General features: G+C 71.8%; 41 protein-coding genes and 1 riboswitch (1 of these 42 running past the window's edge). Of the genes, 26 read left to right on the forward strand and 15 right to left on the reverse strand.

Going from position 1 to position 57,671, the window contains the following annotated elements; genetic code table 11:
* The coding region (locus AC0699_RS14160; RefSeq protein ID WP_478659629.1) for a hypothetical protein at nucleotides 1-203 on the reverse strand (203 nt) is incomplete at its 3' end.
* On the opposite strand from AC0699_RS14160, the gene AC0699_RS14165 reads away from it, so the two are divergent.
* Together AC0699_RS14165 and AC0699_RS14170 are read left to right on the forward strand one after the other, a co-directional pair.
* Nucleotides 168-851 (forward strand): GntR family transcriptional regulator, encoded by a 684-nt coding sequence (locus tag AC0699_RS14165; protein WP_478659631.1) that lies wholly within the window; start codon nucleotides 168-170, stop codon nucleotides 849-851. The genes AC0699_RS14160 and AC0699_RS14165 overlap by 36 nt on opposite strands.
* A 10-nt stretch (nucleotides 852-861) precedes the next feature.
* Nucleotides 862-2,136, forward strand: a complete 1,275-nt coding sequence (locus tag AC0699_RS14170) for a WD40 repeat domain-containing protein (RefSeq protein WP_478659633.1) — start codon at nucleotides 862-864, stop codon at nucleotides 2,134-2,136.
* Between the two features lie 38 nt (nucleotides 2,137-2,174).
* On the opposite strand, the gene AC0699_RS14175 is transcribed toward AC0699_RS14170, so the two are convergent.
* From AC0699_RS14175 to AC0699_RS14185, 3 genes are all read right to left on the reverse strand, one after another.
* Complete coding sequence (locus AC0699_RS14175) at nucleotides 2,175-2,561, reverse strand: hypothetical protein (RefSeq protein WP_478659635.1); 387 nt, start codon at nucleotides 2,559-2,561, stop codon at nucleotides 2,175-2,177.
* Between the two features lie 155 nt (nucleotides 2,562-2,716).
* Nucleotides 2,717-3,481 (reverse strand): hypothetical protein, encoded by a 765-nt coding sequence (locus AC0699_RS14180; RefSeq protein WP_478659637.1) that lies wholly within the window; start codon nucleotides 3,479-3,481, stop codon nucleotides 2,717-2,719.
* Between the two features lie 439 nt (nucleotides 3,482-3,920).
* Nucleotides 3,921-5,639, reverse strand: a complete 1,719-nt coding sequence (locus tag AC0699_RS14185; protein ID WP_478659639.1) for a PucR family transcriptional regulator — start codon at nucleotides 5,637-5,639, stop codon at nucleotides 3,921-3,923.
* A 284-nt stretch (nucleotides 5,640-5,923) separates the two neighbouring features.
* Between AC0699_RS14185 and AC0699_RS14190 the strand changes: the two genes are divergently transcribed.
* From AC0699_RS14190 to AC0699_RS14220, 7 genes are all read left to right on the forward strand, one after another.
* A complete protein-coding gene (locus AC0699_RS14190; protein WP_478659641.1) occupies nucleotides 5,924-6,814 on the forward strand; it encodes an FAD binding domain-containing protein in 891 nt (296 codons plus the stop codon).
* A 2-nt stretch (nucleotides 6,815-6,816) separates the two neighbouring features.
* Complete coding sequence (locus AC0699_RS14195) at nucleotides 6,817-7,407, forward strand: (2Fe-2S)-binding protein (RefSeq protein WP_478659643.1); 591 nt, start codon at nucleotides 6,817-6,819, stop codon at nucleotides 7,405-7,407.
* Between the two features lie 5 nt (nucleotides 7,408-7,412).
* Nucleotides 7,413-9,821, forward strand: a complete 2,409-nt coding sequence (locus AC0699_RS14200; protein ID WP_478659645.1) for a xanthine dehydrogenase family protein molybdopterin-binding subunit — start codon at nucleotides 7,413-7,415, stop codon at nucleotides 9,819-9,821.
* A gap of 512 nt (nucleotides 9,822-10,333) precedes the next feature.
* The gene (locus tag AC0699_RS14205) at nucleotides 10,334-11,797 is read left to right on the forward strand and encodes an NCS2 family permease (RefSeq protein ID WP_478659647.1); all 1,464 of its coding nucleotides are present in this window, start codon (nucleotides 10,334-10,336) and stop codon (nucleotides 11,795-11,797) included.
* Nucleotides 11,798-11,895: 98 nt separating this feature from the next.
* Nucleotides 11,896-13,047, forward strand: coding sequence for an XdhC family protein (locus tag AC0699_RS14210; RefSeq protein WP_478659649.1), 1,152 nt, complete (start codon nucleotides 11,896-11,898; stop codon nucleotides 13,045-13,047).
* A gap of 164 nt (nucleotides 13,048-13,211) precedes the next feature.
* Nucleotides 13,212-15,581 carry an FHA domain-containing protein gene (locus tag AC0699_RS14215; RefSeq protein ID WP_478659651.1) on the forward strand — a complete coding sequence of 790 codons (2,370 nt, stop codon included), beginning with the start codon at nucleotides 13,212-13,214 and terminating at the stop codon, nucleotides 15,579-15,581.
* A 14-nt stretch (nucleotides 15,582-15,595) separates the two neighbouring features.
* Nucleotides 15,596-16,240, forward strand: a complete 645-nt coding sequence (locus tag AC0699_RS14220; protein WP_478659653.1) for an SH3 domain-containing protein — start codon at nucleotides 15,596-15,598, stop codon at nucleotides 16,238-16,240.
* A gap of 46 nt (nucleotides 16,241-16,286) precedes the next feature.
* Here the strand turns inward: AC0699_RS14220 and AC0699_RS14225 are convergent, their stop codons facing one another.
* The gene (locus AC0699_RS14225) at nucleotides 16,287-17,600 is read right to left on the reverse strand and encodes a streptophobe family protein (RefSeq protein ID WP_478659655.1); all 1,314 of its coding nucleotides are present in this window, start codon (nucleotides 17,598-17,600) and stop codon (nucleotides 16,287-16,289) included.
* Between the two features lie 183 nt (nucleotides 17,601-17,783).
* Here AC0699_RS14225 and AC0699_RS14230 point away from each other — a divergent pair, with 183 nt between their 5' ends.
* The gene (locus tag AC0699_RS14230; protein ID WP_478659657.1) at nucleotides 17,784-19,454 is read left to right on the forward strand and encodes a DUF6777 domain-containing protein; all 1,671 of its coding nucleotides are present in this window, start codon (nucleotides 17,784-17,786) and stop codon (nucleotides 19,452-19,454) included.
* Nucleotides 19,455-19,719: 265 nt separating this feature from the next.
* Here AC0699_RS14230 and AC0699_RS14235 read toward each other — a convergent pair whose 3' ends face one another.
* The gene (locus tag AC0699_RS14235; protein ID WP_478659659.1) at nucleotides 19,720-21,396 is read right to left on the reverse strand and encodes a PP2C family protein-serine/threonine phosphatase; all 1,677 of its coding nucleotides are present in this window, start codon (nucleotides 21,394-21,396) and stop codon (nucleotides 19,720-19,722) included.
* 134 nt (nucleotides 21,397-21,530) lie between these two features.
* Here AC0699_RS14235 and pdxR point away from each other — a divergent pair, with 134 nt between their 5' ends.
* Nucleotides 21,531-23,087 carry a MocR-like pyridoxine biosynthesis transcription factor PdxR gene (gene pdxR, locus AC0699_RS14240; RefSeq protein WP_478659953.1) on the forward strand — a complete coding sequence of 519 codons (1,557 nt, stop codon included), beginning with the start codon at nucleotides 21,531-21,533 and terminating at the stop codon, nucleotides 23,085-23,087.
* Between the two features lie 88 nt (nucleotides 23,088-23,175).
* On the opposite strand, the gene AC0699_RS14245 is transcribed toward pdxR, so the two are convergent.
* The 4 genes from AC0699_RS14245 to AC0699_RS14260 all read right to left on the reverse strand — a co-directional run bounded on the left by AC0699_RS14245 (nucleotide 23,176) and on the right by AC0699_RS14260 (nucleotide 28,835).
* Nucleotides 23,176-24,015 carry an alpha/beta fold hydrolase gene (locus AC0699_RS14245; protein ID WP_478659661.1) on the reverse strand — a complete coding sequence of 280 codons (840 nt, stop codon included), beginning with the start codon at nucleotides 24,013-24,015 and terminating at the stop codon, nucleotides 23,176-23,178.
* A 92-nt stretch (nucleotides 24,016-24,107) separates the two neighbouring features.
* The gene (locus tag AC0699_RS14250) at nucleotides 24,108-25,226 is read right to left on the reverse strand and encodes a PP2C family protein-serine/threonine phosphatase (RefSeq protein ID WP_478659663.1); all 1,119 of its coding nucleotides are present in this window, start codon (nucleotides 25,224-25,226) and stop codon (nucleotides 24,108-24,110) included.
* A gap of 10 nt (nucleotides 25,227-25,236) precedes the next feature.
* Nucleotides 25,237-27,396 (reverse strand): FUSC family protein, encoded by a 2,160-nt coding sequence (locus AC0699_RS14255; protein ID WP_478659665.1) that lies wholly within the window; start codon nucleotides 27,394-27,396, stop codon nucleotides 25,237-25,239.
* Nucleotides 27,393-28,835 (reverse strand): MFS transporter, encoded by a 1,443-nt coding sequence (locus tag AC0699_RS14260; protein WP_478659667.1) that lies wholly within the window; start codon nucleotides 28,833-28,835, stop codon nucleotides 27,393-27,395. The genes AC0699_RS14255 and AC0699_RS14260 overlap by 4 nt, the downstream gene beginning before the upstream one ends.
* Nucleotides 28,836-29,040: 205 nt before the next feature.
* On the opposite strand from AC0699_RS14260, the gene AC0699_RS14265 reads away from it, so the two are divergent.
* Entirely contained in the window at nucleotides 29,041-29,985 is a 945-nt protein-coding gene (locus tag AC0699_RS14265) for a DMT family transporter (protein ID WP_478659955.1), read from the forward strand.
* On the opposite strand, the gene AC0699_RS14270 is transcribed toward AC0699_RS14265, so the two are convergent.
* Nucleotides 29,885-30,652 carry a TetR/AcrR family transcriptional regulator gene (locus AC0699_RS14270; protein WP_478659669.1) on the reverse strand — a complete coding sequence of 256 codons (768 nt, stop codon included), beginning with the start codon at nucleotides 30,650-30,652 and terminating at the stop codon, nucleotides 29,885-29,887. The two genes, AC0699_RS14265 and AC0699_RS14270, sit on opposite strands and share 101 nt — an antisense overlap.
* A gap of 171 nt (nucleotides 30,653-30,823) precedes the next feature.
* On the opposite strand from AC0699_RS14270, the gene AC0699_RS14275 reads away from it, so the two are divergent.
* The 9 genes from AC0699_RS14275 to AC0699_RS14315 all read left to right on the forward strand — a co-directional run bounded on the left by AC0699_RS14275 (nucleotide 30,824) and on the right by AC0699_RS14315 (nucleotide 42,591).
* Entirely contained in the window at nucleotides 30,824-32,344 is a 1,521-nt protein-coding gene (locus AC0699_RS14275) for an APC family permease (protein WP_478659671.1), read from the forward strand.
* 51 nt (nucleotides 32,345-32,395) lie between these two features.
* Entirely contained in the window at nucleotides 32,396-34,048 is a 1,653-nt protein-coding gene (locus tag AC0699_RS14280) for an amidohydrolase (RefSeq protein ID WP_478659673.1), read from the forward strand.
* 126 nt (nucleotides 34,049-34,174) lie between these two features.
* Nucleotides 34,175-35,506: a M12 family metallopeptidase gene (locus tag AC0699_RS14285; protein ID WP_478659675.1), complete on the forward strand. Its 1,332-nt coding sequence runs from the start codon at nucleotides 34,175-34,177 to the stop codon at nucleotides 35,504-35,506.
* Complete coding sequence (locus AC0699_RS14290; protein WP_478659677.1) at nucleotides 35,503-36,516, forward strand: MvdC/MvdD family ATP grasp protein; 1,014 nt, start codon at nucleotides 35,503-35,505, stop codon at nucleotides 36,514-36,516. Before AC0699_RS14285 ends, AC0699_RS14290 begins: the two co-directional genes overlap by 4 nt.
* A complete protein-coding gene (locus AC0699_RS14295) occupies nucleotides 36,513-36,854 on the forward strand; it encodes a YbaY family lipoprotein (protein ID WP_478659679.1) in 342 nt (113 codons plus the stop codon). The genes AC0699_RS14290 and AC0699_RS14295 overlap by 4 nt, the downstream gene beginning before the upstream one ends.
* Nucleotides 36,855-36,989: 135 nt before the next feature.
* Nucleotides 36,990-37,469 (forward strand): SPW repeat protein, encoded by a 480-nt coding sequence (locus tag AC0699_RS14300; RefSeq protein WP_478659681.1) that lies wholly within the window; start codon nucleotides 36,990-36,992, stop codon nucleotides 37,467-37,469.
* Between the two features lie 243 nt (nucleotides 37,470-37,712).
* Nucleotides 37,713-38,633, forward strand: coding sequence for a MurR/RpiR family transcriptional regulator (locus AC0699_RS14305; protein ID WP_478659683.1), 921 nt, complete (start codon nucleotides 37,713-37,715; stop codon nucleotides 38,631-38,633).
* A 311-nt stretch (nucleotides 38,634-38,944) separates the two neighbouring features.
* Nucleotides 38,945-39,166: riboswitch (cobalamin riboswitch) on the forward strand.
* Nucleotides 39,167-39,317: 151 nt separating this feature from the next.
* Nucleotides 39,318-41,642 (forward strand): 5-methyltetrahydropteroyltriglutamate--homocysteine S-methyltransferase, encoded by a 2,325-nt coding sequence (gene metE, locus AC0699_RS14310; RefSeq protein ID WP_478659685.1) that lies wholly within the window; start codon nucleotides 39,318-39,320, stop codon nucleotides 41,640-41,642.
* Nucleotides 41,643-41,811: 169 nt separating this feature from the next.
* Nucleotides 41,812-42,591 carry a crotonase/enoyl-CoA hydratase family protein gene (locus AC0699_RS14315; RefSeq protein WP_478659687.1) on the forward strand — a complete coding sequence of 260 codons (780 nt, stop codon included), beginning with the start codon at nucleotides 41,812-41,814 and terminating at the stop codon, nucleotides 42,589-42,591.
* 94 nt (nucleotides 42,592-42,685) lie between these two features.
* Here the strand turns inward: AC0699_RS14315 and AC0699_RS14320 are convergent, their stop codons facing one another.
* Entirely contained in the window at nucleotides 42,686-43,390 is a 705-nt protein-coding gene (locus tag AC0699_RS14320) for a class F sortase (protein ID WP_478659688.1), read from the reverse strand.
* 147 nt (nucleotides 43,391-43,537) lie between these two features.
* Nucleotides 43,538-44,731, reverse strand: a complete 1,194-nt coding sequence (locus AC0699_RS14325; RefSeq protein ID WP_478659690.1) for a hypothetical protein — start codon at nucleotides 44,729-44,731, stop codon at nucleotides 43,538-43,540.
* Between the two features lie 453 nt (nucleotides 44,732-45,184).
* On the opposite strand from AC0699_RS14325, the gene AC0699_RS14330 reads away from it, so the two are divergent.
* From AC0699_RS14330 to AC0699_RS14340, 3 genes are all read left to right on the forward strand, one after another.
* The gene (locus AC0699_RS14330; RefSeq protein WP_478659692.1) at nucleotides 45,185-45,571 is read left to right on the forward strand and encodes a hypothetical protein; all 387 of its coding nucleotides are present in this window, start codon (nucleotides 45,185-45,187) and stop codon (nucleotides 45,569-45,571) included.
* 107 nt (nucleotides 45,572-45,678) lie between these two features.
* Nucleotides 45,679-46,335 (forward strand): ECF RNA polymerase sigma factor SigK, encoded by a 657-nt coding sequence (gene sigK, locus AC0699_RS14335; RefSeq protein ID WP_478659694.1) that lies wholly within the window; start codon nucleotides 45,679-45,681, stop codon nucleotides 46,333-46,335.
* On the forward strand, nucleotides 46,332-47,078 hold the full coding sequence (locus AC0699_RS14340; RefSeq protein ID WP_478659696.1) for an anti-sigma factor: 747 nt from the start codon (nucleotides 46,332-46,334) through the stop codon (nucleotides 47,076-47,078). The genes sigK and AC0699_RS14340 overlap by 4 nt, the downstream gene beginning before the upstream one ends.
* Nucleotides 47,079-47,127: 49 nt before the next feature.
* Here AC0699_RS14340 and AC0699_RS14345 read toward each other — a convergent pair whose 3' ends face one another.
* Both AC0699_RS14345 and AC0699_RS14350 read right to left on the reverse strand, forming a co-directional pair.
* Nucleotides 47,128-48,411 (reverse strand): MFS transporter, encoded by a 1,284-nt coding sequence (locus AC0699_RS14345; protein WP_478659698.1) that lies wholly within the window; start codon nucleotides 48,409-48,411, stop codon nucleotides 47,128-47,130.
* Nucleotides 48,412-48,426: 15 nt separating this feature from the next.
* Complete coding sequence (locus AC0699_RS14350) at nucleotides 48,427-50,277, reverse strand: RiPP maturation radical SAM C-methyltransferase (RefSeq protein ID WP_478659701.1); 1,851 nt, start codon at nucleotides 50,275-50,277, stop codon at nucleotides 48,427-48,429.
* Between the two features lie 451 nt (nucleotides 50,278-50,728).
* Here AC0699_RS14350 and AC0699_RS14355 point away from each other — a divergent pair, with 451 nt between their 5' ends.
* Nucleotides 50,729-51,007 (forward strand): phosphopantetheine-binding protein, encoded by a 279-nt coding sequence (locus AC0699_RS14355; protein WP_478659704.1) that lies wholly within the window; start codon nucleotides 50,729-50,731, stop codon nucleotides 51,005-51,007.
* 92 nt (nucleotides 51,008-51,099) lie between these two features.
* Nucleotides 51,100-57,671, forward strand: partial view of an amino acid adenylation domain-containing protein gene (locus AC0699_RS14360; protein WP_478659706.1) — the 5' portion only. 652 nt of this gene lie beyond the right edge of the window; the window shows 6,572 of its 7,224 coding nt (coding positions 1-6,572); it begins with the start codon at nucleotides 51,100-51,102; its stop codon lies beyond the right edge, outside the window.

The following is a 57,671-nucleotide window of genomic DNA, read 5'->3' on the forward strand; positions in this document are numbered from 1 at the left end:
TCCCGGGCGGGATCCCGGGCCAGGACCGCGGTGGGCAGGCGCGCGGTGAGCAGCTTCAGGGCGGCCAGGTGCGGGCCGAGCAGGTCCGCGGTGAGCAGGTCCCGGGCGGGATCCCGGGCCAGGACCGCGGTGGGCAGGCGCGCGGTGAGCAGCTTCAGGGCGGCCAGGTGCGGGCCGAGCAGGTCCGCGGTGAGCACACGCACGGCGAGCCACCCGCACCCGGCACCGTCGTACGCCGCCATTCCGTACGAGGCCAGATCCTTCAGGCCCTGCGGGCCGCCCTCGTCAGCGGTGAACTGCGCCCCGGCGAGGTCTACTCCGCGCCCGCCCTCGGGATGCGCTTCGGCGTCTCCGCCACCCCCGTACGCGAGGCGATGCAGCAGCTCGCCCTCGAAGGCGCGGTCGAGACCATCCCGAACCGCGGCTTCCGCGTCACCCTGCGCAGCGCCCGCGAGCTCGCCGAGCTGGCAGAGGTCCGTGCCCTCCTCGAGGTCCCGGTCATGCTCCGCCTCGCCCGCACCGTCCCGGCCGCCCGCTGGGCGGAGCTGTGGCCCCTCGCCGAGGCGACCGCGGCCGCCGCGGCCGTCGGCGACCGTGCCAGCTACGCCGAGTCCGATCGCGCCTTCCACCGGGCGGTCCTCTCCCTCGCCGGCAACGACCAGCTCGTCGCCGTCGCGGACGATCTCCACCGCCGTTCCCAGTGGCCGCTGGTGAGCGCCCCGGCCCCCCGCAGGGCGGACCTCGTCGCCGACGCGGCCGAACACTCGGCGCTGCTGGAGGCGCTGATCGCTCAGGACCTGGCGGTGGTGAACTCGCTGGTGCGGGAACATTTCACCGGCGCGGACGGCTGAGGCGGGGCCGTTGCCGGACGCGGTTGTTCCGCTCGCGGGCCAGAGCGTACGAGGTGCGGTGTGGGCCCTGGCGAACCAGCTCGGAGTGGCCGCGCGGACACCGGGCGAGCTGGTCGGTGCCCTGACGGCCGACGCCCGCCGGAGGGTGGTCGTCCTGCCCGATCTGAACGCCGCCCACGATCCGGACGCGATCGCCGAACTCGTGTGCGCGCTCAGGGATCTGGGCCACATCGAGCTGATCACCGGGACCCGGTCGCAGGCGGCGGACGTGGCCGGCGCCGCGCCGGCCCTGGACGACCCCGCCGCGGTGTGCGCCGCGGACCCGTCACGGGTGACGACCGCGTACGAGCACCACGGCGACCCGCCGGACGACCACGGCGGGCTGCGGTCGGCCTGGTTCCGGGCCGGCCCGTCGCTGATCCGCGACCAGCCGGTCTCCGGGCGGGCCCTGGTCCTGCTCACCGCCCTCGGCGACGACGCGGACCCGCGGCTGCGCCCCGCCCTCACCGCACTCGCCGCCGACGCGCCCTGGCAGGCCGACTGGACCCGGATACGCGGCGACGTCAGCCCGCCCTGGCCGGGTCCGGTGGCCGCACTGGCCAACGGCACCGGCCGCTGGGCGGGCCATCTCCTGGTGGCGGACCAGCGCGGTACGGTCCGCTCGCTGCACCCGGCCGACGCCGAGCCCGCGGCGGGCTCCGTCCCCATGCCCGTGCGGATCAAAGCACTCGCGCCCGTACCCGACGGCACGCTGCTGATGCTGGACGAGCGGGGACGCCTGCACACCCACGGCCGTACGCCCCTGACGGAAGCCGTCACCGCCACGCTGGAGAAGCACCCGGGCACGGCGCTGGCCGCCACCGACGGCCTCGTACTCGCCGGGGACCGGCACGGCTCGCTGCACGCGTTCGGTCCGCGGGGCGTGCACCAGGCGGCCCCGCACCGCGGCCGGGTCACCTGCCTGACCGTGGTCCGCCGTCCCGAACCGCTGGTCTGCAGCGGAGGAGCGGACGGCACGGTCCGCACCTGGTCCCCGGGCAGGCCTACGGCGTCCGCCCCTCTCGCCGAGCGTTCCTGTCCCGTGGTCGCCCTCTCGGGCGAGGGCCCGGCCCTGGCGGTCGCCTGGGCCGACGGCCTCGTGGAACTCCACGACTTCGGCACGCGCGAGGTCCTGGGCTTCCGCCCGGGCCCGCCGGTCCGCGCGGTGGCGGTGGTCGCGGACCGGTCGGTGGTCATCGGCACGGACGAGGCACTGATCCGCCTGACGGCGCGGTCTGCTCACTGACGTCGGGCGCGGACTGCCACGCGGGCCGCCCACGGGCTTCAGCGCGTCTCTTTCGGACCTTCGCTCTGCGTTTCGGTCTGTGCTTCGCCCTGAGCTTTGGTCTGTGCCTCGCCCTGAGCTTCGGTCTGTCCTTCGGCGTGTGCTTCGCCCGGCCCGTCGGCGTGTGCTTTGTCCGGCCCTTCGGCCTGTGCTTCGCTGCGCTTGCGCCACCACACGGAGAGGACCCCGATGCCTCCCGCGGCGACGAAGAAGCCCACCTTCACGGCGGCTTTGGCGGAGAGCCAGGCCGTGCCCCAGCGCATCCCCCAGCCCAGCCACCACGCGACCGCGCAGACGGCCCCCGCGGCGCAAAGCCCCGCCGCGACGCCCAGGGCGGTGCGCTTCCACGTCCGCCCGTCGGCGGTTTCCCCCGTGTCACTGTTCATGCGGATCACGCTAGGGGCCGTGCCGCCGGGCCTCGTCGGCTCGAAGGACGATCGCGCCCGCGACTTTCGTCGCGGCGTCCGCCCGGGAGGCGAGCCGAAGGTCGCAAGTCCGGCGGCTCGGGAGGGGTTTGCCGGTCCGTGCCGGACGGGATGCGTCAGGCCGCCGGCGCCGGTGGTGCCAACTGGTCCGCGAGCCACGTCGGTACGCCGCCCAGCAACCGGAACAGCCGGGCGGCCTCGGCGCGCAACCGGCCGGCCTCCGGTTCCGGTTCGGTGTCGGCGAGGGCGGCGAGAGCCGGGGCCGTGCCGATGAGATAGCCCAGCTCCTCGCGGATACGGAGAGACTCCGTGAAGCCGTGCCGGGCCTCGGCCAGTTCGCCGTCGCGCAGCGCGAGCGCGGCGAGATGGCGCCAGGTGAACGAGAGCAGCAGGGTGTCGCCGTGGGCGACGGCGCCCGCGTGCGCGCGGTGGTAGGCGGCGCGGGCGGCCTGCGGGGAGTCGGCGAGGTGTTCGGCGATCAGACCGCGGCGGAAGTCCAGGAGAGGGCGGCCGGGCGCGGCCGGATCGAGCAGGGCGGCCGCCCGGCCGAGCGCGGCGCGTGCCTCGTCCGCCCGGTCGCGCACGCTCAGCACGGTCGACGCGTACGCGAGTTGCCCACGTTCGCAGGCCGCCGCGCCCCGCTCGTCGTCGTCGCCGGCCGCGGCCTCCGCGGCACGCAGGGCGTCCTCCGCGTCCTCCCAGCCCTTGCCGGTGAACAGACAGCGCTCGACGAGCAGTGCCGCGCGCTGCAGCGTGAGCGCGGGAGACCTCGTGTGCGGGGCGAGCAGCGCCGCCGCGTCGGCCCAACAGCCGCGCGAACGCAGCCGCCATACCGCGGTCTGGAGTGGATCGTCACCTGCTGTGGTTCCGGAACCAGACATGGCGGTATGCGCCACATTGCCCTCCCCGAGCGCGCCATTGTGCTGTTGAGTCAGACCGAATCTCAGCATGGATCGGCGTGCCGGGCCAAGGGTTCTGGTGAATGAATTCACAATCGCCGTGGGTTTGACCGGTACAGGCGGATGGAATTCGCCGGAATTCAACGGCCCACTGATCCGCTTGTCGTCATTTCGGGTGAACGGGCGTATGCCGTTTGACACCCGGCGCCCTGGGAGCCCGGCCGCGGCCGAACTCCCTCGCCGGAGGCGAAGGTTCCGCGGTGCGAAGCGGCTGCCCCGAACCCCGAACCCCGAACTCCGGAGGCGCTGTGTGCCGTGGGCTTGGGCCCGGCGCCCGGTCCTGGCCCACGGGACGGGTCGCGTGTGGCGCGGCGCGAAGCTGCCGCCCCCGCCGGGGGGGTACCGCGTACCCCCTGCTTCGCTAGGACATCCGCAGCGCGAGGAAGAAGTCCAGCTTGTCCTCGAGTCGCGACAGGTCCCGCCCCGTCAGCTGCTCGATCCGGCCTACCCGGTACCGCAGCGTGTTCACATGCAGGTGCAGCCGGGTCGCACAGCGCGTCCAGGAGCCGTCGCAGTCCAGGAACGCCTCCAGTGTCGGGATGAGTTCCGCCCGGTGCCTGCGGTCGTAGTCGCGCAGCGGGTCGAGGAGACGTGCCGTGAAGGCCCGGCGTACGTCGTCGGGGACGAACGGCAGCAGCAGGACGTGCGAGGCGAGCTCGTGGTGGCCGGCCGCGCACACCCGGCCCGGGCGTGCCGCGGCGACGCGGCGGGCGTGCCGGGCCTCTTCCAGGGCGCCGCGCAGGCCCTCCGCCGAGTGGACGGCGGCGCTGACGCCGAGGGTGAGGCGGCCGTCCCCGTCGAGCCCCGCGGACAGGGGCTCGCGGACGGCGGCGAGCAGGGCGTCCGCGTGCAGCCCGATGTCGGCCATGTCTGCCACGTCGGCGGGCGGGCTGTCGAGCAGGTCGGCGTCCGCGGTGACGGTGACCGCGGGCAGGGGCACGAGCGCGATCGCCTCGTCCCCGGTGTGCGCCACGGCGATGCGGTCGGCGGAGTCCGAACCCGTCGTCGCGGGGTCGACCAGGATCTCCTCCAGCAGCGACTGGGTGACGGGGCCGGCCTCGATCGGGGCCCCGCCGTCTTCCTGCTCCCACTCGACGCGCGCGACGACGACCTGCCAGTGCGGCGCGGTGCCGAGGCCGGGGAGCAGTACGGGTGCGGCTACCCGCAGCCGGGCCGCGATCTCGGCGGGCGCGGCGCCGGCCTGGACGAGTTCCAGGACCTCCTGGGCGAGCCGGCGCCGTACCGTACGGGCCGCCTCGCGCCGGTCCCGCTCGACGGCGATCAGCTGGGTGACGCCCTGCAGCAGGTCGAGGCGGGCCGCGGGCCAGTCGGAGGCGTCGGCCTCGACCGCGAGCAGCCAGTCGGACAGCACGGTCTCGCGGACGTCCCGGGACGCCGGGACGGCGCCGCGTCCGGTGTTACGGATCGGGAAGAGCGAATACGTGACGCCCGCGGCGGTCGCGCGGTGCGGGCCGCGCCGCCCGGTGCGGGTCGCCGCCAGATGCTCGGCGGCGAGCGCGGCGCTTACCTCGGCGGTCAGCGGCTCACCGGCGCCCGCGATCTGCCGGCCGGTGGGGGAGAGGACCCAGGCCCGAAGGTCCAGGTCGGAGCCCAGGAGGTCGAGAACCACCTCGGGGCCGCCGCCCGTGGGTCCGGAGGTCATCAGCCGGCGGTGCCGGTCGACGACGGCGGCCAGGTCCCCGGCCCGCTCGCCGGAAACCTGTCGCACCACATACTCGGTGATCGTCGCGAACGCAACGTCCTCATTGACCGCGAACAGTGGCAGCCGGTGCCGTACGCACGCCTGCACGAGGTCGTCGGGGATGTCTCCGAGCTCCGCCTCGCCCGCCGCGAGTCCCGCGACCCCAGCGCTTGCGAGAATACGTACAAAAGGCTCGGAATCATCGGCGGTGCGTCGCCAGGCGAGCCCGGTGAGGACCAGCTCACCGCCCGAGAGATAGCGGCTCGGGTCCCGTAGGTCGGTCGTCATCACGCCGCGGACGGTGCGGTCCAGCTCGTCGTCGCCGCCGAGCAGCCGCAGTCCCAGCGCGTCGGTCTCCAGCAGTGCGCGCAGCCGCATCTCGTCGCCGCCGATCTGTCTCGTTGTTGCCGTTGGACTGTGCTGATGGGTGTGCCGTTGGTTTCGGGAGGAAAACGGAGAGGTTACTGAGCCTCGCCTTTCGTTCGAATCTACAAGACGAGGGTGGCGACCAGCCAACTCCTTCATGGTTTCGGTGACTGCACCGGGCGGGGCGGTGCTTGTGTACTTGGGCCACACCGCGTTAACAGGACATGAATAACCAGTCGAGGGCCGGCCGTCCCCAGCCCCTGAGAACGACCGAATCACGTAGAAGAGAGCCACTCATGGACTTCCTTCGCCCCGCCAGCTGGGAGGAGGCGCTCGCCGCCAAGGCAGAGCACCCCACCGCTGTGCCCATTGCGGGTGGCACCGACATCATGGTCGAGATCAACTTCGACCACCGGCGGCCCGAGTACCTCCTGGACCTGAACCGCATCGTCGAGCTGCGCGAATGGGAAGTCGGCGAGGAGAACGTCCGCCTGGGCGCCTCCGTTCCGTACACCCAGATCATGGAGAACCTGCGGGCCGAGCTGCCCGGCCTGGCGCTCGCCTCGCACACCGTCGCCTCGCCGCAGATCCGCAACCGCGGCGGCGTCGGCGGCAACCTCGGCACCGCGTCCCCGGCCGGTGACGCCCACCCGGCCCTGCTGGCCGCCGGCGCCGAGGTCGAGGTCGAGTCGGTACGGGGGGCGCGCTTCATCCCGATCGACGAGTTCTACACCGGCGTGAAGCGCAACGCGCTCGCCCCGGACGAGCTCATCAGGGCCGTCCACATCAAGAAGGCCGACGGGCCTCAGCAGTACTCGAAGGTCGGCACCCGCAACGCGATGGTCATCGCGGTGTGCGCCTTCGGTATCGCTCTGCACCCCGAGACCCGCACGGTGAAGACCGGCATCGGCTCGGCCGCGCCCACCCCGGTGCGCGCCAAGGCCGCCGAGGAGTTCCTGAACGCCGCGCTCGAAGAAGGCGGCTTCTGGGAGAGCGGCAAGATCATCACTCCCTCGATCGCCAAGCAGTTCGCGGAGCTGGCCTCCGCCGCCTGCAACCCGATCGACGACGTCCGTGGCACCGCCAAGTACCGCCGTCACGCGGTCGGCATCATGGCCCGCCGCACGCTCGGCTGGACCTGGGAGCAGTACCGCGGCACCGGCCGCACGCTTGAAGGAGCTGCATAACCATGCGCGTGAATTTCACGGTCAACGGCCGTAAGCAGGAAGCCGACGACGTCTGGGAGGGCGAGAGCCTCCTCTACGTGCTGCGTGAGCGCCTGGGCCTGCCCGGTTCCAAGAACGCCTGTGAGCAGGGCGAGTGCGGCTCCTGCACGGTCCGCCTCGACGGGGTGCCGGTCTGTTCGTGTCTGGTCGCCGCCGGTCAGGTCGAGGGCCGCGAGGTCGTCACCGTCGAGGGTCTGGCGGACTTCGCCAAGCAGCGCTCCGAGCACGGCGGTGCCTGTGGCACCGGCGCCTGCGGCGGCACCTCGCTGCAGGAGGCGCAGGGCTGGACCGCCAAGGGCACCGACTCGCAGACCGGCGAGGGCACCGAGCTCGCCCCGATCCAGCAGGCGTTCATCGACGCCGGCGCCGTGCAGTGCGGCTTCTGCACCCCGGGTCTGCTGGTCGCGGCCGACGAGCTGCTGGAGCGCAACGCCTCCCCGTCCGACGCGGACATCCGTGAAGCGCTCTCCGGCAACCTCTGCCGCTGCACCGGTTACGAGAAGATCCTCGACGCGGTCCGCCTCGCGGCCGCCCGTCAGGAAGAGGCGGTCTGAGCACCATGGCGCTGAATCCACGAGTCGCCGCCGTCCCGGCAGGCACACCCACCAAGGTCACCCAGGGATCGCAGACCAAGGGCGGCATCGGCGAGTCCACGCTGCGCCCCGACGGCACCCTCAAGGTCACCGGTGAGTTCGCGTACTCCTCGGACATGTGGCACGAGGACATGCTCTGGGGCCAGACGCTGCGCTCCACCGTCGCGCACGCCGAGATCAAGTCGATCGACATCTCCGAGGCCGTGGCGATGCCCGGCGTCTACGCGGTGCTGACGTACGACGACCTGCCGGCCGCGATGAAGAACTACGGCCTGGAGATCCAGGACACCCCGGTCCTCGCGCACAAGAAGGTCCGCCACCACGGTGAGCCGGTGGCCCTGGTCGCCGCCGACCATCCGGAGACCGCGCGCCGTGCCGCCGCCAAGATCAAGATCGAGTACGCCGAGCTGCCGGTCATCACCGACGAGGCCTCGGCGACCGCGCCCGGCGCGGTCCTGGTCCACGAGGGCCGCGACGACCACCACATCGGTCACGTCCCGCACCCGAACATCGTGCACCGCCAGCCGATCGTCCGCGGCAACGCGGCCGAGGCCGCCAAGCGCGCCGACGTGATCGTCAAGGGCGAGTACACGTTCGGCATGCAGGACCAGGCCTTCCTCGGCCCCGAGTCCGGCCTCGCCGTACCCGCCGAGGACGGCGGTGTCGACCTGTACGTCGCCACCCAGTGGCTGCACTCGGACCTCCGCCAGATCGCCCCGGTCCTCGGCCTGCCCGAGGAGAAGGTCCGGCTGACGCTCTCCGGCGTCGGCGGCGCCTTCGGCGGCCGCGAGGACCTGTCGATGCAGATCCACGCCTGCCTGCTGGCGCTGCGCACCGGCAAGCCGGTCAAGATCGTCTACAACCGGTTCGAGTCCTTCTTCGGGCACGTCCACCGCCACCCGGCGAAGCTCTACTACGAGCACGGCGCCACCAAGGACGGCAAGCTCACGCACATGAAGTGCAGGATCGTCCTGGACGGCGGCGCCTATGCGTCGGCCTCCCCGGCGGTCGTCGGCAACGCCTCCTCCCTCTCCGTCGGCCCGTACGTCATCGACGACGTCGACATCGAGGCGATCGCGCTCTACACCAACAACCCGCCCTGTGGCGCGATGCGCGGCTTCGGCGCGGTCCAGGCGTGCTTCGCCTACGAGGCGCAGATGGACAAGCTGGCGGCGGAGCTGGGTATCGACCCGGTCGAGTTCCGGCAGCTGAACGCCATGGAGCAGGGCACGATCATGCCGACCGGCCAGCCGGTCGACTCGCCGGCCCCGGTGGCCGAGCTGCTGCGCCGCATCAAGGCCCGCCCGCTCCCGCCGGAGCGCCAGTGGGAGGTCGCCGGCGGTGACGCGGACGTACGCGCCCTGCCCGGCGGTCTGTCCAACACGACACACGGTGAGGGCGTCGTCCGCGGCGTCGGCTACGCGGTCGGCATCAAGAACGTCGGATTCTCCGAGGGCTTCGACGACTACTCCACCGCCAAGGTGCGCATGGAGGTCATCAACGGTGAGCCGGTCGCGACCGTGCACACCGCGATGGCGGAGGTCGGCCAGGGCGGTGTCACCGTCCACGCCCAGATCGCCCGCACGGAGCTGGGCGTCACACAGGTGACGATCCACCCGGCCGACACGCAGGTCGGCTCCGCCGGCTCCACCTCGGCCTCCCGCCAGACGTACGTCACCGGCGGCGCGGTCAAGAACTCCTGCGAGGCCGTCCGCGAGAAGGTCCTGGAGATCGGCCGCCGCAAGTTCGGTTCCTACCACCCGGCCTGGGCCACCGCCGAGCTGCTGCTCGAAGGCGGCAAGGTCGTCACCGACGGCGGCGAGGTCCTCGCCGACCTGGTCGATGTGCTGGAGGACGAGGCCGTCGAGCTGGAGCTCGAGTGGCGCCACCGTCCCACCGAGGCCTTCGACCTGCGCACCGGTCAGGGCAACGGCCACGTCCAGTACTCGTTCGCCGCGCACCGCGCGGTCGTCGAGGTGGACACGGAGCTGGGCCTGGTCAAGGTCATCGAGCTGGCCTGCGCCCAGGACGTCGGCAAGGCGCTCAACCCGCTGTCCGTCGTCGGCCAGATCCAGGGCGGCACCACCCAGGGCCTGGGCGTGGCGGTCATGGAGGAGATCATCGTCGACCCGAAGACCGCGAAGGTGCGCAACCCCTCCTTCACGGACTATCTGATCCCCACGATTCTCGACACGCCGACCATCCCGGTCGATGTGCTCGAACTCGCCGATGAGCACGCCCCGTACGGGCTCCGTGGCATCGGCGAGGCCCCGACCCTGTCGTCCACCCCGGCCGTCCTCGCGGCGATCCGGAACGCGACGGGTCTGGAGCTCAACAGGACGCCGGTACGCCCCGAGCACCTCACCGGCACGTAACCCTCCCGGGGGTGCTGGGGGGACTTCGTCCCCCCGGCCCCCCATAACCCCCTCCGGGGGAGGTGACCCGGGGACTCGTCTCCCGGGCCGCTTTCCTCTCCGGGGGAGGTGACCTGGGGACTCGTCTCCCGGGGCCGCTTTCCCCTCCGGGGCGGAGGTGGTTCGTGGGACTTGTCTCCCGGGCCGCTTCCCTCTCCGGGGGAGGTGACCTGGGGACCCGTCCCCTGGACCCCTCCTCCGTCCGGAGCGGAGGTGGTTCCCGGGGACTCGTTCCCGGACCGCCTTCAACCCGGAGCCGCACCGCTCGCGGTCAGCAACAACACACAGCAACACCCAGCAACACCCGAAGAACTGCAGAGTCGAGCCAGTCCCCGTGGCTCCCCGATCTGCAGCCCCGTTCGTCTCGGGCCGTCCCCCGGGTCGTGCAGCCAACGCAAGATCCCAAATCCCGCAGCTTGTCTGACGTTCCAAGTCTTATGCGGGTGCCCCTTTGAACCTTGGGAGTAGGCACCATGACCCAGTCGTCAGTGGAGCCCAGGACCGCATCGGAGGACGCGGGCCCCGGCTCGCACGTCCCCGCCGGTAGGTCTTGGCTCGACCGGTACTTTCACATATCCGAAAGAGGATCGACGGTCGCGCGTGAGGTGCGCGGCGGCATCACCACCTTCATGGCGATGGCGTACATCCTCTTGCTCAACCCCCTGATCCTCAATGGCAAGGACGTTGCGGGCAACGTCCTCAGCCAGCCGGGACTCATCACTGCGACTGCCTTCGCGGCCGCCGCGACCACCTTGCTGATGGGCTTCGTCGGCAAGGTTCCGCTCGCCCTCGCGGCCGGCCTGAGCGTCTCCGGCGTTCTCGCCTCGCAAGTAGTGCCCCAGATGACCTGGCCGCAGGCCATGGCCATGTGTGTGGCGTACGGCCTGGTGATCTGCCTCCTGGTGGTCACCGGTCTGCGTGAGCTGATCATGAACGCGATCCCGCTCCCGCTGAAGCACGGCATCACCATGGGCATCGGCCTGTTCATCGCCCTGATCGGCCTCGTCAAGTCGGGCTTCGTCGGCAAGGGCTCGGAGTTCGGACCGCCGGTCACCCTCGGCGTCGGCGGCGAGCTCGCGGGCTGGCCCGTCCTGATCTTCTGCTTCACCCTGCTCCTGATCTTCATGCTGCAGGCCCGCGCGATCCCCGGCGCGATCCTGATCGGCATCGTCGTCGGCACCGTGGTCGCGGTCGTCGTCCACAACGTGGCCGGCCTCGACGCCAAGGCGTGGAACATGGCCCCGCCGGAGCTCGGCGGCAGCGCGGTCTCCATGCCCGACTTCTCGCTCTTCGGACACGTCGAGTTCGGCGGCTGGGGCGACGTCGGGGCGATCACCGTCGGCTTCATCGTCTTCACGCTGGTGCTGGCCGGCTTCTTCGACGCCATGGCCACCATCATCGGTGTCGGCACCGAGGCCAACCTCGCCGACGACAAGGGCCGGATGCCCGGTCTGTCGAAGGCGCTGTTCATCGACGGTGCCGGCGGTGCGATCGGCGGTGTCTCGGGCGGCTCCGGCCAGACCGTGTTCGTCGAATCGGCCACCGGCGTCGGAGAGGGCGCCAGGACCGGCCTCGCCTCGGTCGTCACCGGCCTGTTCTTCGCCGCGTGCCTCTTCTTCACCCCGCTGACCGCGATCGTGCCGCCCCAGGTCGCCTCCGCGGCCCTGGTCGTCATCGGCGCGATGATGATGCAGAACGCCAAGCACGTGGACTGGAGCGACCGCTCGGTCGCCATCCCGGTCTTCCTCACCGTCGTGCTGATGCCGTTCACCTACAGCATCACCCCGGGTGTGGCCGCCGGTGTCATCTCCTACGTCGCCATCAAGGCCGCCCAGGGCAAGGCCCGTGAAGTGGGCGGCTTCATGTGGGGCCTGACCGCGATCTTCATCGTGTTCTTCGCCCTCAACCCGATCGAAGGGTGGCTGGGGGTCCACTGACCCCGCCCAGGTCCTGTCCGCCCGATCGAGCCCGAGGCAAGATCGGGCGGACGGGACCCAGCCCTCCGCGCATTCTTTGACCCCCTGAGGAGACCGACATGCTGGACATCGCCGACGAGCTGCACCGGTGGGTCGAGCAAGGGCGTGACTTCGCCGTCGCCACCGTGGTGGCGGTCGGCGGCAGTGCGCCCCGTCAGCCCGGTGCCGCGCTCGCCGTCGACGGCGAGGGCTCGGCGGTCGGGTCGGTCTCCGGGGGATGCGTCGAGGGCGCCGTGTACGACCTGTGCCGGCAGGCGCTCGAGGACGGCGAAACCGTGCTCGAGCGCTTCGGGTACAGCGACGAGGATGCCTTCGCCGTCGGTCTGACCTGCGGCGGGATCATCGACATCCTCGTCACCCCGGTACGCGCGGACTCTCCCGCCAGGGAGATCTTCGCGGCCGCGCTGACCGCCGCCGCGCGAGGGGAGGCAGCGGCGGTCGCGCGGATCACCGACGGACCCGCCGAGCTGATGGGCCGCGCCCTGCTCGTCCGTACGGACGGCTCGTACGACGGCCGCCTCGGCGGCCACCCGGAACTGGACCGCACCGCCGCCGGCGAGGCCCGCGCGATGCTGGACGCGGGCCGTACCGGCACCGCCGTCATCGGCGCCGACGGCGCCCGCTGCGGGCGGCCGCTGACCCTGCTCGTCGAGTCGAGCGTCCCCGCCCCCCGGATGATCGTCTTCGGTGCGATCGACTTCGCGTCCGCGCTGGTACGGGTCGGGAAGTTCCTCGGCTACCACGTGACCGTGTGCGACGCCCGCCCGGTCTTCGCGACGAAGGTGCGCTTCCCCGAGGCGGACGAGATCGTCGTCGACTGGCCGCACAGATACCTGGAGTCGACGGAGACCGACGGCCGCACGGTGCTGTGCGTCCTCACCCATGACGCCAAGTTCGACGTGCCCCTGCTGGAACTGGCGCTGAAGCTGCCCGTCGCCTACGTCGGCGCGATGGGCTCCCGCCGCACCCACGAGGACCGCAACACACGGCTGCGCGAGGTCGGCGTCACCGAGCTGGAACTCGCCAGGCTGCGCTCGCCGATCGGCCTCGACCTGGGCGCCCGTACGCCCGAGGAGACGGCCCTGTCGATCGCGGCGGAGATCGTCGCCGGCCGGCGCGGTGGCAGCGGGATCTCACTGACCGGCGCGCACACCCCGATCCATCACGACGAGCGGCGCATACCGGCCCAGGTCGTCCCCTCCGTGGCCTGACGGCGGGCCGCCCGGTCGGCACCCCGGTCCGGTCAGGTCCGTGCTGAAGCGACCGAGGTCGTCCTCGTCACCGCCCGACCCCGGTCCGCCGCGCCGGCGGGCCGACATCAGGCGGGCAAAGCCGACATCGGGCGAGCAAAGAGATCAAAAGATAAGATCGAGGCATGGCTGAGCGGCCCGCAGCGCCGACCGCGCCCGAGCTGGTCATCGAAACCGACGGGGGCTCGACGTTGATGAGCCCGGGCCGGGTGTACCACGTCGGCCGCGACCCCATGAGCGAGATCGTCCTCGACGACGCCCGGGTGTCGTGGCACCACGCCGTCCTCAGGACCGTGGCCGGCCAATGGACGCTGGAGGACGCGCACAGCACCAACGGCACCTACGCGGAGGGCTGCCGCATCCAGGAGTCGGACGTGGGTCCCGGCACCGTCATACGGTTCGGCAACCCCGACGACGGTCCGCGCGCGGTCCTCGTCGGCTCGGCGTCCCCGCCGGAGCCCGCGCCGCCGCGCCCGCCCGGCGAGGCCCGCCTCTCCGCCGTCTCCATGCCCTCCGCCACCGGCACGTTCCAGCAGCCCACCACCGTGCGCCCGCTGCCCACCCGAACGGTCCGCATCGGCCGCGGCGCCGACAACGACGTCGTCATCGACGACCTCGTGGTCTCCCGCCGCCACGCCGAACTGCGCTTCCATCCGGACGGTACGTTCGAGATCGCCGACGTCGGCAGCCACAACGGCACCTATCTCAACGGGCAGCCCATCACCCTCGCCACGGTCTCCGCCGGGGACATCATCGGCGTCGGCCACTCCGCGTTCCGCCTCGTCGGCGACGAGCTGCAGGAGTTCGTCGATTCCGGCGAGGTCTCGCTGGACGTCCAGGATCTCGCCGTCGCCGTCGACGAGGGCCGCAAGGTTCTCCTCGAACATGTCTCGTTCCCCGTCGGCGAGAAGTGCCTGCTCGCCGTCGTCGGACCCAGCGGCGCCGGAAAGTCGACCCTGCTCAACGCGCTCACCGGGCTGCGCCCGGCCGACCACGGCACCGTCCTCTACGACGGCCGCGACCTGTACCGCGACTACGCCGAGCTGCGCCGGCGTATCGGACTCGTACCGCAGGACGACATCCTGCACATCCAGCTCACCGTCCGGCGGGCCCTCGGTTACGCCGCCGAACTGCGCTTCCCCGAGGACACCACGCCCGCGGAACGCGAGGCACGGGTCGATGAGGTCATCCGTGAGCTGGGCCTCGAACAGCGGGGGGACCAGACCATTCACAGCCTCTCCGGCGGCCAGCGCAAGAGGGTCAGCGTCGCCCTGGAGCTGCTGACGAAGCCGTCGCTGCTCTTCCTCGACGAGCCCACCTCCGGCCTCGACCCCGGGATGGACCGCTCGGTGATGAACATGCTGCGAGGCCTCGCCGACGACGGCCGTACGGTCATCGTCGTCACCCACAGCGTGCTCAGCCTCGAGGTGTGCGACCGGCTGCTCGTGATGGCGCCCGGCGGCCGGGTCGCCTACTTCGGCAAACCCGAGGACGCCCTCGCCTTCTTCGGCTTCGAGGAGTGGCCCGAAGCCTTCGAGGCGTTCGAGAACGATCGCGGACGCGACTGGGCGGGGCAGTACCTCGCATCGCCGTTCTACCGCCAGTACGTCGACTCGAGCATGCAGCCCCGGCTCGCCCGCGAGCGGCTGCCCCAGGGTTTCGCGCAGCCCCCGCCCAAATCGCAGAGGTGGGTCGCCCAACTGCAGACCCTCGTACGGCGTTACGCGGCCGTGCTGAGCACCGACCGGACGTTCCTGCTCGTCATGGTCGCGCTGCCGTTCGGGATGGGCGCGATGGCGCGGATCATGGCCGGCAGCAAACTCGATCTGGAAACCGCGATCTACGCCCTGCTCGTCCTGTGCGTGGGTGCGGTCCTGACCGGGGCGGCGAACGCGGTGCGCGAACTCGTCAAGGAACGCGTCATCTACCGGCGGGAGCGCGCCGTCGGTCTGTCCAGATCCGCCTATCTGACGTCCAAGGTGGTGGTGCTGGGCGTGATCACGGTCGTCCAGGCCGTCGTCATGACCCTCGTCGGACTTTTCGGCGTCAATCTCAACTCTCCCGGCGGCGAAGGCGTCCTGTTGCCGCCGCTCATCGAAATCACCCTGGCCGTCGCGCTGTTGTCGTTCTGCGCGATGATGCTCGGCCTCGTCGTCTCCGCACTGGTGAGCAAGGAAGAGGTCACCATGCCTCTGCTGGTGCTCATCACCATGGTCCAGATCGTCTTCTGCGGTGCTCTGGTGAGGCTGTACGGCGTGGTGGGACTGGAGCAGCTGACATGGCTGGTGCCGGCCCGGTGGGGCTTCGCGGCCTCGGCGGCGACGATCGACCTCGGCAGAATCGTGCCGGAGGAGAAGTTCGCCGACCCGCTGTTCGAGCACGCCGCCGACGCGTGGCTGATCAGCATGGGTGTCCTGGTGGTGTTCTCCATCGTGCTCTGGTTCGTCGTCGCCCGGCTGCTGCGACGTCATGAGCCCGCGATCATGCGCAAGTAGAGAGCGGTGACGACGTGATCGATTCCGTTTCCGTGCCGGGCTTCCGGCCCACCCATGTCGTCCCAGGTGACGGGATCGCCACCTGGGAGGCCCCCGACGTCAACCGTCCCAGCGCGCCGCTGGACCCCTTCCTGCCGGTCGAGCTCGTCGACCGGCGCGGCGACTGGGGCCAGATCCTGTGCGCCAACGGCTGGTCGGCCTGGGTCGACGGCCGGCTGCTCATCGCCGTACCGCAGGCCCCTCCGGCGGCCGGTCAGCCGCTCGCCCGTACGGCGGACCCGCGGCCGCTGCTCGCCCGGGCTGAGAAAGCCCTGGCCGAGTACCGGAGCGCGGTGGAATCGTTGGCCACGGGCCAGATGGACGGCGAGACGTTCCGCACACGCACCCGCGGTCTGCACGTGGGGATGCTCGTGGACGGCGAGGCGGTGTGGCTGTACGAAGCCGAACACGAGCGGTGGGTGTACTGCGACGGCAAGCGGCTGGCCACCTTCGCGACCGAATCGCCGCCGCACGACGCAACCATGGACAGCAAGCCCTCGGGCGGAGCCCCGACGGAGAAGCCCGCCGACCCGACGCCGACGCAGATCGTCACTCCGAGCGGGCCCACACCGCCGGCCCCCGGTACGGGCGGTGGTGAGGGAGGCGTCGGCCGCGGGTGAACGCCGGCCGCGGGCGAACGCCACCAGCACACCCGGATCGTACGGGTCAGTACCTCCGCGACCGGTCGCGGGCCGGGACGCCGGGGGCGGTCTCCACCTCGCCGCGGCGCCGTACCCGGGCGGCCATCAGGGAACCGAGCGGCCCGGCGACGAGCCCCCAGACCAGACCGAGGCCAACGGCCGTCCACAGATGGGGCTGCAGCTGCACCTCGCCGCCCAGCCCCTCGAGGTCCCCGATGCCGATCAGGGACAGTGCGAACCGGGCGGAGAGCGGGCTGAGCAGGCAGACCACCAGCACCGTGAGAGCCAGTGCCACGCCCATGTGCAGGGCATGCTGCCACGGCCGCATGCGCGCCGGTGACCGCACCGCCATGAGGAACGCCGCGGCGAGCACCAGGACGATGGCCACGACAACGAGCCACCACAGCTGCGCATTGTGCTCGGCGAGCGTGGAGACATTCAGCGTCGCCGTGTCCTCGGTGCGCAGGACAGCGTCCAGCGACTGCGGCATCGGCAGCCCGAAGGGCCCTTCCACCCGGCCGTTCCAGGAGGCGCCGAGGCCGAGGGTGAGCGACGGCCAGGCGATGTTGGGCAGGCCCAGCAGGATCACCGCGAACGTCCGGTCCGGGTGCCCGCGGGTCGCGGCGACCACGAGCCCGACGCACAGGCCCACGACGACGTACGCGAGCAGCAGCGCGACCATCGCGAACGCGGCCGGGCGGACCGACTCCTGAAAGCGCACCAGCCGGGTGGGCAGCGGAGCCTTCCGGGACACCAGGAGCGCCATCGCGACCACACCGATGAGCCACAGCAGGCCGAAGAGGAGTGTGAGTCCCACGTCCGCCCGGAAGCCGACCTTCGGCGAGGCGTCGAGGAAGTCGCCGATGTCACCGACCAGGGAGTCCTTGCCGAGCGAGAGCTCGAAGGTGTGCCGGGCCAGTCCGGCGAGCCCCGCGAGCCCCAGCAGCCACAGGACCGCGAGCTGGACGAACCGGCCGAGCAGCTCACGGGTCCGGGCCACGGCGCGGTGCCGCAGCGGCCGCAGGAACAACCCGGCCGTCACCAGGGCGCCGACGAGGCTCACGGACAACGGCATGACAGCGAGTTCGGCCTGCGACTCGGCGACGAAGCCCGCGTCCCCGGCGAGATCCACGGTGCCGCCGGCCGCCATGACGACGAGGGCGGCGACGACATGCGGGAAGGCGCCGTCGGGAAGGTCCGCCCCGCCCGCCGCCCACAGGCCGAGTGCGGCCACCACGATCATGGCGGCGAGGCCCGCGAGGACCGCCACCAGCGCGTCACGCCAGTCCCGTACGGTGTGTGCGGCACCGGCCCTTGCGGTCGATGGGTACTGGCTCACTCTGTCCACGGTAGGCAGCGAAGACGTCCGCCGCGCGCCGGAGGGTCCGACCCCGGTCCGGCTTGCGGGCTGTGCGGGAGCGGAGCACACAATTGGGGGAAGGCTTCTCCGAATCTCTGGGACAGCTGGGATGTCCGGGACCTCCGGAACGCGGGAGTCCGGGACGTCTGGGAAGTAGAGCCCGTGAGCGCCCAACCGCCGTCAGGCCGACCCACCGGACCTCCGTCCGGACCGCTGTCGGGCCCGGAATCCGCGCCACCGCCGCCACCCCCCGAGCCACCGGGCGGGCCGCCGGGCGGGCCGCCGAGCGGCGGGGGAGGGGCAGGACCGTCCGGCGGTGGTCCGTCAGGTCCCGAGGGCCCCGCGGGCGCCGCAACGGGTAACGGGCGCCCCTGGTGGCGCTCCATACCGAGGATCGCGTCGATCGCCGCGGTACTCGCCGCGGCCGTCGCCCTCGCCATCGTCCTCACCCGCCCCGAACCCGCGTACGGTGGCGAGGTCCTCCTGGAGACCGCGAGTTCGACCGGCCCCGACCCCTTCACGGCGTCCACGGCGCGCGCCACCGCGACGGCGCAACCGGCCGCGGTCCTGCCACGCGGGGCCACCACCGCGACGCCGACCGAAGGCAACGTCACCCGAGGCGTGCGGGGTTCGATCCCCGGTCTGTACGGCGGGACCCGTGAGCTCGCCAGTTGCGACACCGAGATGCAGATCCGCGAACTCTCCGCCGCGCCCGCCAAGAACACCGCCTTCGCGTCGGCCCTCGGCATCGCGCCGTCCGCGGTCCCCGGCTATCTCCGCTCCCTGACCCCCCTCACCCTGCGGATGGACACCCGGGTCACCAACCACAGCTACGCCGCCGGCAAAGCCACCCCCTACCAGGCCGTGCTGCAGGCCGGCACCGCCGTCCTCGTCGACGACCGCGGAGTGCCGCGCGTGCGGTGCGCCTGCGGGAACCCACTGGCGCCCCCCGTCATCGTCCGGGGCGGCACGCCCCAGCAGAAGGGCGAGGCCTGGCCCGGATACCGCGCGTCCAACACCGTGGCCATCCAGTCCTCGCCGACCGCCGTGAAGACCTTCGTGGCGTACGACCCCAAGGACGAGACGTACTTCGCCCGTGAGCGCGGAGACACCACCGGCGGAACGGACAAGCCGGCCCCGGCGCCCCGTCATCCCCTGACCCCGGTCCCGGCCCCGTTCGTGCCGACGCCCACCGGGCCCGCCGACGAAGAGGAACCCGACGGCGACACGGACGACACGGACGAGACCGACACGGACGAGACCGACAAGGGCAAGACCGACAAGGACAAGGACAAGGGCAAGACCGACAAGGACGAGACCGACAAGGACGAGACCGACAAGGACAAGGACAAGGACAAGGGCAAGACCGACAAGGACGAGACCGACAAGGACAAGGACAAGGACAAGGACAAGGACAAGGACAAGGACAAGGACAAGGGCTCGACGCCGCCGAAGAGCCCGACCAAGCCGACGCCGTCGAAGAGCGAGACGACGGAGCACGAGTTCTCCGAGAGCCCCACCGAGCCGACGCCGGCGCAGAGCCCGTCGCCGAGCCCGGAAAAGCCCACGACGGGACCGGCGACGACGGGCGGGACCACGCCGAACGTGCCGCCCACCGGGCTGACGCCCCCGGAGCCGTCACCTTCGCCACCGGCAGTATCGGAACCGGCGGAGCCGACGAAGCCCGCGCCCCCGACCATCGAACCTCCCACCCAGGAGCAGCAGCCGGTCGAACCTCCGACCCAGGAGCAGCAGGAGGAGCAGCAGCAGGAGGAGCAGCAGGAGGAACCGGGCGAGGCCCCGGCGGAGCCGGAGCAGAATCAGGGATCCTAGGACCTGTCGCTCGGATCGCCTTCGTCAACCCGGCTGCCGCGGCGCTGTCGGGCCCGCCCCGGCGCGACCTGCTCGGCCGGCCGCTTGTGGGGGGCGCTGCCGTGGCTCAACGACCCGGTGTACCGAGGACCGTTACCGTGCCGCTCCCAGCGCCGACGACGTGGCGCAGATGCTGCTGCGCCCGACCGTCCAGGCCCCTTGTCCTGCCAGGCCCCTTGTCCTGCGGGGCTCTGCAGGACCGGCCAGTCCTCGCTCCGGACCCCTGTCAGGCCCGCACCTGGCTCTGGAGCGGCTGTTCCTCCGTGACCTGGGCAGGGCGGCGGCGGCGGATGCGGGCGGCGAGCAGCGCGACATCGTCCTCCGCGTGCTCCGCGTCGAGCGTGGTCACCACCGCGTCGACCAGATCCTCCACCGGTGCGGTGCAGGGCTGCCGTACCCGGGTCAGCCGTGCCAGCGACTCGTCGATGTCCTCGTCGCGCCGCTCCACCAGGCCGTCCGTGTACAGCAGCAGCGTGTCGTCCGGGGTGAGCTCGCGGGTGACGAGTTCGTACCCCCCGAGACCGGTGCCGAGCGGAGGCCCGGCCGGTACGTCGACGAGCTCCGCCGTCCCGTCGCTGGTGAAGACGACGGGTGGCAGATGACCGGCGCTGGAGAACGAGCCGATTCCGCGGGCCGGGTCGACCCGGACGAGCAGGCACGTCGCCGGCCGGGCGCTGGTGTCGGCGATGGCGAGGTCGAGCTGGCGCAGCACCCGGTGCGGCGGCAGATCGGCCGCGGCGACATCGCGCAGCATCGCGCGGTACGTGTTCATCTCGACGGCCGCATCGACGCCGTGTCCCATCACGTCGCCCATGACGAGCAAGGTCCGCCCGTAGTGGAGGCGTACGGTCTCGAACCAGTCGCCGCCCACCAGATTGCTGGTGCCGACCGGCAGATAGCGGGTGGCGAACTCGAGGTTGGGATGGGGCTTGCCTGGCTCGGTCAGCAGAGCGCGCTGCAGCTCGACGGTCTTGCGCTGCTCCGACTCGAACTCACGGGCGTGCGTGATGCCCACGGTCGCCCGGCGGGCCGCGTGCCGGGCCATGGCGATGTCGTTCGCGCTGAACGCGGAGCCCGTACGGCCCAGCAGGGCGACCCCCAGCACGTGGCCGCTCCGGCCGGTGGCCCCCAGCGGTACGGCGAGGACCGTGGCGCGGCCCGCGACGCCGTGCTCGGTCGCGGGCAGTCCGGACTCCATCGCCCGCCGGGCCGCCGACCGGGCCTCCTCGTTGCTCCGGGAGCGGCCGCCGAGCAGTTCGACGGGGCCGGCCGTCGCGGCACGGACCATCCTGGCCGGGGTGGGCGCCTTCGGCGTGCCCTTCGCGGGCGGGGGCGGGAGCACGTCGACGGCCACGGCATCCCCCAGCCAGGATTCGAGGAAGTCCGCCAGCTCCCGGCAGGTGCGGGTCTCGTCGAGGGAGCTCCCGATGCGCTCGACGGCCTCGTCCGCCGCGGCGAGCCGGGCCCTGGCCAGGTCCAGCTCCTCGTACAGCTCGGGGGTGGGGGTCGGGATCACGATGCACAGGACGCCGGTCACGGTCCCGTGGTTCTCCAGCCGGAGACAGGTGGTGTGGTAGCCGGCACCGGGGCCGGTGGCCCGGGCGCGCGGGATGCCGTCGGCGAGCACATCGGCCAGCAGACCGGCCGGACCTATGTACTGTTCCGCGACCGCGCTCGGGGTCCGGCCCGCGAGGCCGGCCGGGGACTCGCCGGTGATCCTGCAGTAGGCGGGGTTGGCGAAGAGATAGCGGAGGTCCGTGCCGAGCGCGCCGACGCCGGCCGAGGTGCCTTGCAGAACGTCCTCCAGGGCCCAGCTACCCGGCCCACCAGTACCCGGCCCGCCGGCCTCGGCCGTGCGGAGTCCACGACGGCCCTCCGACCAGTCCTGACGATCGGCTGCCACACGATCACCTCCTCCCCTCACGGGGCGGTGACCCCAGCTTGCTCCAGTGCCTTTCCGCCCGCACCACCCGCCGGACGGCCGTGGCACACAATGGTCCTGTGACCGGCACTGATGAGAACCATTCGGACAGGTCCATGATTCCGGATGCGACCGGTTCCGACTTCCTCCAGCTGAACACGCGCGAGGCCCCGCCGGGCGGTCTCGCCGACTGGCTCGCCGGCCACCTCCGCCTCGCGATCGCCGACGGCCGGCTTCCGGTGGGCAGCCGGCTGCCCGCGACGCGTGTCCTGGCGGCGGATCTGCGGGTTTCCCGCGGCGTCGTCACCGAGGCTTACCAGCGTCTCACGGACGAGGGGCACGTCGCGGGCCGGGGCCGGGCGGGCACGATCGTGGTGGTGGCCCCGGGGCTCTCCGACGCACCCGCGCCCGGGGCCGGGACCTCGCCCGTTCCCGGAACCTCGCGCGCGCCCGTTCCAGGGACCTCGCCCGTTCCCGGGACCGCGCCCGGCGCCGCGGCCGTGCCCACGTCTGAGCCTCCGGCACCGGGGCCCGGGCTGTTCACGGGCCGGCCCGGGCCCGAGATCTTCGAGGCTCTGCGCGCGGCGCCGGCACGGATCGATCTGACGCCCGGGGTGCCCGACCTCGCCGCGTTTCCGCGGGCGGCGTGGATGCGGGCAGAGCGGGCCGTACTGGCGGAGCTGCCCGCGGCGGGACTCGGCTACGGAGATCCGCGGGGGAGGCCGGAACTGCGCGTGGCGGTGGCCCACTGGCTGGCCCGTAACCGGGGGATCAGGGCGGATCCCGAAGAGGTACTGGTGGTGGCGGGGACCGCGCAGGCACTCGGGCTGCTCGCGCGGGTGTTCCGGGACGACGGGATCGCGGCGGTCGCGGTCGAGGACCCCGGCTCGCTCGGGGCGCGGCAGCATCTGCACCACTGGGGCCTCGACACCCCGGCCGTGCCGGTCGACGCCGAGGGCGTACGGGTCGACGCGCTGCGTGCCACCGGCGCGCCGGCCGTGCTGCTGACCCCCGCGCACCAGTTTCCGACGGGGGTGGTGCTCGGCGGCGCGCGGCGCCGGGAGCTGATGCGGTGGGCGGCCCGGGACGGCGCGCTGATCGTCGAGGACGACTACGACGCGGAGCACCGCTACGACCGGCCCCCGGTCGCCGCCCTGCGGTCACTGCTCCCCGACCGCGTCCTGTATGCAGGCAGCGTCTCCAAGCTCCTCGCCCCGGCCCTGCGGACCGGCTGGGTCCTCGCACCGCCGCGATACCGGGACGTGCTGGTGGACGCGAAGCGCTTCGCCGACCTCGGCAATGCCGCGCTGCCGCAGCTCGTGCTGGCCCGGCTGATGGAGTCCGGCGAGATGGAGCGTCATCTGCGGCTGATCCGGCGCCGGCACCGCCGCCGCCGCGACGCCATGATCGAGGCGGTCACGGCCCGGCTCCCGGGCGCGCGGGTGCACGGTGCCGCGGCGGGCCTCCATCTGATGATCACCTTCGACGCCGGGTTCTCCGACACCGCACTGGCGGCCGCGGCGCTCGCCCGCGGGGTGAAGGTGCAGCCGCTCTCCTGGCACACCACCGGCCCGCACCGGCCGGGACTGGTCCTCGGGTACGCCGCGAGCTCACCGTCCGGCATCGCCGAAGGGATCGCCGTACTCGGCGAGGCCGTCCGCGCCCTGTCCTGATCCTGACGCGGCCCGAGGACCGGGAGGGCTCGCCCCGGGGCCGCTCGTCCGCGCCGCGGGCCACGCCGGGCGTCACCGGCGCGTGTGGTCACTCCGCGGACGACGGCGCAGGCAGCGGGAGGCGGTCGTCCCGCTGCCGGCTCTCGCCCAGGAACTCCGCGATCACGGGCGCGAGCGCGACCGGATCGACCATGTGCGTCTGGCCGTCCAGGATCCGCCGGCGCCCGTCGCGCACCGCCCCGGCTATCACCCGCCCGGCGTCCTTCATCCAGCCGAAGCCCTTCCCGCCGTTCACGACCAGCACGGGCACCTGGACCGACGCCAGCCGCTCCTCGGGCACCAGTCCGTCGCCGAGGACCGCGTAGTCGTACGCGATCGTGTGCGCGAGCGTCTCCAGCTGCCCCCACAGAGGGGTCTGCCGCATCACCGAGATCAGCTCGGGCGCCATGCCCGAGCCGGACAGAAAGAGCTCCAGGGCGTCCCCGCGGCGGCCCTCGGCCAGCAGTTCCCGCAGCCACGCCGCCTGCTCCCGCCGCGCCGGGACGGCCGCCTCGTCGATCGTCATCGGCGGTTCGTACACCGCCACCCTCGTCACCGGCAGTCCGGCGGTCGCCGCCTCCAGCGCGAGCGCCCCGCCGGACGACATCCCGTACAGCGCCGCGCTGCCGCCCACCGTGTCGATCAGTGCCGCGATGTCCTCGACCTCGCGGGCCACCGCGACCGGTTCCGTGTCACCGCTGGCGCCGCGGCCCCTGCGGTCGTACGTCATCGCCCCGAACCCCCGCTCGGCCAGCTGCGCCGCCAGGGGTGCCTCGGCGGCGCCCGTGCACGTCGCGCCGCTGACGAGAATCACCGCCGGCCCTTCACCGGACCGCTCGTACGCGATCGGCGTGCCGTCGCGCGAGATCGCTTTGCCTGTGGTGTCCATACCGGTGCTGACCGTTCGGGACCGCGGAACTCATCGGCCCGCCTGGCACGGCGTCGGCATCCCGGTGCCGGCATCCCGGTGCCGGCCCGGCGTCAGCGTCTCAGCGTGAGCGCCAGAACGGCCTGGTCGTCGTTGTCCGTGGTGGCCGACCAGCGTTGTGCGTCGGCCCGTACGAACGCCACGACGGCCTCGGGGTCGGGTGCCGGCGTGCCGTCGTGCCGTTCGAAGTGCTCTGTGAGCCGCTCCAGGACCGGGTAGAAGACGCCCTGCGCGTTCCGCGCCTCGCTCACCCCGTCCGTGTGCGCGACCAGCACCTCGCCGGGCGCCAGCGGATGCACCGTCGCCTCGGTGTCGGCGCAGGACAGACCGCCGAGACCCAGGGGGAGCCCGGGCGCCGTGACCAGCCGCGTCGCGCCTCGGGGGCCGACGACGATCGGCGAGGGATGGCCGCGGTCGACGATCCGCACCTCGTCGCCCGAGAGCGGGAACTCCAGCACCAGCGCGGTCACGAACAGCTCGGGGTCGCCGTCGTCGCCGGCCGGACTGTTGCGGGCGATGCTGAGCTCCAGGCGGTCCGCCAGACTGCTCAGGCTCTTCCACTCATGGGCGGACACCCGGAAGCTGCCGAGGACGGCCGCGACCGTCTGCACCGCGTCCAGTCCTTTGCCGCGAACGTCGCCGATGATCGCCCGTACCCCGAAAGGCGTCTCGCACACGTCGTACAGATCCCCGCCCACGAGCGTGCCGCCCTCCCCGGCCTCGTAGAACCCGGCGGCCCGCACCGGTCCGAGCCTGTGCGGCACCGGACGCAGCAGTGTCCGCTGCATCGCCTCCGCGACCGAATGGGCACGGACCAGATGCCGCCGGGTCCGCTCGCGCTGCGCGGAGAGGGCGACACTCGCGACTCCGATGGCCAGGGTGGCGGCGTACACGGCCACATGGTGCTGCTCGTCGAAGTGGCCCGGGCGGCGGGCGGCCATCCACATCTGGAGCCCCAGGCACACCGCGGTCGACAGCGCCGTGCCCCGCGGACCGCGCGTCGCGGCGGCGAGCGGCGGGACGGCGATGAGCAGGAAGCTCACGGGCTCCCGCCCCCTGACGATCAGCTCGGCGGCCACATCGATCAGCACCGCGACCAGCGGCAGCCACCAGACCCACCCCCGGTGGCGGAACAGGGAGCGCCGGTCGGAGCGAGAACGCCTGCGTCGCATGAGGCGCCTCCTAAGAGCCCCGGCGCGCGGGACCGGTCACGGAGTGTGCCGTGTCGTGGACCGAGCTTTCGATCCGGGCGAGCTGGGCGGTGAGGCTGCGCAGCCAGTACTCGAGGTCGATCAGCATGGGCAGGGGCGGGCCGTCGGGTACCGGGAGAGGCGGATCCGGCGGCCGCGGCGGCCCCGGGGCGCCCTCGGCGCACCGGTCCGCGATCCGGTCCGTGGTCCGGGCCAGCCGGTCCGCGGCCGTACGGGCCCAGTCGGCGGCGACCGGCGGGACCGGGACCGCGGGAGGATCGAACCGGGGAAGCCAGTGGGCGCCGAGGAGGACCTGGTTCGCGGTGATGAGCACGGCGTGCCAGTCCGCGAGGGAGGCGGCACCGTCGCCGCCCGGTTCGCTCCGGTACTGGTCGTACGCGGCCTCCGCGAGCCGCAGGTGGTGCAGGGCGGACCACGTGGACGGCGACTGCGGCCCGGTACCCGGCGGGGTGGTCAGCAGGACACGGACCGTCCCCGTGATCAGCGGGCCGCAGCAGCGGAGCAGGGCCGCCATGGTTCTGCGCACCTCGCGCCGGGCCCCGGCGGGCCAGGCGAGCAGTCCGCAGAGCAGCCCGATCGCGCTGCCCGTCACGACGTCGATGATGCGGGCCTCGGCCAACTGCCAGGACGCGGGGGCGAGCTGGCCGAACGCGGACGCCACGACGAGCGTGAACAGCGCCTGCGCCCACGCGATCCCGAGCAGCGGCCCGAGCGCGAAGGCGACGAGCATGCCGGGGGCGAGGACGACCGCGTACGCCTCGGTGTGCCCGCCGATCCACTGGATCAGCGCACCCGCCGCCACCGCGCCCAGCAGGTTCCCGGCCACCGCCTTGCGCACGGCCGTCCACGTCGCCCCGAACGTGGTACGGCTCAGGGTCAGGACGGCGAGCAGCACCCAGAAGCCGTGCGTCAGATCCAGCGATCCCGCCACCAGCCGGGCGGCCCCCAGACCCAGCGCGGTCCGCGCGGCGTTCTGGAACTGGACCGACCGCAGGGTCAGGTTCCCGAGGAGCCGCGCCGTCCACAGCCGCACGGCGCTCGCGTCGGCGTACCAGAACAGCTCCCGCGGCGGAATCGGCGCCGTACGCCGCCCGTCCATGCCGACCCGTACCGAGGTCTCCAGGATCCGCGCCGACTCCGCCATGGCCAGCACCGCCGCCTGCCGCCGCAGCACCGGCACCGTCGGCACGGCGTCGGTCGGCCCGGTGGCCTGCCGGACGCGCAGCTGCTGGAAGCCCCGTATCGCCTCTTCGAGTGTCCCGGGCGCCGGGGGCGGCGTGCCGGCGCGCAGGGCGCCCGCGATACGGGTGCACAGGGCCGAGACCCTGCTCAGGAGCGACGCGGAAGCGGCGTCCTGCGCATCGCCCCCGTAGCCGGGCCGCGCCGTGTCCGGCCGCACCGGGCCTCCGGCGGACAAGGCGTCCGCATGATGCGCCAGCTGGTCGAGGAGGCGGCGCGCGGCACTGCCCGCCTGGAACATGGCACGGTCCGCCCGCCAGGGGCCGGCGGGCCGTTCGGCCGGCGGCAGCTTGGAGAGGCGCAGATCGCTTCCGGCCGAGCGGAGGCCGGTGGGGGAGGCGGCGGAAGGGTCCGCCGCCGCGGCGGCGGCGACGTCGACCGTCGCCGCGAGCCGCTCCCGGTACGACGCGGTCGGCGGCGTGGGCAGCAGGAAGACCTCGCAGGCGACCAGGAGCAGGACCCCTGCGGTGAGACCGATGAGGCGCAGTCCCAGGGTTTCGGGGGCGTACGGCGGGAAGCACGCCAGGATGTAGAAGAGCTGCAGCCCGGGCCCCACCCCGGCCGGGCGGGGGCCCGCGACCGCCGCGAAGGCGAGCAGGAAGCCGACGACGAGCATCCCGAGCACCGCGGCCCAGGTCCGTACCGCCAGCGCCGTTCCCAGTGCGACCAGCACCAGACCGATCGGCAGAGCCTTCAGAATCACGACCGCCCGCTGCCGGCCCGACCCCGGGACCCGTGAGAGGACGCCGAGGGAGATGGGGGCGAACAGCGCGTACAGCGCCGTCGCGGACTCACCGAGCCCGTACAGGAAGGAGTAGAACCCGGCGCTCGCCGCGACGGTCACCCGGACGGCCCGGTGCAGTATCTCCGTCCGCTCCGCTCCGCCGGTCACTTCGGGTCACCGGCCCGGGCACCCGCGCCCACCGGTGGCCAGGGCGCGCTCATGGACAGCGGCGGCAGCTTCCCGTGGACCACGAGCCGGTGGCGTGCGGCCATGACGACGACGGACGCCGCCAGGATCACGGCCCCGCCGAACCGCAGGATCGCGTCGTACGCGTCCTGCGGCGGCTTCTCGGGGGTCATCGCCGTGATCGCGGACGCCGCCGCCGCGAGAGCGATCGCACCCAGGGTGACCAGGAACGTCAGCAGGACACCCGACGCCTCACCCGCCCTGGCCGGCGGCACGACCTGCTGGGTCGCGACGCTGGAGAAGGTCCAGCCGAGACCGAGTCCGAGACCGCACCAGGCGAACACGGGCACGTACAGCCACCAGGCCGTGACATGGGTCAGCACGATCATCCCCGTGCCGGCGATCGCCCCCGCGAGCGCCATCACCGCGGTGGGGCGCATCCGGGCCGCCAGCCGGGCGCCGAGCGGACCGCTCAGGGCCACGAGCAGCGCGGGCGCCAGGAACACGGTGCCCGCCGTCAGCGGGGACAGCCCGCGCACACCTTGCAGATAGAGCGTGGAGACGAAGACGGTGACGCCGTAGCCCATGTTCGTGACCGACCCCATGCCGGTCACCAGGACGTAGGGGACGTTGCGGAACAGCCGCAGATCGATCAGCGGATGCCGTGCGTGGCGCTCGCGGAGCAGGAAGAGCCAGCCGGCCACCACCGCCACCGCGAACAGCGTCAGGGTGCGGGCGTGGTCCCAGCCCCAGGCGCTGCCGCGCTCCACGGCGGTCGTGAGCGCCGCGAGAGCGCACACGACGGTGAAGCAGCCGATCAGGTCGAGCTGGCGCGGCGCGGAGGCGTCCCGTGAGTCGGGAACGTACGCGACCGCGACGATCAGCGCCAGCGCGCTGAGCGGCGCCAGCAGCCAGAAGATCCAGCGCCAGCCGGGCCCTTCGGTGAAACCGCCGCCCACGAACGGACCCAGCGCCGTGCCGATGTTGGCGATACCGAAGGCCGCTCCCAGCGCGCGGGCCCGGCTCTCGTCCGGGAAGGCATTGCTGATCACGGCGACGGACACCGGGAAGACGAATCCCGCGCCGACGCCCTGCACGATCCGCGCGCCCACCAGCAGCCCCAGCCCTGGTGCCAGCGCACACCCCACGGAACCGGCCGTGAACAGGGCCATCCCCACCAGCAGTGTGCCCCGGCGCCCGAAGACGTCCCCCAGCCTGCCGCCGACGATGAAGAAGCAGCCGATGGCGAGCATGTACGCGGAGAGGGTCCACTGGGCGGCCGCGGCCGTGACACCGAGTTCGTCCGCGATTCCGGGGATGGCCAGGTTCAGGGCGAAGAAGTCGACCTGAATGCAGAACAGCGCGACCGTGACCGCGATGAAGGCCCCCGTCCGCGCGGCCGACGACGACTCTGCGCGCATGGGCACATTCCTCTCGGGCGACGTCGTCGCGACGCCACCGTGGTCGGACCTGCGACCTGGTCCCATTGTGGGGCGGCGGCGTACGGACCGCAGCCCGGCCGTCCTGCGCCGCGATCCCCGCCACCCGGCCCTGTCCGGATCGCGGGGGACGTCCGGCCGGGGCCACCATGGCAGGAAGTACAAGGGCGGAGGCGGGAGGTCTGCGGTGCGTGCCCTGCTCCTCCCGGTCCTCTTCGCACTGGCCTCGGCCCTCAGCAACGCCGTCGCCACCGTGCTGCAGCGCCAGGCCGCGATGAGCGTGCCGAGTTCCACCGGTTTCCGCGCCGGCCTGATGCTCGATCTGCTGCGGCGCCCCGGCTGGCTGGTGGGGATCCTCGCCGTGATCGCCGCGGGCGTGTGCCAGGCCCTGGCCCTGAACACCGGCCCGCTGACGGTCGTTCAGCCGCTCTTGGTCCTCGAACTGCCGCTCACGCTGATCGTGGCCTCGCTCCTGATGCGCCAGCACGTCGGGCGCACCAGCTGGGTGGCCGTGACCTGCGTGGTGGTGGGTCTCGGCGTCGCCCTCGTGGCACTGTCCCCCATGGGCAACCGCACCCATGTCTCCATGGACCGCTGGCTCCCCGCCCTCGCCGTCTGCGGGGGAGTGGTCGTCGTACTCGCCGCCACGGCGCTGCGACGGCCCCCCGGCCGGGCCCGCGCGGCCTGCCTGGGTGCGGCCACCGCCGTCTGCTTCGCGCTGACCGCGGCCCTGATGAAGCAGGCGACGCACATCCTGGACGACGACGGAGCCGCGGCCTTCTTCACCGCCTGGCAGACGTACGCCTTCGCGGCGGCCGGAGGGGGCGCGCTGTTCCTGCTGTCGAACGCGATGCAGGCGGGGCCGCTGGTCGCGTCCCAGCCCGCGATCACGCTCGGCGACGCGATCGTGAGCCTCGTCCTCGGCGTCACGCTGTACGAGGAGCATGTCCGGTCCGGCTGGTGGGTGCTGCCGCAGCTGGCCGGCTTCGCGCTGATCGCGATGGGCGCGATCGCGCTCGCCCGTATCCCGCTCACCCGGTCCGTGGTCGCGCCCGGCGAGCAGGACGGCGCAGGTCCTCAGGCCGCGCCTCCGCCGGCCGCACCTCCTCCAGCCGCGCCGCCGCCGCCGTGAGCAGCATGTCGAGGGCCCTCGGGTAGGCGCTGAGATTCATGTCCGCCACCAAATGCCGTGCCGTGGCGGCGATATGGGGGTGGGTCCCGGCGGGCAGCCCGGCGTACGTCGACCGCCATGCCGCCTCGTCCGCCTCCCGTGCGGCCGCCGGCAGCGCGGTGGCCGCCGAGTCCAGGGCCGCGAACGCCAGGGCCTGGTCGACGAAGGCGTGGTAGATCCGTACCGCCTCGGCGTCGGGGAACCCGGCCCCGCGCAGCACGCCGATCATCGTCTCCACCGCCCGGATCTCATGCAGCCGGCCCGTCACCCGGCAGGCGCTGAGCACCGCCGCCTGCGGATGCGCGAGGTAGTCGGCGTGCATCCGCAGACCCAGTGACCGCAGATCGGCGCGCCAGTCGCCGGTCGGCCGCCAAGCGCGCAGCGTACGGCCGATCAGCTCGTCGGCGATGGCGAGCAGCAGCTCGTCGGTGTCCCGGAAGTACCGGTACAGCGCGCTCGGGTCGGCGCCCAGCGCGAGGCCGAGGCGGCGGACCGTGAGCGCGTCGGCGCCGTGCTCCTTCATCAGCCGCAGGGCCGTCTCGACGATCAGCTCCTCGGACAGCACGACGCCTTGCTTGGTCGGGCGCCTGCGCCGCCGGGCCGCCGGTGGTACGACGCGTTCACTCATCGACGTCCTCCTCACCCAGGGCCCGTCTTCCGGATCCTGCCGGGCGGCTCCGTCCGGTCGGGCCATGGCCCCGCACCTTATGACAACGCCATTGACCTGTGAAGTGCACCGCCAGTTTCATGTGCGGTCACCGGGGCCGGCCAGGCCCCTTCGGTGCGAGCGGAGCTGGCCATGACAGTGAAGAAGACCCCCTACGGCGCGGACGGTCCGGCCCACGCCTCCCTGCGCAAGTCCCTCGGCGTCGTGGACTGCGTCGCCATCGCCGCCTCCAGTACGGCGGCGACCACCAGCATCGGCATCGGCCTCGGCGTCACGGCCGCAGTGGTCGGGCTGCATCTGCCCGCGATCATGCTGGTGGCCTTCCTGCCCATCCTCGGCATCGCCGGCGCCTTCTCCCGGCTCAACCGGGTCGAGCCGAACGCCGGCAACGGCTATGTCTGGGTCGGCCGTTCGCTCACTCCCTGGCTCGGCTTCCTCGTCGGCTGGCTGGCCATCGTCGCGACCGTCGTCTTCCTCGCCTACACCACGGCCGTCACCGGGTCCGCGATCCTCCAACTGGCTGGACAGGCCGGTCTCCACGATGTGGCGGGACTCGTGCTGAACCCGGACTCCACCGCCCAGTCGACCGCGGTGGGCATCCTGGTCCTGGTCGCCGTCACCCTCACCGCGGTCACCGGCGTCCGCACCGCGGCCAGGCTGCAGGGCTGGCTGCTGGTCTTCGAGTACCTGGTACTGCTGGGCTTCTGCGGCTACGGCATCGTCACCGGGCCGCACGCCTTCAGCCTCGACTGGTTCAATCCCTTCGGCATACCGTCGCCGTCCGCCCTCGCGCAGGGTCTGCTGCTCTCCGTCTTCTGCTACTGGGGCTTCGACGCGGCGTTCACCGTGAACGAGGAGGTGCGCGAGCCCCGCGACGCGTCCCGTGCCGGGATCACCACCCTGTTCACGATGCTGGCGCTCTTCCTGCTCGGCTCGGTCGCCTTCCAGCGCGTCCTGAGCGAGGAGGAGCTGGCGGGCAACGGCGCGCAGGGGCTGGCGTTCTTCGCCGAACGGCTGGCCTCCCAGCCGCTGGCCGCGCTGCCGCTGGTGGCCCTTATGTTCTCGGCCGTCGCCTCGCTCCAGGCCGGCGTGATCCCGGCCGCCCGGGGCATGTTCGCGATGAGCCGGGACCGTACCGTCGGACCCGTGTGGTCCAGGGTGAGCCCCCGGTACGGGACACCCGCGGCCGGAACCGTGGTCATCGGCGCCCTCGCGACCACCGTCGCCGTCCTGTCGCTGGTCATCCCCAAGCTCGCCGACCTGATCCTGGCGGCGGTCAACGCGATCGGCATCGTCGTCGCCCTCTCCTACGCCCTCATCGCCCTGGCGGCCGCCGTACGGTTCCGCGGACTGCTGCGCGAGTCCTGGTGGGAGGGGATGCGCGCGGTGATCCTGCCCGCGCTCAGCGGCGCCGCACTCCTCGCACTCGGCGGCTACCTCGCCTGGTCCTTCTACGACTCGGCCGACCACTTCGAGGTCAGCCCGGACAACGGCTGGTTCATGCTGCTGGTCCCGGGACTCATGATCGCCTCCGGGATCGTGGCCGCGGGCTGGGCCAAGTGGGGCCGCAGGTCTCCGTACTTCCGTACCGGCCACGGCACCGATGCCGACGCCGTCCGGCTGCTCACCGAAGAGCCGACCCCCACCGTCTGATCACCCGTCAGCCGACCACCTGACTGCCCGACCACAGAAACGGAACGCTGCATGCACTCCCGCCACGCCGACCTCGTCTTCACCGGCGGCCCCGTCCTCACCCCCGGCGCCGGTGCCGACGGCCGGCCGGCCGCGGTCGCCGTCACCGGCGACCGCATCACCGCCGTCGGCGACGCCCACGACGTACAGGACCTGATCGGCCCGAAGACCGACGTCGTCGACCTCGCCGGACGGCTGCTGATGCCCGGCTTCCAGGACGCCCACGTCCATCCGGTGCCCGCAGGCCTCGAACTCACCCAGTGCGACCTCACGGGTGCCGGTACGGCCGGGGAAACGCTCGCCGCCGTACGGGCGTACGCCACCGCCCACCCCGACCGTGAGTGGATCACCGGCGGTGGCTGGTCCATGGACGCCTTCGAAGGCGGTACGCCGACGAAGGAGTTGCTCGACGCGGTCGTCCCGGACCGGCCGGTGTATCTGCCCAACCGGGACCACCACGGCGCGTGGGTTAACAGCCGCGCCCTCCAACTCGCCGGTGTCACCCGGGACACCCCCGACCCCGTCGACGGCCGGATCGAGCGCGACGCCTCGGGCGAACCCACCGGCATGCTCCAGGAAGGAGCCATGCAGTTCGTCGGCCGTCTGACACCCTCGGCCACCCCTGACGACCGGCTCGCCGCCCTGCTGCACGCCCAGCGATATCTGCACTCGCTCGGCATCACGGCCTGGCAGGACGCGCTCATCGGCGATTTCCTCGGCATGGACGACCCGTCCGGCGCCTACGTCACGGCCGCCCGGGACGGGCTGCTCACCGCCCGCGTCGTCGGCGCCCTGTGGTGGGACCGCGAGCGCGGGGCGGAACAGATCCCGGAGCTGGTCGAACGCCGGGCCGCGCTGACCCACGGCCGGTTCCGCGCCCGCACCGTCAAGATCATGCTGGACGGAGTCGCCGAGAACGGCACCGCCGCCCTGCTCGACCCCTATCTCGACCGCTGCGGCTGCGCCACCGCCAACCGCGGCACCAGCTTCGTCGACCCGGCACAACTGGGCGCGTACGTCACCGAGTTGGACGCGCTCGGCTTCCAGGCCCACTTCCACGCCCTCGGCGACCGGGCCGTACGCGACGCCCTGGACGCCGTCGAGGCCGCCCGGGCCGCCAACGGCCCGACCGACACCCGCCCGCACCTGGCCCATCTGCAGATCGTCCACCCCGACGACGTCCCCCGCTTCCGGCAGCTCGGCGCCACGGCCAACATGCAGCCGCTGTGGGCCGCACACGAACCGCAGATGGACAACCTCACCATCCCCTTCCTCGGACCCGAACGGGCGGCATGGCAGTACCCGTTCGGCGCCCTGCTGCGCGCGGGCGCGACCCTCGCCGCGGGCAGCGACTGGCCGGTCAGCAGCCCGGACCCGATCGAGGGGATCCATGTCGCGGTCAACCGCGTCCTGCCGGGGGAGCGGGGCCCGGTGTTCCTGCCCGACGAGCGCATCGACCTGACCACCGCACTCACGGCGTACACCGCGGGCTCGGCGTACGTGAACCACCTCGACGACACCGGCAGCGTCCGGACCGGCGCCCTCGCCGACCTGATCGTCCTGGACCGCGACCCGTGCGCGGGGCCGCCAGAGGCCATCGCGGAGGCCAAGGTCGCGCTGACCTACGTCGGGGGGGAGCGCGTGTACGCCGCACCCGACGCCTGAGCCCCGCGACGGCCCCGGCTCGGCAACGACCCGGATGGGCGTACTGGCCGAGCGGCAGGGGGTGGAACGCATGGAGGTGACGAAGTCCCCGTCCGAGCACGTTCCATCCCCTGCCTGAGGAGACGCATGAACGCCGGTCCGCCGGAGCCCACCCGCCGCACGAAGAAGACCGCCGCCGCCAAGGCCACCACCCGCAAGACCACCGGCCGCAAGACCGCGGCCCGCAGGACGGGCCCGGACGGCGGGACGGCACCCGCCCGCAAGACCGCCCCAGCGCGCAAGACCGCTTCCCCCCGGAAGAAGGCCGCCGGCACGGCTGCCTCGTCGAACGGCAGCGGTGAACTCCGGTCGGGACCGGTCGCCGGCACCGCGCTGGTGAGCGGCGGAAGGATCCCCGCCAAGGGCCTCCAGTACGCCGACGTGGACGGGATGGCGATGTTCGAAGGGGACATCGTGCTCGGCACCGTGGCGGAGCTGGCGAAGCGAGCGGAGGAAGCTCCCGGCTTCCCGGGCCACGGGGGACCGGTGCTCCACTCGATCGGGATCACGGGCGAGGAGTTCCGCTGGCCGCAGGCCACGATCCCCTTCGAGATCGACCCGGGCCTTCCCGGCCAGGACCGGGTCACCGACGCGATCGCGCACTGGGAGTCCCGCACCCGGATCCGCTTCGTGCCCCGGACCCCCTCCAACGCGGCACAGTTCCCGGACTTCGTGCGCTTCGCCCCGGGCCGCGGGTGCTCGTCCAACGTCGGAAAGCAGGGCGGGATGCAGCTCATCACGCTCGGCACCAACTGCACGACCGGCAACGCCATCCACGAGATCGGTCACACGGTCGGCCTGTGGCACGAACAGAGCCGTGAGGATCGCGACCGGTTCGTCACCATCGATTTCACGAACATCGACCCGTCCATGCAGCACAACTTCCTGCAGCACATCGCGGACGGCGACGACCTCGGCCCGTACGACTACGGCTCGATCATGCACTATCCGTCCGAGGCGTTCGCCATCGATCCGGGCCGGCCGACGGTCGTCCCCCGGCAGCCGCTGCCCCCGGGCGTCGTGCTCGGCCAGCGCGACGGCCTGTCGCAGGGCGACATCGGCGGAGTCCACCTGATGTATCCCCTGGCGCCCGCGGCCACCATCAAGGAGATCGCCAAGGACCCGGTCACCGACCAGCCCGCCAAGATCCCCGGCCTGGACCTTCAGCCCGTCGCCGCTCTCAGCCCCTTCGTACTGGCCACCCCGCACCAGTCGCCCGCACTGGCGGGCCTGCCCAACGGGCCGGCCGAGCAGCTGCGCCAGCTCACCCAGATGCTGGGCGCACTGCAGCAGGGCCTCATGGCCGCGATGGCGAGCCACAGCAGCCTCATGGCACAGCTCGGTACCGCAGCCGTCGGCACCGCAGCCGTCGGCACCGCGGCCGACGGCGCCGGTCAGCCCACCGGACCGCGCCGATGATCCTGGTCGTCTCGTACGACGAGGACCACACCCTCGGGGTCGTGCGCCATCTGGACGCGGCCGGGCGGGAAGTGGTCCGCGTCGACCTGGCGGACTTCCCCGCCCGCGGTGAGGTCACCCTCGACCACACCGCGGGCGGGCCCCCCGCCTACGCGCTCACCTCCCCCAGCGGCCACACCCGGCTGGACGGGTGCCGCGCCGCCTGGTGGCGCCGGGTGCGTCCCTTCACCGTCGACCAGGCGCTGGGCACGGACCGGGACCGGACCTTCGCGGCCGGCGAGACCGCTCATGCGCTCTACGGACTGTTCCACTCGCTCCGCTGCACCTGGGTCAACCCACCGCTGCTGGACGGGATCGCCCACCACAAGCCGTACCAGTGGGAGACGGCACGCCGGACCGGTCTGACGCTGCCGCGCACCCTGGTCACCAACCAGCCCGAGAGGGCCCGCCGGTTCATCGAGGAGGTCGGTGTCGGACGCACGGTCTTCAAGGCCTTCGGTGCCGATGCCGAAGCCTGGCGGGAGACCCGGCTCGTCCGGACGGAGGACCTGGCGGCACTGGACGCCGTGCGCTACGCCCCTGTGATCTTCCAGGAGTTCGTACCGGGAGCCGATCTCCGCGTGACCGTCGTCGGCGACCGCGTCTTCGCCGCCGAGATCGACGCCTCGGCGACCAGCTACCCCGTGGACATGCGGATGGTCGTCCACGAGGCCCGGGTGCGGCCGGTGGCTCTGCCCGCGGCCCTCACGGACCTGCTGCTGCGTCTCGTGCGCAGCCTCGGTCTGGTGTACGGCGCGGTCGATCTGCGCCGGCGGCCCGACGGGCAGTACGTGTTCTTCGAGGTCAACCCCGCGGGCCAGTGGCTGTTCGTGGAGGAGCGGACCGGGCAGCCGATCACCGCGGAGGTCGCTGCGCTCCTGGCGCGGCTCGACGAGCGCGACCCGGAGCGGGCCCCGGAGCGCGACCCGGAGCGGGCTCCGGCACCGATGCCGGCGGGCAGGCCGGCATGACGGACACCGTCGCGGGCTTCGTGACCCTCCCCGCCGACACCCCGAGGGCCCTGGCGGCCCGGGTCCTCGTCGAGGTCCGGGACGTCTCCCTGGCCGACGCTCCTTCCACGGTGGTCGGGGCACAGGTCCAGACGGACGTCGAGCTGACGCCGGGGGGCCGCGTGCCCTTCGCCGTCAGGGTGCCGGACCTCGACCCCGGCTCCTCCTACGGACTGCGCGTCCACATCGACCTCGCCGGCACCGGAGCCCTGTCCCAGGGGGATCTGATCAGCACTCAGGCGACCCCCGTTCCGCCGGAGTCGGCCGATGGACTGATCGCTCCCGTCACCGTCGTATGACCGTGCCGCAGCCGCCCGGACACGGTCCGTATCCGTCCCCACGAGTTGTCCCGGCCGCGTTGACCGGAACAGCGCAAAAAGCGTTTCATTGCAGGTGAAGGGCCGATTTCACGCTTCCGAAGGAGGCGGCCCGCCATGACCACCCACCCCAGCATCGAGCAGCACCCCGACCTCGCCGAGATGCGCGCACGTTTCGAACGGGCGACCGCGACGCCTCGCGCGCAGGCGATAGAGACGCTGGCCCTCCTCACGGGCCTGTACCTGGCGGCTTCCCCGTGGATCGCCGGGTTCAACGGCCTCACCACGCTGGCCGTGTGCAACCTGATCACCGGTGTCGCCTATGCCTTGTGCATGGGCGGTTTCGGCTCGGCCTACGAGCGGACCCACTCCCAGGCCTGGTGCGCCGTAGCCATCGGAGCCTGGACGATCATCTCCCCCTGGGTCGTCGCCGGTAACGTCGCGACGACCCGCAGCATCGTCAGCAACGTCATCGTCGGCGTCGTGGCGCTGCTGCTCGGTCTGGCCATGACGGCCGTGGCCGAGCGCCGCGTCGGCGGCCTCCGCCGCTCTCGGGCCTCCGCGCGCGGCGGCCCGGACATCGGCCCCATGCGCTGAGCGCGTCCCCCTCAGGGAAGGCCCCGCCCCCGGAAAGCTCCCGCAAGAGCCGACCGGGTCGGGGCCTTCCCGCACGACTGCCGGTGTCTTCCGCTCAGCCGTCCCGAACTCGCCGTACGGCGCCCGCAGTCGGCAGCCGCGTACGGGGGCTGTCCACCAGCCGGACAGTGGCCGACGGTACCCGTGGGCGACCACGGTGCGTGAGCTATGTTGAACCCGAGTGGGATGCGAAGGAGGCACACCGTGCCATCAGGGCAGCATGCGCGCGCGCAGGCGTCTGCGATCACGCCGGGAAGGCAGTCTCCCGACGCGGAGCCGACGCCTGTGGAGAGGGTCCGCGCTCTGTTCGGCGGGCACCGGCTGTCTCCCGCGCAGCGGCGGATCGCGCAGTACATCATCGACCACCTCACCGAGGCCGCCTTCTTGTCGATCACGGATCTCGCGGACCGGGTGGGGGTGAGCCAGCCGTCGGTGACGCGCTTCGCGTCCTCGGTGGGGTTCAGCGGGTTCCCGGCGCTGCGGGAGGCGCTGCAGCCCATCGCGCTGAGCGCGGTCGCCGGGTCGGTGGACACGGGGGAGGACCGCCGCAACGAACTGCAGGCGGCCGTCGACGCCGAGATCGGCAATCTGGAGGGCCTGCGCCGTGTGTTCGCCGACACGGGCAAGGTGCTCGACGTCGGCCGGGAGCTCGCCCGGTCGGTCCCGCTGACGATTCTCGGCCTGCGGATCTCCTCGTCGCTCGCGGAGTATTTCGCGTACGGGGCGAGGCGGATCCATCCGGACGTGCGCCTGGTCTCGCGCGGGGGGAGCGTGGCCTACGACGCGCTGCTGCAGTCCCGGGAGGCGGGCGGCACGTGGGTGCTGGCGTTCGCGATGCCGCGGCACGCCAAGGAGACGCTGGCGGCGATGCGGGCCGCGCACAGTGCGGGCCTGCGCACCGCACTGATCACGGACCTGACGATGGGGCCACTGGTCGACGAGGCGGATGTGGCGTTCACGGCCGCCACCGGATCACGTCTGGTCTTCGACTCGTACGCGGCGCCGGGGGTGCTGTCGGCGGCCATCCTCCAGGCCATGGCCGATGCCGATCCCGAGCGTACGCAGATGCGTCTCGAGCAGTACGAGCAGGCCGCTGAGCAGCACGATTTCTTCCTGGAGTACTGACGCCTGCGGGGCCGGGCGGCGGTCTTGCCGAGGGGACTTTCACACCCAGAGGTGCATGAATTTTTTCATGCCCTTGCTTACTTGGCAGTAAATATATTTACTTCAGGTGGCACTGCGGACGACACTCCTCCTCGTCGGCCCCACGGTGTTCTGTTAGGGCAGCCTCTCCCCTTGGCTGCCCCCCGGCGGCCCCGGTCAACCCCTGGGCCGGGGCCGCCGGCAAGACGGCCGGTCTGCTGCATGCAGGCCACCCGCACCGCGCACAGCCTTCCGGAATGTGAACAGTGGTGTCCACGAACCCACGCACCCCCTACGCTGGCCGTGCAGCTGGTACGCCCTGTCAGCCGGACAGGAGCGTCGTAAGAGGGAACCCGGTGGGAATCCGGGACTGCCCCGCAGCGGTGAGCGGGAACGACCGCCGTCATACGCACTGGGCCCGGCCGGGTCTGGGAAGCGACGGCCAGTAGGAGTCCGCCGGAAAACCGGCAGACGTGCCCGCGAGTCCGAAGACCTGCCCGTTGCCCGCCCGCGACGTACGCGTGCGGAAATCCCGGTGACCTCGAGGGCGGGTCGGCGCACACACCTGGCGGACACGGGCAACACCCGGCCGCCCGGTCGCCGTTCCTTCGCGTCCTCGACCCGTCCCGGGGTCGTATCGGAGACACGCTCGCGAAGGAGAGTTCCGTGACCAGCAAGTCCGCAGCCGCGGCAGCACGGGCCACCGTGTACGGCTACCCCCGGCAGGGCCAGAACCGGGAACTGAAGAAGGCGATCGAGGGCTACTGGAAGGGCCGCGTCACCGCGGACGCCCTCCGGGACACCGCCGCCGGCCTGCGCCGCACCCACTGGCGGCAGCTCGCAGAGGCCGGTGTCCACGAGGTGCCGACCGGTGACTTCTCGTACTACGACCACGTCCTGGACACCAGCGTGATGGTCGGCGCGATCCCCGCCCGCCACCGTGCCGCCGTCGAGACGGACGCCTTGGACGGCTATTTCGCGATGGCACGCGGCACCCAGGACGTGGCGCCGCTGGAGATGACCAAGTGGTTCGACACCAACTACCACTACCTGGTCCCCGAGCTCGGACCCGGCACCGTCTTCTCCGCCGATCCGTCCAGGCAGGTCGCCGAGCTCAAGGAGGCGCTCGCCCTCGGCCACCGCGCGCGCCCCGTGCTCGTCGGCCCGGTCACGTACCTGCTGCTGGCCAAGCCCGCTCCCGGCGTCGACGACGGCTTCGAGCCGCTGACACTGCTGGACCGGCTGCTGCCGGTGTACGCCGAGGTACTCGCCGATCTGCGGGCCGCCGGGGCCGAGTGGGTGCAGCTGGACGAGCCCGCCCTCGTACAGGACCGCACCCCCGCCGAGCTGAACGCCGCCGCCCGCGCCTACCGCGACCTCGGCGGCCTCAGCGACCGGCCCAGGCTGCTGGTCGCCTCCTACTTCGACCGGCTCGGCGAAGCACTGCCGGTCCTGGCCAAGGCTCCCGTCGACGGTCTCGCCCTCGACTTCACCGGCCCGGCCGCCGCGAACCTCGGCGAACTCGCCGCGGCCGGCGGGCTGCCCGGCAAACGCCTGGTCGCCGGCGTCGTCGACGGCCGCAACGTATGGATCAACGACCTCTCGGCGTCGCTCGCCACCCTCGGCACCCTGCTCGGTCTCGCCGACCGGGTCGATGTGTCCGCCTCCTGCTCGCTTCTGCATGTTCCGCTGGACAGCACCGTCGAGCACGACATCGATCCACAGATCGCCCGCTGGCTCGCCTTCGCCCGCCAGAAGGCCGCCGAGATCGTCACCCTGGCCCGCGGCCTCGCGCAGGGCACGGACACGATCGCGGCGGAGCTGGCCGCGAACCGGGCCGATCTGGCCTCCCGTGCGGGCTCGGCGATCACCCGTGACCCGGCGGTGCGCGCCCGGGCGGCAGCTGTCACCGACGCGGACGGCCGCCGCGCGCAGCCGTACCCGGAGCGGGCCGCCGCCCAGCGCGCCCACCTCGCGCTGCCGCTGCTGCCGACGACCACCATCGGTTCGTTCCCGCAGACCGGCGAACTGCGCACCGCCCGTGCCGATCTGCGCGCCGGGCGTATCGGCACCGCCGGCTACGAGGAGCGCATCGAGGCCGAGATCCGCGAGGTCGTCTCCTTCCAGGAGAAGGCCGGAATCGACGTCCTGGTGCACGGTGAGCCCGAACGCAACGACATGGTGCAGTACTTCGCCGAACGGCTCACCGGATATCTCGCCACCCGGCACGGCTGGGTCCAGTCGTACGGCACCCGCTGCGTCCGCCCGCCGATCCTCGCCGGCGACATCTCCCGCCCCGAACCGATGACCCTGCGCTGGACCCGCTTCGCGCAGTCACTCACCGACCGACCGGTCAAGGGCATGCTCACCGGCCCGGTCACCATGCTCGCCTGGTCCTTCGTCCGCGACGACCAGCCGCTCGGGGACACCGCACGCCAGGTCGCCCTCGCCCTGCGGGACGAGGTCGACGACCTCGAAGCGGCGGGAACATCCGTCATCCAGGTCGACGAACCCGCCCTGCGCGAGACGCTGCCGCTGCGCGCCGCGGACCGGACCCGCTATCTCACCTGGGCGACCGAGGCGTTTCGCCTCACCACCAGCGGGGTGCGCCCGGACACCCAGATCCACACCCATATGTGCTACGCCGAGTTCGGCGACATCCTCCAGGCCATCGACGACCTCGACGCCGATGTCATCAGCCTGGAGGCCGCCCGCTCCCATATGCAGGTCGCCGGTGAACTCGCCACCGCCGGCTACCCGCGCGAGGTCGGCCCCGGTGTGTACGACATCCACTCGCCGCGCGTCCCGGGCGCCGCCGAGGCGGGGGCCCTGCTCCGCAAGGGACTCGAGGCCATCCCGGCGGAGCGGCTGTGGGTCAATCCCGACTGCGGCCTCAAGACCCGCGGCTGGCCGGAGACCCGGGCGTCACTCGACAACCTCGTCGCAGCGGCCCGTGAGATCCGGACGGACCTCTCCGCACAGGCATCCTGAGCCCACTCCGTGCCGGGGCCGGGCACCGATGTGCGTGCCCGGTCCCGGCACGGGACAGCAGATGCGGCTGGCTCCGGGGTGCCCGGGCCCACTAGCTTCGTCGGGACCATCCGGTACTCGCCGGCCAGGGCACCTTCCCGGGCGGCGCGAACCTGCGGGAAGGCGAACGATGAGCGAGAACCCTGCGGTGCGGATCGAACGCGAGGGCCCCGTCCTCACGGTGATCCTCAGCCGCCCCGAGGTCCGTAACGCCGTCGACGGCCCGACCGCCGCCCTGCTCGTCGAGGCCTTCCATGAGTTCGACGCCGACCCTGACGCGGCCGTCGCCGTGCTGTGGGGCGAGGGCGGTACCTTCTGCGCCGGCGCCGATCTCAAGGCCATCGGCACGCCACGCGGAAACACGGTCCTCGCCGACGGTGACGGGCCGATGGGCCCCACCCGGATGCGGCTCGGCAAGCCCGTCATAGCCGCGGTCTCCGGCCACGCGGTGGCCGGCGGCCTGGAACTGGCGATCTGGTGCGATCTGCGGGTCGTGGAGGAGGATGCCGTCTTCGGGGTGTTCTGCCGCCGCTGGGGCGTTCCGCTCGTGGACGGCGGCACCGTACGGCTGCCGCGCCTGATCGGGGAGAGCCGGGCCATGGACATGATCCTCACGGGCCGCCCCGTCCCGGCCCCGGAGGCGTACGGCATGGGGCTCGCCAACCGGCTCGTACCGGTCGGCGACGCCCGCCGGGCGGCGGAGCAACTTGCCCGGGAGATCGCGGCGTTCCCTCAGCTGTGCCTGCGCCACGACAGGCTCTCCGCCCGCGAGCAGCACGATCTGAGCGAGCCGGACGCCCTGGCCGCCGAGTACCGGCACGGCATGGTGCCGCTGACCGCGGGGGAGACCCAGTCGGGCGCCGACCGGTTCGCGGGCGGCGCGGGCCGCCACGGGAGCTTCGCGGACTGAACCGCGGAGCCTGCCCGTGCCCCGGCCCGCGGCTTTGCCCCCGGCCCGGCGGCGGACCGGGCATGTGTCCGGGGGCATCGGGACCGGCTGTGGTTCAGGCTTTCGAGGCCTTCCGGGCGGAGTCGAGGTGGGCGAAGACGACGACGTTGTCCTTGTAGTCCTTGGTCTTCAGGTCGAACTCGCCACCGCACGTGATCACGCGCAGCTGCGCCGACGGGGTGTCGTTGTAGACCCGCTCATTGGGGAAGCGCGCCTTGCTGAACATCTCCACCGAGTCGACCTTGAACGTGGCGACCTGGCCGTCCTTGCGGGTGATGTCGATCTTGTTTCCGGGCTTCAGCTCACTCAAGCCTACGAACACGGCCGGGCCGGTCTTCGTGTCGACATGGCCCGCGACGATGGAGGTGCCGCGTTCGCCGGGTGTGGCACCCGCCTCGAACCAGCCCGCCAGATTCTTGTTGTTGGGCGGCGGCGGGTTCAGCTGTCCGGACGGGCCGATCTTCAGAGGGGTGAAGGGCGCGTTGACGGAGATCGCCGGGATGGAGATCCGCGTCGGGGCGGAACGGGTCATCACCAGCCCGGTGGCCTGGGGGGAGCCGGCCTTGTGGGTGGTGGGCGCGGGGGCGGCGGCCGCAGGAAGGGGTCGCGGTCCGGTCTGACCGATGGAGTCGAAGGAGTTGTGGAGGAGCAGAGCGCCGAGCGCGACCGCCGTGGCGGGCCACAACAGGCTGCGGCTGACGGAACGGGAGGAGGACGGTTGCCCGGGCGTCTTCGGATCGGGCGGCTGCTGGGCGGTCATGGGACGTGCCTTTCGTGTACACGGAGGGGAGTGACGTGAGCGAGCGGCGGTTCGGGACCGTGGCGGCGGAAACGTAATCGCCGCGGCCGCCGTCCGAGGGGGACGGCGGCCGCGACAGCGCAGCGAACTGCTAGTGGTGCGGCCTCATCAGGCAGAGGTCCCGGACTTGACGCCGCGGCGACGCAGCTTGTAGACGCCGGCGCCGATGCCACCGAGCATCAGAGCCGAACCGGCAGCCAGGCTGCTGCTGTTCATCGCCAGACCGCCACCGCCGGTGTGCACGCCACCGTTCGGCTTGTCCTTGTCGTCGTCGTCATCGTCGTCGTCGTCGTCGTGGTCGCCCTTGTCGCCCTTGTCGTAGTCCTTCTTCCACGACTTGCCGTGGTCGTCCTTCTTGTCGTCGTCGTCCTTGTCGCCCTTGTCGCCCTTGTCGTGGTCCGAGTCGTCCTCGGCTACGGCCATGGCGAGGGCGCCGCCGCCGGCGTCGACGCCGCCCTTGGGCTCGTCGTCGTCATCGTCGTCGTCGTCATCGTCGTCGTCGTGGTCGTCCTTGTCGTAGTCCTTCTTGCCGTGGTCGTGGTCCTTCTTGTCGTGGTCGCGCTTCCACGACTTGCCGTGGTCGTCCTTCTTGTCGTGGTCGCCCTTGCCGTGGTCGTCCTTCTTGTCGCCCTTGTCGTAGTCGTCCTTGTCGCCCTTGTCGTAGTCGGAGTCGTCCTCGGCTACGGCCATCGCGAGGGCGCCGCCGCCGGCGTCGACTCCGCCCTTCGGCTTGTCGTTGTCGTCGTCGTCATCGTCGTCGTCGTGGTCGTCCTTGTCGTGGTCGCCCTTGCCGTGGCCGTGGTGCTTCTTGCCGTGGCCGTGGTGCTTCTTGCCGTGGTCGTCCTTCTTGTCGCCCTTGTCGTAGTCGTCCTTCTTGTCGTCTTCGTCCTTGTCGCTGTAGTCGTCCTTCTCGGAGTCGTCCTTGTCGCTGTAGTCGTCGCTGTAGTCGTCCTTCTTGGACTCGTCCTTCTTGCTGTAGTCGTCGCTGTAGTCGTCCTTCTTGGACGCGTCCTGCTTCCCGGACTCGTCCTTCTTGCTGTAGTCGTCCTTCTTGGACTCGTCCTTCTTGCTGTACTCGTCCTTCTTGGACGCGTCCTGCTTCTCGGACTCGTCCTGCTTCTTGGACTCGTCCTGCTTCTGGTAGTCGTCCTTCTTCTCGGACTTGCGCTGGTCCTCGCTGGAGGAGGAGCCGGAGTCCTGGCTCCAGTCCTCCGCAACGGTCATGGCATATGCGACCGGAGCAGTAATCGTCAGGACCGCGGTGATGGCGGCTGAGGCGCACAGGGTGCGGGCAGAGCGCATGAGAGCACGTTCCTTTCGCCGCTTCTGCGAGGGCTGACACATCGTCGGCTCATCGGATCGCAGCTGCGACTCGTTCACCGTCAGCCAGATCACGGCTCCGCACCAGCGGAGAAAGCTGCATTAGGGGGACACCGTGGGCCCTTCGAGTGGCGACACGCCGCACAATCACCCGTTGAGCGGCAGCCAGGGCGGAGCAACGCCCGGAGGGCTCGGTGCGAGCGGCCGGACCCCGTCGTCTTCGCCGTACGTCGGGACTCAACGTAAGCACGCGTGTCGGTGCTGCGATTTTCCGAGCTTTTGCCCATCCGGGTTCGAGGCGGCGCCGAACTAGTTGTGTCACTGCCGAACACGGCCACCGGGTGCCGGATCCGAACAGCCGAGGCGGGGTCCTCGGCCCGGATACGGGCAGCGCCGTGGCGTGTGCGTCCGTTCCGCATCAGGGAGGAGTGTCCGATGGCTGTTTCCATCCGTGTCCGCCGTCTGGTGACAGGTGTCGCTGCCACGGGCCTGCTGGCCGGAGGCGCCGCGTTCGGTCCCGTCGGTGCGGCTGCCGCCACGCCTGTGCCGGCGACCACTGCGGCGAGCACACACGTTGCCGGCGGCGACGATTGCGAATGGAAGAAGGGGCACTGGGAGAAGAGGTGGGTCGAGGACGACTCGGAGAAGGCGTGGGATCGGGACGACTCCGATCGTGGCGACGGAAAACGCGACGACAGGAATCGCGACGACAGGAATCGCGACGACAGGAATCGCGACGACAGGAATCGCGACGACGACCGGACCAACGGCCACTGGGAGGAGACCTGGGAGAAGGGGCACTGGGAGTGCACACAGCGGTGACCGCGCCGGTGACCGGTACCGGTGTGCGAAGCGGACTCCGGCCCACCGGACCGGGACGGCGGAGGACCGCATGTCCAGGCGTGCGGACAGTTCGAATCAGTGGTGGCATGGATAGCGGGCCAGCCCGCTGGGCACTGCGGTGTCCACGACGCGCGAGGGAACGAGTGTCAGCACCTGATCCGGATCCTGGCGCCCCGGGGCCGCTGAGCGAGCCGGGGCTGGATGAGCTGATGGTCCGGGTGGGTCGTGGTGACCGGGACGCCTTCGTACCTGTGTATGAAAGGGTCAGCGGTCCGGTACTGGGTCTGGTGCGCCGGGTCCTGAGGGATCCGGCCCAGTCCGAGGAGGTGACTCAGGACGTGCTGGTGGAGGTGTGGCGCACCGCAGGCCGGTTCCGGCCCGAGCAGGGCAGCGCCCTGACATGGGTCCTGACGCTGGCCCACCGGCGCGCGGTGGATCGCGTCCGCTCGGCCCAGGCCCGTGGCGAACGGGAACGCCGGGTGGCTCTGCTGGAGTCCGGGCCGCCCTTCGACGAGGTGGTGGAACAGGTCGAGACCAGCCTCGAGCATCAGCAGGTCCGCCGCTGTCTGCAGTCGCTGACCGACCTGCAGCGGGAATCGGTCGTGCTCGCCTTCTACCACGGGCTCACCTACCGGGAAGTGGCCGACGCTCTGTCGCAGCCGCTCGGCACGATCAAGGCCCGCATGCGTGACGGCCTGATCCGGCTGCGTGACTGTCTGCGGGAGGGAGGGCCACGGCGATGAAGAACGGAGAGCGGTGCGCGGCAGCCGGCGCGTATGTGCTCCACTCACTGCCGGAGACCGAGCGGCGCGCGTTCGAGGAGCACCTGGCTTGCTGCGCCGCGTGCACGGCAGAGGTCGCGCAGCTCTCAGCCACGGCCGCGCGGCTGGGGCAGGCGGTGGCCGCCGAGCCCCAGGCCGATCTGCAGCGGCGCGTACTGGAACGGATCGCCGTCACCCCGCAGGAACCGATCGTCCCGCGGCAGCCGGGAGTGCGCGGCCCCGATACGGGCCGCCGGCTGCTGCAGCTGGCGCTGGCGGCGTGCCTGGCGCTGGCGGCGGTCCTCGGCGGCGTCGCCGTATGGCAGTACCAGGCGGCGGAGGATGCCAGGTCGGAGCTGGCCCAGGCAGAGGAACGGTATGCCGGTGTCGCCGACATCCTGGCCGCGCCCGATGTGGAGCTCCGCACGCAGACGCTGTCGGACGGAACCACCGGCACGATCGCGGTGTCCCGCAGCGCGGACGCCGCGGCCTTCTTCGCCTCGAGAATCCCGCCGCTGCCCGCCGACAAGACGTACGCGCTGTGGTTCAGCGACGACGGTACGTTCAGGCCGGCCGGGCTGGTCAGCGGAGCCGAGGCCCAGGAGATGCAGATGCTGGACGCGCCCTTGAACCAGGCGACGGCCATTGGCATCACGGTCGAGCCCATCGGCGGCTCGCCGCAGCCGACCAGCCAGCCGCTGGGTCTGATCGGCATTCCGACGTGACCGTCTGATCGGCATTCCGGCATGACCGCACGTCCCGCCACGCCGACCGTCAGCGGGAGGCCGGTCCGGGGCTCATGCGCAGCAGCGACCTGCCGCCGATCGCGGCGAGCGTGAGAATCCCGACGCCGGACACCACCAGCGGAACGTTCACCTCGGCGACCTTCGCGACCGCGCCGGCCGCGAGCGCCCCGAACGGCGACACGCTCACCGACAGCAGGCGGAACACGCCGTTGACCCGGCCCAGGATCTCCGGCGGAATGGTGGACTGCCGGAAGGCCGTGATCAGTGTGTGCCAGATGGCGATGCCGAGCCCGACCGCGCCGAAGGAGACGGCCGCGACGGCCGGCGACCGGGTCGTGCCGAGCAGCAGACAGGCGACTCCCATGACGACGAGGGCCAGTACGGCGCCGGGCAGCACACCGATGGCCCGCCGGACCCGGTCGCTGCCGAGCCCGCCGATGACCCCGCCGACCGCGTTCGCCGCCAGATAGAACCCGAATGCGCTCTCCGGCAGGTCCAGCCACTGCACGACATAGAGCACCATCAGCACACCGAGGCTCATGGTGAAGAAGTTGAGAGCACCCAGAATGGCCGCCAGCCTGACGAGCAGGCGGTCCTCCCGCAGATAGCGCAGCCCCTCACGGATCGCCTGCCACCAGCTGGTGCGGGGCCCGGCCTGCTCGACCCGCACCCGCCGCACCAGCGGGAACATCAGCAGCAGCACACCGAGCAGGAAGGAGACGCCGTCGAGAACGAACGGCGCCGCCGCCGCGAACGCGAAGAGCACACCGCCCAGGGGCTGGCCGAGGCTGTCACGCATCACGACCTGCACGGCGTGCAGACGGCCGTTGGCCGTCGTCAGCGCGTCCTTCGGGACGACCTCGGGAAGCAGCGCCTGCGCCGTGACCAGGAAGAACGACTCGGCCATGCCGAGCACCGCCGCCGCGACGTACACCGCGGCCAGACCGAGCGTGCCGGTCAGCTGGCCCAGGGCGATCAGAGTGACGACGCCGAACCGGCACAGGTCGATCACGATGAGCAGGGCCCTGCGGTTGAACATGTCGGCCCATACGCCGCCGAGCGGCGCGAGCATCATTCCCAGCCCGATGACGACGGTGATCAGCGACAGCAGCAGCGGGTCGTGGGTGAATGACAGGGCGAGCAGAGGCAGCGCGGTGTTGCGCACGCCGTCGCCGAGAGACGACAGGGCGTTCGCCGTCCACAGCCGGCCGAAATGCGGCCAGGACGGTTTCTCCGCCGCCGGTTTCGCGGAATCCGGGGTCTCCTGCCGCAGCGCGTTCTCCGGGCCGTCCATGCTGCTCGCTTTCGTCACTCGTCCACCGGCCCTCTAACCGACGGTCTCGACGCCGGTGACGAGACTCAGCAGGCGCCCGTCCTCCTCGAAGAGGATCCGGTGCTGCTGGAGCGTATCCAGCCAGTCGGTGACCTGGGACGGCGCCGTACCGTCGGGGCCGGTCAACTGGTCGGGCCGCTTGGGCGAATTCAGCGCCCGCAGCAGGGGCAGCATCTGCTCGTCGACCGGAATCCGCTGCGCCGGACCGAACCGGGTGTCCTCGATGTGGAGGTCGTCGCCGTCGCGCAGCAGCACGAGGCGCGGTCGCCCTTCCGGGCTCTCCCAGCGGGCGCGCCAGTCGTCCACGACCCGCTGCAATGCGGGATACCACTTCAGGCCGGTCATGGCGTAGGGCGCGGGACCATGGTCGGAGAAGAAGTACGCGAGCTGGTCGAGACTCTGCGAATCGAAGGGGAAGACCAGCGGATAGAAGTCCATCGGACGCAGGTCGAGACCGTACTTGAGCCGCTCGTTGTAGTACGGGCTGAACCGGTCGAAGCGGATGAAGAACGCACCGGTCGGCGGAGTCAGATGAACGAGCAGGGGAAAGTCCCGCTCGTACTTCGCGTACATCTCCTCCGGCTCCTGCGGCGCGCCGATGAGCAGATTCCACTCCGGATGGATGCGGTACTGGAGGCAGTGCTTCATGAACTGCAGGTTCTGGAACGAAGTGGTGCCTTTGCCCAGCAGTTTGAGGGTCTCGGAGTTGAGTGACTCGATCCCTGCCTGGAGACGGTTGACCCGGGCGTCGGCGAGTGTCTTCATGGTGGCCGCGCTGACCGGGACCTTGAGCTCGTAGAAGATCGACGCGTCGTCCGGCGGGGAGGTGTGCGGGAAGACGTCCGTCGGGTAGTTCCTGGGCATGATGTAGTCGGTGCACATGTAGTTCTTGAACTGCGGATGGAGCGAGAAAAGCCACTCGAACTGCTGTATCGCGAGCTCCGGCGCCATCTGCCGGAATCCGATGGTCTCGTCGTTGAGACCACAGAACGTGCAGTGACTGCGGGCACCCCACCAGCACCCGCGCGAGGTCTCGAAGAACAGCGTGGGCTCCAGCTGTCCCTCGGCGACGACTTCGGCCGAATCCCGTATGGCGTCGGCGAAGTCGTCGTAGTAGAGGGGCACATAGTCGTTGATGTCGCGGTCCCGGCCGACGCTGAGCCGGACCTGCGGCTGCTTGCAGTTCTCCCGGCTGATGACGCCCCGGATGGCGGAGAGTTCGGCAGTCCGGCCGGCGAGCAGGCGATCCAGGAATTCGGAGAAGCTCACCAGGCTCGGACCGGAGAACACGTAGTCCAGATAGTCCACTTCCGACGCGAGGACGGCGCCCATCGTGGTCTCGCAGTTGGACCCGCCCAGGAGGATCACACACTCCGGGTTCCGGTCCTTGATCATCTTGGCCAGTGCGAGGGCCGGCGTGGTCTGTGCGAACATCGAGGTCAGGCCGACGACGTCGGCGGAGGCCAGGTCGTACCGGTCGATCAGCCCGGCCATGAACTCCTCGATGCCGTCGCGGTGCCGCAGCAGGTCCTCGCGGAACGAATCCCAGGCGGGCTCGCGGTAATACCGATGGAAGTAACTGTCGGCGTTGTCGGGCTCATCGGGAAACGCGATGTGCCGGAACAGCCACTCACCCACCCCGCTGTAGAGGTGGGTCATGTCGCCGGCGATCTCCTCGTACGTGCCGACGCCGAAGTACTTGGTGAAGTCGAGGTTCAGGTAGTGCAGCTGGGCCGTGGCCCGGTCGGAGAACTCCTGCTTGATCAGACCGGCGAGCTGGCTCAGCGCGAACGAAGGGCGATTCCAGTCGGCGAAGGGCATGTTGACGAAAGCGACGCGAAGCACGGCGAAACCTCTCGGAATGGCGGGCGACTCTCGCCGGATTCTCCGTATGAGAACACTTCGTACGAGGTGTCAGAGGTCTCCGGCGTCGAGCGTGTCGTCGACTGCCACGGGAGAACGGGCGCTTCGCGCCACGTCGAGCTCGGCCGAGATAAAAGCGAGACTTCTGCAAGGTGCATCGAGGTCATCGGCTGGCCCTCCCCCGTGTGGCCGAATGCTGCACGAGCCTAGGCACACGAACTTCGGCCGGTCAAGGGTCGAAAGTGATGCATGACATGGCTCGGGCCGGCTTCCCGCCCGGCGGTCCGGTGTCGCCGCCGACGCGGTGGGCTCCCCGGCTTGCGGTCCCGCCAATTCCGGTTGGCTGAGAGCGAGTTGACGTACAGTGGGCGTGCTGTGCCTGGCACGTCCACGGCCGCCGAGTTCAGTCGACCGACCCGCGGGGGGAATTGCGTTGAACACCGACATCGACAAGCGGACGCCGACCGAGTCCAAAGTGGTGGAGATCTGGACGGATGTCCTCAACCATGATCAGTTCGGTCTCGACGACAACTTCTTCGCCGTCGGCGGAAACTCGATGTCCGCGACAATGGTGACCTACCAGTTGCGTGATGCATCCGGACTCGAGCTCCCGCTCACTCTCATCTTTGAACACTCCACGGTCCGTGAACTCGCGAATGCCGTCGACGAGGCCACGAAGGCCGGCGCAGGCTCCGAAACCATCGCCGACTGAACCGGTCGTCGGAACGGTGGGACCCGACATCCGGGTCCGCGCCGTTCCTCGGCGTGCCGTCCGCGCCGATCCCGCGCGAAAGATGTGGCGAGATGCACTCAGACCTGACTCTCGAACAGCGGCGTGCCCGGTTTCTGCGCCGGATCCACCGCGCCGCCGCCCGACGCGACCGGCCACGGCTCCGGCCCGGGGCTCAGACGGTTCCCACGGCACTGCCCCGTGCCGTGGCCACGGGGCCGGCTCCCCGGCCCGCCCGCCGACGGGCGGGACGCGACCTCGACGAAGCCTGCGTCAAGGCGCTGCACCACATCGCCGCGGAGTGTGACGTGCCGGCCGCGACGGTCCTGGTTGCGGCCACGCTCGCGACCATCGCGCGGTACTGCGCGGAATCGGACCTGCTGGTCGCCGTCTCCACCGGACGGTCCGGCAGCCGGCCGCTCGCTCTCGCCATCGACCCGGCGTGGCGGATGCCCGACCTCGTCGCGGCGACGGACCGCGCCCTGGCCGAGTCCCGGCCGGCCGCCACCCGCCCCGCGGCCGCGGCCCGGCCGCCGGTCCTGCTGCGGATCGACGAGCACATTGACGAGAACGACGAGAACGGGGAGCACATCGACGCCGGTATCCACGGCGACGACAAGTCCCGTACCGGTACCGCCACCGGCACCGGCGACGATTCGCGCGTCGGTGACGTTCACATCGGACTGTCCACGGCGACGGGCACACTGACCGCGGCCTACGATCCCGACCGCTACGAGACGGAGCTGGTCGAAGGCGTGCTGCGTGGCACCGAGACCCTGCTCAAGGCCGCGTCCGCCACGTCGGACCTGCCGGTGTCCGCCCTCGCGCTCCACTCCGACGACGAGCTGCGCGACGTGATCGAGGGGCCCAACCGGACCGCGACCTCCCGTCGGCCCGACACCCTCACCGCCGCTTTCGACCGGGCGCAGCGGCGTTTCGCCGACCGGACGGCGCTCGTGGATGCGGCAGGCACGCTCACCTACCGGCAGGTGGCGGAATCCGCCGCCCGGCTCGGACGGCGGCTGCGTACGGCAGCCGGTGCCGGGCCTGAGTACCTGGTCGCCGTCCATGTCACCCGTGACGACAAGCGCTGGGTGATCGCCTGCCTCGGGGCGCTGTACGCCGGCGCCGCCTGGCTGCCGATCGACCCGGCGGTGCCGCCCGGCCGGCTGGCGACGCTCCTGCGCGACGCCGGGGTCCGTGCGGTCGTCTCCGACGCCCGGCTGCGAGGCAGGATCCCGGCCGGTGACTGGGTCGTCGTGAACCTCGACGACGACGCCGTGGCCGACTGCGCCCTGCCCGATGCCGCCGGTGCCGACGACTGCGCGCCCATGGAACCGCCGGCCACCGACCCCCGTCAGCTCGCCTACGCCATGTACACCTCGGGCAGTACCGGAGCGCCACGCGCGGTCCTCGTCGAGCACGACAGCACCGTGAACTTCGTCGAATCCCTGCAGCGGCTCTTCGAACTGACCCCCGCCGACCGGCTGTTGCAGTGCGCGTCGCCCGGCTTCGACGTCTCGGTGTTCGAGATCTTCTGCGCACTGCTGAGCGGTGCCTCCCTCCATATGATCGGCGACGACGACCGCCGCTCGGTGGAAGGACTGACGCAGGCGCTCGTCAAGGGCGGCATCACCGTCGCCGAGCTGCCGCCCGCGCTGCTGGAGCTGCTCGACCCCGGCCGCGTACCGATGCTGCGCCTCGCATCGGTCGGCGGCGAGCCGTTCTCCGGCCGGCTGACCACGCGCTGGGCCGAAGGCCGCCGGTTCGTGAACGGATACGGGACGACCGAGACCACCATCGGCGTCATCTACAAGGAATGCACCGGCACATGGCGGTCCTCGCCGCCCATCGGGCGGCCCGTCGACAACCACCAGGCGTACATCCTCGACGACGACCTGCGCTCCGTACCGCCCGGCGCGGTGGGCGAACTGTTCGTCGGCGGAGCCGGCGTGGCGCGCGGCTACCTGGGCCACGCGGCCCGCACGGCGGAGCGTTTCCTGCCCGACCCGTTCCGGCCGGGCGAACGCCTCTACCGCACCGGCGACCTCGCCCGCTGGTCCGCCGAGGGCGACATCGTCTTCCTGGGGCGCCGGGACCGTCAGGTGAAGGTCCGCGGACAGCGCGTGGAGCTGGGCGAGATCGAAGCGGCCCTCGCCGAGCGGCCCGAGATCTCCGCAGCCGTCGTCGCCGACATCGACGCCACCCTCGTCGGCTACCTCGTGCCGGCCGCCGGTCACCGGCCGCACCTCGACGACATCCACCGGGATCTCGCCGATCGCCTCCCGTCGTACATGGTGCCGGGGCTGCTCGTCGAGGTGGAGCAGATCCCGATCACCGCCTCCGGCAAGGTCGATCTGGCCGCGCTGGCAGCCCGGAAACCCGCCGGCTCCGCCGGCCCGGCCGCGCGCGACGAGGAGCGGGGCGTCCGGCCGCACGGACACGGGACCGGCCTCGGGACCGGCCTCGGGACCGGCCTCGGGGCCGCCCTCGTGCGACGGATCACGGAAGAGGGCTATGCCGCCGTACTGCCCGGTGCGGCCGTCGGCGACGACACCAGTTTCTTCGCCGCGGGCGGCGACAGCATCCGCGCGATCCGGCTGCTGTCCTGGGTGCGTGAGGCATTCGGTGTCGAGGTGGCGATGAGCCGGTTCTTCCGGCGTCCCACCCCCGCGGCGCTGGCCGAAACCATCGAGCGGGCCCTGAGCGCAGACCCCTCGGACGGCCCGGAGCCGGCCGACTCGCCGACGCGGGCGCCCATCCCCGTCACGGCCACGGACACGGACGCCGAAGCACCGCTGTCGTCGGCACAACAACGCCTGTGGTTCCTGGACCAGTTGCAGCCGGACAACGCCGCGTACAACGTCACCGAGGTGTTCCGCCTGCGCGGTGCCCTCGATGCCGAGGCTCTGCGTCGGGCACTGCACGCGCTCATCGTCCGGCACGAGATACTGCGCACCCGCTACCTGACGTCGGCCGGAGTGCCGCGCCAGGTGGTGGACCCCGAACCCACCACGGAACTCGCGGTCGTCGATCTGACCGGCGCCCCCGGCGCGGAGCTGGACGAGCTGCTGGCCGCCGCCGCTGCCGGGCCGTTCGACCTCTCGACCGGTCCACTGATACGCATCACGCTCGTGCGCCTGGGCCCTGATGAGCACGTGCTCTCGTGGGTCATCCACCACATGGTGGCCGACGGCCGCGCGACCGAGGTGCTGTTCTCCGAGCTGAGCCGGCTGTACCACTCCTTCCACCACGGAGGGCCCGCGGGCCTGCCCGCCGTCCCCCTGCGCTTCCGGGACTACGCCCGCCGGCAGCGGGCAGCCCTCGGCGATGACGCGCACCGCCGTGACCTCGCCTACTGGCGTGAGCAGTTGGCCGGCGCGCCGGGCCAACCGGAGCTGCCGGCGGACCGGCCCCGGCCGGCCCGCCCCACGAACCGCGGCGGCACCCTCCACTTCGCCCTCCCGCCCGAGACCGGCCCCGCACTGGCCGGATTCGCCGCCCGCACCGGTGTCACCTCGTACATGACGCTGCTGACCGCGTTCTTCGCGCTGCTGTCCCGGTACGGGCGCGGCAAGGACATCGTCGTCGGCACGCCGTTCGCCAACCGCAACCGGCGCGAGGTCGAGGATCTGGTCGGCTTCCTGGTCAACACGGTGCCGCTGCGCGCGGACTGCGCGGGCGACCCGACGTTCGCCGCCCTGCTGCGCCAGGTGACCGAGACGACGCTCGCAGCGGGCGATCACTCCGAGGCGCCGTTCGAGGACCTGGTCTCCGAACTGCGCGTCGAGCGCGATCTGCGGGTCAACCCACTGGTGCAGGTGATCTTCCAGGCGATCGAGGCCCCGGAGAACCAGTTGCGGCTGGAGGGCGTCGAGCTGACGAAGATCCCGGTGGACGAGCGGTCCGCGGCCTTCGACCTCGTCATGGAGCTACGTACCGACCGGCACGGGCGGCTCACCGGGCGGATCAATTTCAGCACCGACCTGTTCGACCGGGAGACGGTTGCGCGCATGGCCGGGCACTACCGGCGGATACTGAGCTCGGCACTCGCCGATCCCGACCGGCGGCTGTCACAGCTCGACATGCTCGGACCCGACGAGCGACGGGAGCTGCTGGAGACGTTCAACTCCACCGTCACCACCCCGGTGGACACCATGACCGCGGTCGTCGAGCGGCACGCCGCGGCGGCCGGTGCCGCCGTCGCCGTCGTCGACGAGGCCGGGCGGACCACGTACGCGGAGCTCAACGCGGCCGCGAACCGGCTCGCCCACCACCTGCGGTCGCTCGGTGTGGGCCCGGACGTCGTCGTCGGTGTCTGCCTGCGACCTGGCGCGGACCTCATCACCGCCATGCTCGCGGTGCTGAAGGCCCAGGGAGCGTATCTGCCGCTCGACCCGGGACATCCCGCAGAGAGGATCCGCCTGCTCCTCGCCGACTGCGGCGTGACCGTGGTGATCGGCCACCGGGACGTACACGACACACTGCCGTCCGGCCTCTCGCACGTCGTCCGTCTGGACGACGAGCGGGCAGACATCGCGGGCCTCCCGTCGGACAATCCGCCCGGCCCCGATCCGGAGGGTCTGGCGTATGTCATCCACACCTCAGGCTCCACCGGGCGCCCGAAGGGCGTCGCCGTACCGCACCGCGCCCTGGTGCGGCTCGTGTTCGGCGGCGACCAGTCACCGGTGGGCAGCGACGACACGTTCCTCCTGCTGCATCCGGCCAACTTCGACCCGTCCAACCTGGAGATCTGGCTGCCGCTGGCACACGGTGCGACCATCGCGGTGCCGGGGGAGCGGCTCACCGACCCGGTCGACATCGGCGCGGCCGTCCGCCGCCACGGCGTGACCGTCCTGTGGATGACCGCGGCTCTGGCGCATCTGGTCGTCGACACCGATCCCCAACTGCTCGCCGGGGTACGGCAGCTGGGCATCGGCGGCCAGGCCCTGTCCGTACCGCACATACGCCGTCTGCTCCGGGAGCTGCCCGAGTTGCGGCTCCTGAACTGCTACGGCCCCACCGAGTCCGCGACCAACACCACCCTGCACCCCATCGTGGCCGAACCGGCACCGGACGCCACTTCGATACCGATCGGCCGGCCCATCGGCGACACCCGTGTCCACGTCGTCGGCACGGACGGCGAACTGGTGCCGATCGGCGTACCCGGGGAGCTGTACATCGGCGGCCGCGGGCTGGCGCGCGGCTACCGCGGCGCTTCCGCCCTGACCGCGGAACGTTTCGTTCCCGACCCGTTCGGACCCCCCGGGCAGCGCGCCTACCGCACCGGCGACATGGTGCGGTGGCTGCCGGACGGCACGCTCGACTTCCTCGGGCGCGAGGACGACCAGGTGAAGATCCGGGGATACCGGATCGAGCTCGGCGAGGTGGCCGCGGTGATCCGGCGCCACAGCGGCGTACAGGACGCCCATGTACTGCGGCGCGGCGACGCAGGGACGGCCGAGCTGGCGGCGTACGTCGTCGGAGCGGCCGGCTTCGACACCGAGGACCTGTTCCGCGGTCTGCGACAGCAGCTCCCGCACTACATGGTCCCGGCGACGATCACCCCGCTGCCCGAGCTCCCGCTGTCGTCCAACGGCAAGGTGAACCACGCACTGCTGCCCGAACCCCGGAAGACCGGCGCGGACAGCGCGGGCCGGCCGCCGCGGACCGACCTGGAGAAAGTGGTCCATGCGGTGTGGGCGGATGTACTCGGCCGCGGCGAATTCGGCATCGACGACGACTTCTTCGCGCTCGGCGGCAACTCGTACCAGGCCACCCGCGTCATCGCACGGCTGCGCTCGCTGCTGAGCGTCGAGCTCCCGGTGCGTGCGATCTTCGAGCACCGGCGCGTCACCGAACTGGCGACCGCCGCGGCGGCGGCACCGGTGGCATCCGACACCGGCAGCACGGCGATCCGCCCACGGCCCGCCGACCGGACGGCGCCGCTCTCGGTCGGCCAGCAACGACTGTGGTTCCTCGACCAGTTCAACCCGGGAAGCGCCGACTACAACGTGCCGCTGAACCTGTGGCTGCGCGGGAGTCTCGACGCACAGGCGCTTCGGGCGGCGCTGCGCGAGGTGGTGTCCCGGCACGAGGTCCTGCGCTCCCGGTTCACGCTGGGCGAGGACCGGGTCCTGGTGCAGTTCGTCGAGCCTGCCGACGTCTTCGAGATCTCCGAATCCGACCTGTCGGGCCTGCCCGCCCCGCAGGCCCGGGCAGCCGCCGAGGACCGGGCGGCCCGATCCGCACGGCGCCCGTTCCGGCTGGACCGGGGCCCGCTGATCCGCGCCGAGTTGCTGCGCGTCGGAGCCGAGGAGCACCTGCTCTCCGTCGTGGTGCACCACGCCGCCGCGGACGCCGAGTCGTTCCGTCTGCTCCTTGCCGAACTGGCACAGCTCTACGGCGCGTACACCGCGGGGCTGCCCAGTCCCCTGCGGACGCTGCCGGTCCAGTACGGCGACTACGCGCTGTGGCAGCGGCAGCTCAGCGGGACGGCCGAAGAAGCAGCCCTGGGGTACTGGCGGGACCGGCTCGCGGACCTGCCCGTGCTGCGACTGCCGACCGACCGGCCCCGCCCGCGGATCCGGACCGGGGCCGGCGGCCGGCACCACTGCGACCTGCTGGACGAGTCCGGTGCGAAGCG

The organism is Streptomyces sp. NPDC043870 (assembly GCF_056435785.1).

Coding starts and splice junctions, on each gene's coding strand:
- AC0699_RS14295 (WP_478659679.1), top strand. CDS start 36,513: ATGACGGACACCGTCGCGGGCTTCGTGACCCTCCCCGCCGACACCCCG.
- pdxR (WP_478659953.1), top strand. CDS start 21,531: ATGATTCCGGATGCGACCGGTTCCGACTTCCTCCAGCTGAACACGCGC.
- AC0699_RS14205 (WP_478659647.1), top strand. CDS start 10,334: ATGACCCAGTCGTCAGTGGAGCCCAGGACCGCATCGGAGGACGCGGGC.
- AC0699_RS14280 (WP_478659673.1), top strand. CDS start 32,396: ATGCACTCCCGCCACGCCGACCTCGTCTTCACCGGCGGCCCCGTCCTC.
- AC0699_RS14340 (WP_478659696.1), top strand. CDS start 46,332: ATGAAGAACGGAGAGCGGTGCGCGGCAGCCGGCGCGTATGTGCTCCAC.
- AC0699_RS14320 (WP_478659688.1), bottom strand. CDS start 43,390: ATGACCGCCCAGCAGCCGCCCGATCCGAAGACGCCCGGGCAACCGTCC.
- AC0699_RS14300 (WP_478659681.1), top strand. CDS start 36,990: ATGACCACCCACCCCAGCATCGAGCAGCACCCCGACCTCGCCGAGATG.
- AC0699_RS14290 (WP_478659677.1), top strand. CDS start 35,503: ATGATCCTGGTCGTCTCGTACGACGAGGACCACACCCTCGGGGTCGTG.
- AC0699_RS14250 (WP_478659663.1), bottom strand. CDS start 25,226: ATGCGACGCAGGCGTTCTCGCTCCGACCGGCGCTCCCTGTTCCGCCAC.
- AC0699_RS14195 (WP_478659643.1), top strand. CDS start 6,817: ATGCGCGTGAATTTCACGGTCAACGGCCGTAAGCAGGAAGCCGACGAC.
- AC0699_RS14180 (WP_478659637.1), bottom strand. CDS start 3,481: ATGTCTGGTTCCGGAACCACAGCAGGTGACGATCCACTCCAGACCGCG.
- AC0699_RS14285 (WP_478659675.1), top strand. CDS start 34,175: ATGAACGCCGGTCCGCCGGAGCCCACCCGCCGCACGAAGAAGACCGCC.
- AC0699_RS14245 (WP_478659661.1), bottom strand. CDS start 24,015: ATGGACACCACAGGCAAAGCGATCTCGCGCGACGGCACGCCGATCGCG.
- AC0699_RS14190 (WP_478659641.1), top strand. CDS start 5,924: ATGGACTTCCTTCGCCCCGCCAGCTGGGAGGAGGCGCTCGCCGCCAAG.
- AC0699_RS14215 (WP_478659651.1), top strand. CDS start 13,212: ATGGCTGAGCGGCCCGCAGCGCCGACCGCGCCCGAGCTGGTCATCGAA.
- AC0699_RS14275 (WP_478659671.1), top strand. CDS start 30,824: ATGACAGTGAAGAAGACCCCCTACGGCGCGGACGGTCCGGCCCACGCC.
- AC0699_RS14270 (WP_478659669.1), bottom strand. CDS start 30,652: ATGAGTGAACGCGTCGTACCACCGGCGGCCCGGCGGCGCAGGCGCCCG.
- AC0699_RS14185 (WP_478659639.1), bottom strand. CDS start 5,639: ATGCGGCTGCGCGCACTGCTGGAGACCGACGCGCTGGGACTGCGGCTG.
- AC0699_RS14210 (WP_478659649.1), top strand. CDS start 11,896: ATGCTGGACATCGCCGACGAGCTGCACCGGTGGGTCGAGCAAGGGCGT.
- AC0699_RS14315 (WP_478659687.1), top strand. CDS start 41,812: ATGAGCGAGAACCCTGCGGTGCGGATCGAACGCGAGGGCCCCGTCCTC.
- AC0699_RS14200 (WP_478659645.1), top strand. CDS start 7,413: ATGGCGCTGAATCCACGAGTCGCCGCCGTCCCGGCAGGCACACCCACC.
- AC0699_RS14175 (WP_478659635.1), bottom strand. CDS start 2,561: ATGAACAGTGACACGGGGGAAACCGCCGACGGGCGGACGTGGAAGCGC.
- AC0699_RS14260 (WP_478659667.1), bottom strand. CDS start 28,835: ATGCGCGCAGAGTCGTCGTCGGCCGCGCGGACGGGGGCCTTCATCGCG.
- AC0699_RS14325 (WP_478659690.1), bottom strand. CDS start 44,731: ATGCGCTCTGCCCGCACCCTGTGCGCCTCAGCCGCCATCACCGCGGTC.
- sigK (WP_478659694.1), top strand. CDS start 45,679: ATGGATAGCGGGCCAGCCCGCTGGGCACTGCGGTGTCCACGACGCGCG.
- AC0699_RS14330 (WP_478659692.1), top strand. CDS start 45,185: ATGGCTGTTTCCATCCGTGTCCGCCGTCTGGTGACAGGTGTCGCTGCC.